The organism is Segatella copri (genome assembly GCF_026015295.1).
GTDB classification, from domain to species: domain Bacteria; phylum Bacteroidota; class Bacteroidia; order Bacteroidales; family Bacteroidaceae; genus Prevotella; species Prevotella copri_C.
Map to the genome: position 1 here is coordinate 2,505,187 of NZ_JAPDUW010000001.1, position 57,671 is coordinate 2,562,857.

Below are 57,671 nucleotides of genomic sequence, written 5' to 3' on the forward strand. Positions count from 1 at the left end.
CATCACCTTGCGAACCCAATTGAATCCGCCGTTCTGGTCAACGATTTCCACGATGGTCATCGCACCCATCAGGAAGAAGAGTGTTGTGGCAGTATCGCCCAGATGTTCCTGGATGATTCCGGTCACCTTCTCCACCATTCCAGCAGCACCGCCTGTATAATCAGGGTGCATCAACTGGAGATACTGCATTGGATCCACCATGTAGAGGGTCCAACAACCTACCAACATCAACAGGGCAATTGCTGCCTTGTTTACCTTTGTCAAGCTTTCGGTAGCTATGAGTGCATAGCCGAGCACGAAAACGACAATAATAGAAATTGTAAGTGTAGTCATTACCTTTTATTTATTATTAGATATTCTTTTCCTTTAGATATGATTTGGCACGTATGTTAACCAAACGGCTGCAAAGATACAAAAAGAAAAGCAATAACCACACGATTCCTTATTATAATTGTATGAAATCGTTTACTTAATTACGGATTTAACCTAAATAATAACAGATTTCGCCCTGTACGGTTGAGGCATTTCGTAAATTTATTGCTCTGAATGTATAGAAGCAAACAAAGTTACTTTTTGAGGAGTTGCTACTCTGTATGTCCAGTAGAGGCAGCTCTCTTCGGGGAAAGTATCCATGTATTCATTGAGAGAAGCCAAATGCCTGGATAGAGCCTTCTCATCATACTTACCTACAGTAAACGACAGAAGATATTTGCCATTGTCTTTTAGATTAACTGACTTTAGGTGGCAGATAGCCTCAGCTATGTCGTCTTGATATGCATACGAATAGACAGATACCACATTCTTTCCTCTGATGATATCGGAGAAACTTCTGAAATCAAAGCCTACCATACCATGAATCTCCACATTCTCCTTATACATCTGCAAGAAGTGCTTCAACTCCATGTATGGATTACAGCCTGGATTTTGCTGAAAAGACAAGATAGAGTCGATATTGGATTCATCCCTGAAGCAGAGTTCCGGAGTCATTTTTACGACTACATTCTTTCTGGCACGTTCGTGGTTCTCCAATACCTGATGAACATGTTCTGCTCCTTCGGCAGTAGATACCACTACCATATTGATAAGTGTGCAAGAACGGTTCTCGACGGAATATATTCCATCTGAGCGAAGCTGATTGATAGCTTGCTGACTAACATCGTCAGCAGCTATCAGTAGCAATGAATCAAATGCGATTTCTTTCTTTTACCTTTGCACCCAGGAATCAAGTTAGGATATTTGGTTAATGGGTGTTAAGGTGAACTATCTTTCTTTCAAGGTATGCCCTTTCTCATGTCATAGTCCTTATATAATCCAGCCAACTTTCTTGATTCCATTTAACTATTAAATGTCAAAATTATGGATAAAGAACTTTACATAGGCGTGGATGTCTCAAAGCAGACTCTCGACCTTGCTTATTATGACGGAGAAAGCATTGATTGGAAGAAAGCCCATATAAAGGTGAGCAACAACAATGCAGGTTTCAAGAAAATTGGTTCATGGGTGGCAAAGGTAAGCAAGGGGTTTGATATAGTCTTGTTCTGTATGGAATATACAGGACTTTACACCCAAAACTTTAGACTGTGGTTGGAAGAGAAACATTATATTTATAGGATGGTGGAACCTCGCAAGATGCATCGCTTTGAGCCAGACTTGGATGATGGACTGCGTTCGCTCGACCGCATCAAGACTGACGAGCTTGATTCTTTCCGCATAGCCATTTACTGTGAGCAGAACCACAGAAAGATTCTTCGCAACCCATCAAAACTTCCTTCTCCTGTATATTTTAAGTTGAAGAGGCTTTTGGCGGAACGCAAGCAGACAGTCAAGCAGTCAGTCCTTTACAAGCAGCAGCTTCATGATATATGTGCGTATGACACAGATTTGTCTGTGGAACGTAAGAATGGGCAACTTAAAACGCTCAATGATGCACTTAAAGGCATAGACAATGAAATTGACATGTACATAAAAGAAGATGCGGACATCAGCAAGAACTTTTCCCTGCTGACATCAATACCTGGTATTGGGCGTGTTGTCGCACTTGAAACCATTGTCTTGACCGAAAACTTCATGGCAATAGATAACCCACGTAAATACGCTTGCTATATTGGTGTCGCTCCTTTCAAGAAAGAATCTGGTACATCTGTGAGAAAAGGCTCGTCAGTCTCTAAGAAAGGTTTTAAACAGGCAAAGGCAGATTTGTCCATTGCCTGTTTGGTTTGCATGCAGCACATTCCGAACATCAGAGATTACTGGGAACGCAAGAGAAAGGAGAAATGCAGTGGAATAGTGTTTAATGCAATCAAGTTTAAGATGATACTCCGTATGTTTGCCGTTATAAAACGAGGTACTCCGTATGTGGAGACGGACAATTATCGAAATGGGAAAAACAAGCAACCAGGAGTGAACTAACAGTGTTTTAAGACCATCACTATACCATGATAGAGTCTCTTGGTTGCTTTTGGCACTACCTTTGCGAGGAATCCTCAAAAGGAAGGAACTCCAGACAGAGGTAGTGAACTTTTTAATCTTAGGCAAAGCCCTTTCCCTTGATATAGTCTCCTCTGCCCGAAATGTCAGACTCAGTGCCTTTTAGGGAATTAGCTGTCCGTCCCAGCTTTTAAAAGATTTGGCTTATCCTGACATAGAGAGTTCCTTTCGTAAAGCGGTGCAAAGATATGAAAAATAAATCATTTGTAGGCATTGACATCTCTAAAAATGTCATAGATGTATCTATATTTCGTGAGGACACCAACATCAAAATGTTCCCTCATGAGGTGTTCAACAACACTCGCAAGGGATTTGGCGATATGTGCTCATGGCTCAAAAAGAGCCGTGTGGTACTTTCCCAAGCCCTGTTTGGCATGGAATTTACAGGTTGCTACTCCTTGGACTTGGAAAAATTCCTCACGTCCAAGAATTACTCTTTCTGTATGCTTAGTACACGTATAGTAAAACATCATCCTATGGGGACAATAGATAAGCGAGACAAGAATGACTCTGCAAAGATAGCTGACTTCCTCTATCGTTATGATGGCACGGAATGTGCCAAGCCATACAAGTTGCCAAGCAAGGCTATGCAACAATTGAAGCAACTTGTCAATGAGCGTAAGTTCCTTGTGGAGCAACGGACAAACTTTATGAACCGAATGCAGATGTTTGAAACGAAAGAGGATTCTGCCATGTATGAGAGCTACATTAAAAAGCTCAATCATGACATTGAGAAGATAGATCAGGAAGAGTGTGAATTAATGTCCAAGGAGGAAGATGTCTTTGACACTTTTCAGAATCTGTTGACGATACCAGGAATTGGTTTTGTCAATGCAACAAACATAATTGCCATCACACGAAACTTTACCGCTTTTGACACAGCTCGGCAATATGCGAGATATGTTGGCGTAGCTCCATGCAGTCACACTTCTGGTACCAGTGTGAAATGGCGTGCCCGACCTTCCGCACACTGTAACGGTCAAGTGAAAGCTGACCTGTCTATGGCGGCATTGAGAGCTGTTGAGTACGATGTGGAAATGCAAATGTTTTATAATCGAAAGTTAGGAGGCAGAAAAGATTCTGATACTAAGCGTAAGGCATTGAATGCCGTCAAGTTTAAGCTCATTTGCAGAATGTTTGCCATAGGCAAGCAAAAGAGAAAATGGGAAGTGTTGAACACCTCTGACGACAGAAAGAACTTACATATTGAAAAGTCCAAAGCAAGTGAACTATGACAATGTACCATTGTCTCTTATAGTCTTGTGAGGACAGATACGGATAACTAATTAGGAATCGAGCAAAAAGCTATTAAAAGAAAGAGTTCCGTATCGTTTTTTTTGTAACAGAAAAGTCAAAAAATGTCTTCTTCTGCTACAGGGGTAGGTATGACTATATGCTTTCTGGGGGCTATTTTGCTTATTTTAACACAAAAAAGCTCTCAAAAATTTGGTGATGTCTTAGGAATCATGAGATTGATGCTTGGTAATCCTCAAATCCGCAACCTATAGGGTTTAGTGGGATTTTGCTTGCAAAGCGACAAAATTCATTTTATTGTACATATTTCTTGCACAACAGAAATGTCGCAGACACAAAATCCCCTTACCCCATAAAGCGACTTGAGGTAATACGCTGGTTTAACCAGAAAAGCATGGTCTTTAACCAAAGTCTGTCTTGAACAGGTTGGCATAAGCATTGTTGTCTGAGTAAATGTTCAATACATGCCTACGTGATGTCTTAATCCATTTCGCAGGAACAGAGATGAACTTGAAAACAAAGGTCTTGATTCTGCTGGTGGCACGCAATCCAAATTCATGGGTTTTCAATCTCTGCATAATAGCTTTGTAGAAGTTTCTGATGAGAGCTGTCATAAGCAGGAATACAGTATTCTGTGCCATGAACGATTTTGGCAATCGATTCCAGCCAAAGCCATTGTTCATGTCATCGAAGATGCGTTCCTTGCCACCACGAAGATTGTAGAATTCCACGATGTCTCTTGCACTCGACTTGTAATCGTTAGTCAGTATACATCTGTAGGTATATTCGCCTTCCCAAATGTCAAGGTATCCATCTATTCGCCTTTGTCTCTGTATGACAAGACGATACGGTTTTCCTTTCCATTTCTCAACAAGGATAGAATTCAACTCAAACTCAATACCGTTGATTTCAACAGTTTTCCATCCAGTTAAGGCAAACATGGAATCGTAGAAAGAAGAGCATCTGTTGGCACGAATATAAAAATGCCTGCAATGAGCCTCTACCATATCTACGATTTCCTCCGAACATGAGCCGCAATCCATGCGGGCACGAGAAATATATATTTCCGAAGCCTCCAATCGCTTGAAGATTCTTTCCAAAGTCTCTCTTTGGTTGAAGCGCACGTTTGTGTTACCGTCTCTATTTTCAATACCGACAATCATGTCGTTAATGACTGCCACCCCTGGACTATAGCCCAAGAACTTCTTGTAGGTTGGTTTTGCATCATACTTCTCTGTTTCAATGAACTGATGGTCAAAGTCAAAATCATACTCTTGACCGGATTTCAATTGACCAGTAGCAAGCAGGGCATTGACCAGTAAGCAGTTCATCTTGTCTGCAGTATTGAAATCATAGGATTTGCCAGAAGCAGACTTATAGGTGATGCTCTTAAAAGTCAGTTCTTCGATAGCACGTAATATGGTGTCTGCGCTGCAAGTGCGAAGAGTTGGATGAAGAGACAAATGTTTCATCAGGTGAGTTGTAACATCCTCAATACATGAGCCACCACAAAGATATACGCACATCAGAGAGCGTAGAATCTCGCTATATTGATAACCAAACATAGTGCATCTCAATCCCAAGGTGGAATCTATGGTTTGAGCTAAAAGAGCATCAAATTGCTCCATAATCGAAAAAATTCCCCCAAAAGGAGTGAGTTTCTCAGATTTTATTTGTATCTTTGCCATGTCATATTAGAGTTTTGCTTGTCTTCTTTTCGCAACACTAAGGTAAGTGAAAATTCTGACATGGCAAAATCCTGGGTAACTTTTTGTTGCTCAGGCACTTATAAATAATGTTAAATATAGTGTTGCGGAATTAAGGGTAATTATAAACTACAGCTTGTCTATGATGCCATGCTTTTTCAGAATTTCAAAACGGGTTTCCATAAACTTAAGCATCTTGCCATTGTGCATATCTGCCAAAGTTTGAGGATCATCCCAATCATACCAATTTTTATCACATTTTCTATTCTCGTCACTTAAATACGAAAATCCCCAAGGGAATTCTTTCCATTGCTCTTCAGAAAGTTTACCCGGAAGATTCTCTTGTGTGAACTTAGGATACTCGTCATCTGGATTGCCAGACTCTATCTTAAATTTATGTTTCAGCTCTTCCAGATTTGAATAGTCCCCATTAATAATAGACAACCCATATAACATTCCGCCATTATTATCGTCTGTTCGTGAGAAATAGCCAACCACGAATCCTACTTGTGATTGACACTTCTTCTTTCCTACAAAAATCATCCAAACATCTTTATCATTATCCCATTTAATGATGTTAACATACCCATTATCATTTTCACGAAGTTCAAGACCATATTCACCTGCCTTTTGCACTAGCTTTTCACAGAAGTCTTTTCTGATTTTCTCTTTTATCTTTTCCCCACTATGTATGATATTAAGTGTCACATCTAATAAATTTTCATCTGAAAACAACAAATTCCACAATTCATTTTGATATTTTCCTTCCATAATCTGTCTTGTATTTTTTATATAAGTTATGTATTGCTTAATCACTTCATGAATGCGAGGGCATCCTTTTGATATATTCAAACACTCATCAAGCCAAGATAAGATATTTGGCTTATTATCAGACTGGTCATAACTTACCGGATAATAGGTTATTGTATTGGAACCCGTAGAATCCTTCGAAGCATATTGACCAGATGGAGTGAGATATATCAAGATAAAATCCTCATATTTCTTATCATCTTTACCATGATTATAATATCGCTCAAGTTGTTTAGGTTGATCTTGAGCAGGATTGCCATATCTATCAAACTTGTTTTCAATAATGATAGCATGCTTTTTGTCATCATGCAAGAGAATGTCTATTTTTCCTCCAGTAGAAGTACCATCCTCAGATATCTCATTATTGCCCAAATAAACATCTTGATATTCAATATGACTCGAATTGATATCATATTGAAAATCAGGCTTCAACTTTTCCACAATCTTATCTAGAAAAGCCTGCAAGAAGCCTTTCCCCACTCCATGATTGGCATCCTTATCAAGCAGCATACGAAGAAAAGGGGTATGCAGTTGTTCCTCAAAGCGCGAAAAATTCAAATATTCAAAAACGCTGAAATATTCGCCTTTTGCCTCACGCTCTTTCTTCTCAGCCTTACTTTTCTGTAAGATAGACTGAGCTTCTTGCAGCAATTGCTGTATAGCTTTTAAATCCATATTACTAAAATTTTAATTTCATTCTTTTTCTTATACTTATTCCACATTCTTATAATGTCTATATCAGAAAACGGAAAAGTCGGGAAGATATTATATAAATTTCATTTTTTTTATTTCCAGTGCAAAAGTACAGAAGACATGGGTAAATTGACTGCACAGGTTCGTTTTATTTTCACAAAATGATGAAATAATTGAAATTTGCATGAACCTCAAATCCGCAACTAAGCCCTTCAACGTCCTTCTTGCGTGTACACGTTCTCTCATTACAGAATTATCAGATAAACTGAGGCTGAAACACCCACTTCAGCTCACAACATCCCCTTACCCCACAATGCGACTTGAGGCAATACGCTGTATCATACCCATAAGTTGTAGGCGTTATCCAAAATCAGTCTGAAAAATATCTGCATAAGCATTATTACAGGTATAGATATTCAGCACATACCGCCTTGATGTCCTGATCCACTTGGCTGGTACAGAGATGAACCTCAAGACAAACGCTTTTATGCGACTTGTAGCCTTGAGTCCGAACTTCTTTACGTCAAGTCTTTGGATAATGGCCTTGTAGAAGTTACGGATAAGTGCTGTAAGAAGAAGGAACACAGTATTCTCTGCCATGAAGGATTTGGGCAATCTGTCCCACCCGAGTGCAAAGGTAAAAGAGCGATATCTAATGAAAATAGGACGTGAGCCTTTACTTTCTCATGATGAAGAGCTTGAACTCGCTAGGAAAATCCGTAAAGGTGGAAGTGAGGGAGAGCGTGCCAAAGAGAAATTGATTAGAGCCAACTTACGTTTCGTAGTGTCCGTTGCGAAGCGATATCAGCATCGAGGTCTTGCTCTCACAGACCTCATTGATGAGGGGAATATTGGTTTGATAAAAGCTGTTGAGAGGTTTGACGAAACTCGCGGCTTTAAGTTTATCCAATATGCGATATGGTGGATTCGCCAGAGCATTCTTCAGGCTATAGCCGAGCAAAACCATATTACCCGCATCAGTTTGGATAAAATCGGTTCATTAAAATAAGCGTTTAATGAAAGAGACAAGAAGTTGCCCTGCTCGTGATGGGTGGTACGATTTTTTATTCTTATTATTTGTTAATGGGCAGTTATTTTTCACAGCTTTTTATTAAATTTGTAGATGGTAAGGCATTACTATATTATGTCTATGCTATAAGTGTAAACAATTTTCAATATAACAAACAGCCTATGAGTGCTAATAAAATAACTTTAGGACAGTATATCGATGGTAAGACGATCCAAATACCATGTTATCAGCGTGGATATATTTGGGGAAAGGAGCATGTTGGCTCTAAAAATTCTGTGAGTTATATGCTTGATACTTTATGTGAGGGTTATAAAAACTCTACGGACATCTTTATCCAAGGCATTACCGTTGCTATAGAAGGTGACAAATATTCTGTTATAGATGGTCAACAGAGAAGTACATTTTTTTATCTATTACTCAAAACTTTGGGTGTAGAGCATCCTTTTACCATCGAGTATAATAGCAGTAGAGGTAGTACAGTCGGTGGTGGTAAAGTAAATCCTGGAGAATGGTTAAAGAATTGCAATGAAGATGAAGAAATAACTACTCAGGACGGTTATTTTTTCAAGAAGACTATCTGTTTGATAAAGAAGCATGAACTTTATACTAAGAATAAGAATGAAATAATCAAGTATATACGTCAACATGTTTACTTCTTGCTCATTAATATATCTCAGGAACTTGCCGTCTCAACATTTACCATGATGAATGGCAATAAGGCCATTATGCAAGATTATGAACTAATTAAGGCAGACTTGCTTCGCATGGCTTCTTTAGGGACTGGTGGATATACTAATAATCAGGCTAGTGAGTGGGACAATATCTCATTGCGTAGTAGATATGCCCATGAATGGGATAGATGGCTTCATTGGTGGAACCAGGAAGAGGTAAAACTTATGTTTAATTGCCAAAATCCGATGGGCTGGCTTTTGAAGACCGAATTTGAAGACAATAAAAGCGGATTGTTTGAAGCCTATAAATTAAAATTAAAAGAGAATAATAAGGCAAAGAATCCTGCATTTTCAGCAAAGTACCTTTTTTCTCAGTTAAGAGATTGCCAGCACAAGTTTGAAGATGTTTTTTCACTTCCAAAGGAGGCGAACTGCTTTGGAGTGATAATGAGGTTGCTATCTAATGACCAAGACAAAATAGGCTTTATCAAAGCATACTTTGGTTATACAGGTGAGAATGACAAATGTAATGTGCAAGATTTAAAGCTTGTTGTAGATTTACTTTTGATTGGTTTCACCTACAAGAATATAGTTCATCATGATTTTGAAAAGAAAGATAAAATAGAAGAATTTCGTCAGACATTGGCTCAGAATCCAATTTATGGTGTGAATAATGAGCTTGCATATAATTATCTCTTGGTTAGAAATGTTGAGAGAGACACTGAATTGAATAGAAAGTTTGACTTTACTATTGTGGCAGGTAATCGCTCCTTGGAGCATGTCTATCCAAAGTCAATGGTTTTACATTTACAAAATAATGACATCTATAGAGGAGATAGTGAACCATTAAAGTATGAAAAGGATTTCAAAGATGAAGATTTTAATAAGCAAAATGGTTCTTTGAAACTTGGCGAAATAATTATGGAAAAAGGCTATATTTCAAGAGATGACATCCAAAATCATTGGAAAGATTTAGTCAAAGATAATTCATCGGAGCTATCTTTGGATTTGGCATCTGTTATATTGTCAGAACACAGCATTGGCAATTTGTTGCTATTATACGGAAATAACAATTCTGAATTTGGTAATATGTTGCCTGAGAAAAAACGACAAAGCTATTTTGATTTGAGTAAAGGTTTTTTCAGCAGCCGTCATCTTTTGCATACAGTGTTTAGTTTCGCTCAATACCAAAAGTTTGACGAATCAGCCATTTGCCAAAATCAGTTGGATGTAATCAATGATGTTGAGCAGCGCATCAAATATGTGGAATTAATAATTAAGTAAAACGTATGATACATGAAAATATAAAGTCAGATGATAATCGTTTGAAATCAAGTCAGTTGTATGATTTAAAGGGATTATTTGTAAGTTCAGATAATTCCAAGATTGTCATACCTGATTTACAGAGAGATTATTGCTGGGGAACTACAGGTAATCTGGTAGTGGACTTTGTAGACAACCTCATAAAACACTTTGAGGAGAATAGATCAAAGGATTTAATCATAGGACTTATCTATGGTTATTATGAGAAGGAGCGTCCTTATTTGCAGCTTTGTGATGGTCAGCAGCGTTTGACAACATTGTATTTGTTACTTGGCTTACTGAATATTATGTCAGAAGAAGAGAATCCCTTCCAGGATTTCTTGATTTCAGATTTTGAGTATAATTTGGATGATAAAGAGCCAACGTTATTATATGCGATAAGAGATTCTTCACTATATTTCTTATCTGATTTAGTATGCAAGTTCTTTATCAAGTCTGATAAGAATAAATATGCTTGGCAAGATAACATCCCTAGCGATTTTATCAAAAAGCAGAGTTGGTGGTTCCATGAATATGAGTCAGATCCTACTATCCAGAGTATGTTGGTTACTTTGGATAAGATGGCAGAATTGCTGAAAGATAAGAAATTTGATGTTATTGCCCTTGGTAAGTATATCACAGAACACCTATTCTTTGTCTATTATAATATGGGCAACAGGAAAGATGGTGAAGAAACATTTGTCATTATTAATACTACAGGTGAGCCATTGACTTCTACAGAGAACTTAAAACCTCTTGTAGTAACTCATGATGATAAGAGCAAGTGGAAGAGAAATAGTGAGATTTGGGAAACAATCGATAATTATTTTTGGAATCATAGACGTAAAGATGAGGAGACTTCCGATTTAGGCATGAAGGAGTTTCTGCGCATGGTTGCTGCTATTTTTAATCCTGAGAGAGCAATCGCAGATTATCTATCACGTGAGAAAAATGACTTCAAATTCCCTTATGAAAACATTTCTATACAACAGATTGACACTGTGTTTCAAAATTTCAAGAAATTGGATACAAATCCTACATTGATGGAAATATGTCAAAAAATGTCTCTTACAGCTAGTGGCGAATTTAGTAAGCAGAAAGATTTGAAAGAGTACTTTGTCATTTTGCCACTGATTAAGTATCTTATGGAACATCCTTCTGCAGAGGATATTGATATAAAGCGAGTGTATGAATTCCTTTACAACATCACTCGTTATACTGTTATCAGAAGTCAAGAAAATCAGATTGCTGATGCAATCCATGTGTTAAGTAAGTTGGAAGGCAATGACATTTGTGGACTGCTTGATATGGATGCAAAAGAGCACAAGATTTTGACAGATGAAGAATTGCTTAGATTGAGAATCTATAAAGAAAATGAAAGTAAACGTGAAAGTATAGAGCAATTGTTTGACGACATGTCAAAAAGATCGGTATGTCCTGTTTTGCACGGAAGAATTTCTACCATTATAAAATGGGCAGGATTTGACGAGAATGGTTGTTTTAATAAGGATAAGTTTGCTCTTATAAAGCAGAAGTTCGAGCAACTATTTTTTAAGTACCACCAGACTGTATCAGACTTAACTGCCATATCATTTGCTTGTTCTGTGGATATGGATAAATATCCTGTTCATACAGGAAGTGATAACTATTCTTTTTTGTATAATTTAGATGATTGGTATGACCGTTTCTTTAAAGGTGATACTAGTGTGCATACTGATAAAATTGATAGTGATAAGTCTGCAAGTGAAGAGGATAGACTTTCCGTCAAATTGGGTAAGTATATTGATACTTTAAAGCTTGACGATATGGTATCAAGCCAAATTAGCATTATTGATAGTTGGTTGTTGAATGCTTCTCATTCGAAGAATATTTTCTTTCAGTTTGTCGAATATTTTAAACAAGTTGGCTTTTGGAAAAGTAACGGCTATAACATAAAGTTTAATGAGGGTGGTTCTTGGGGCAGAATGTTGAGAATAAAAGATACTCAATTCACACAGATAATCTATAGCTCGAATAATAACTATCGCGACATTTATCTCTATGGGAATGCTTTTGTCAATAGTGGGGAGAAAAATTCTAAATGGAAACGAATAGAATGTTGGAAAGGTGATTATGTATGCCTTTTTTCTGATTTGATAAATTATGATGTAGCCATAGAATTATATTTTGATGATGATTCTTTAGGTTATCTATCAGTATTCCAAAGAGATAACGGTAAGAAAAAATTACCGTTCTTTGATAAGGTTGTTCAAGAATTCGAGTTGAAGGAAGATGATAAGGAAAAAGCTGGTATATATTATTCCAGCCATGAATCTCCAAAGGATATTATGGATAAAATGAATAGTATCAGGGAGTTTATTGCCAGTAGTCTTTCTTAAAAACTGGTTAATGTTGGATATATAAGTGTCTCTCTTACCATCGCATAGGAGAGGTGTTTTGAAATAACTCATTTTTCTGTCAGTAAAATTAACGAAATTCAGATAATATGTGGATAGCTATTGCTTATCGATATATTATCTGAATTTAGTTCTACCTCAAATCCGCAACTAAGCCCTTCAACGTCCTTCTTGCGTGTACACGTTCTCTCATTACTGAATTATCAGATAAATTGAGGCTAAAACACCCACTTCAGCTCACAACATCCCCTTACCCCACTATGCGACTTGTAGCCTTGAGTCCGAACTTCTTTACGTCAAGTCTTTGGATAATGGCCTTGTAGAAGTTACGGATAAGTGCTGTAAGAAGAAGAAACACAGTATTCTCTGCCATGAAGGACTTGGGCAATCTGTCCCACCCGAAACCATTGTTCATATCATCGAAGATACGTTCCTTTCCTCCACGATTTCCTCGGAACATGATCCGCAATCAGCTCTGAAACGATTGATAGTAAGTCCGTTCTGTTCACTCTTCAGCGTATCCTTCTGATGAAAACGAACATTTGTGTTACCATCGCTATTCTCAATGCCAACAATCAAGTCGCCAATAACCGCCACGCCAGGGCGATAACCAAAGAACTTCTTGTATGCAGGCTTTGCATCATACTTCTCAGTCTCTATGAACTGATGGTAGAAATCAACATCATACATCTCACCCTCTTTAAGTTGACCAGATGCAAAAATACAATTGAGCAGTGACATCCTCAATGCATGAGCCACCACAGAAGTAGATACTCAAGAGAGAACAGATGATTTCGCTGTACTGATAACCGAACAATCTACACCTTAGACCGAGGGGTGAGTCGATTGCAGATGACAATGTAGAGTCAAATTGCTCCATGATTGAAAATTTTCCTCCCAAAAGAGTGAGTTTCTCAGATTTTATTTGTATTTTTGCCATGCCTATCGCTGGATTTTCTTGTTTTCTTTTGCAACACTAAGATAAGTGAATTCTTCGACATGGCAAAATTCGGGGCAACTTTTTGTTGCTCAGGATATTATAAAAGTTTAAATTTATAGTGTTGCGGAATTAAGGATGAAATAAATCTATCTTGTGCAACATATTTTCCTACTTTTCCGTTATTTTTGTACCAAAATAAAAGAAACAGAATATGGCTATCAATCAATTGAACAAATATGTCTGGCTCGTGGAAACCATCCATCGGGCTAGAAAAAGGGGCGGCATCACCTTAAAGGAAATCCAAAGCAGATGGAAGGATTCTGATCTCAGCGAAGGAACGGAACTCTCTCGCCGTACCTTCATCAACAACCTCCATTCCATCGAGGAACTGTTTGAAAATCAGCATCTGCTGTGACAGCGGATACCGCTATTACATTGAGTATGGTGACTGTTTCGAGGAAGGAAGTGCCAGAAGCTGGATGCTCAATGCTTTCTCCCTCAATGCCATGGTTGGCAACAGTCACAAGCTCAAGGAGCGTGTACTCCTGGAAGATATTGCCGAAAAATTGAGAAATCTCACAAAGAAATACCAGATTTAATCAATTAAGGAATAACAGATTTAATCTATCAAGAAATATCAGATACAATCATCTGAAACTAGGAGAAAAAGGCGGCAAATACATTTTTCGTATTTACCGCCTTTTCTTTATGGGTGATGCATCAGAACCCAACCTTTCTCTTGGGGGTTCTTCCTTCCAGCCTTTCACTATCGCAATACCCGACAAGAGATTTACAGATTGAGATTTATTTCTTCTGCGCAGTAATTTTGATGGATAAGCACTGTCAAAATGCAAGTTTTAAAAATTATTAGGAAAAGAAGTGGCGATAGTTACATAAAAAGTAGTATCTTTGCATTTCATAAAACATGTAACACAAAATATGGAATAGATATAAAACGTTATGGAACAGCTGAATAACCCATTTGTTATCTACGGATATAAGGGAGCAGAATACTTCTGCGACCGCAAGAAAGAGACGGAAGTCATCATGAAGGCTTTGCAGAATGAGCGCAACATCGTCCTCATCTCTCCTCGCCGCATCGGAAAGACGGGACTCATACACCATGTCTTAGAGAACATCAGCAAGCAGGAGCCTGAGACGCATTGTTTCTATCTCGACATCAATGCCACAAGAAATCTGAGCCAATTCATCCAATTGTTGGCAAAGACGGTTATCGGGAAGGTTGATACTTTCTCGCAAACTGCCATGCGCAAGATTACCACCTTCTTTGCCGGCTACAAGCCTACGATGTCGTTTGATGAGATGACGGGAATCCCTACGTTCTCGATTACGGTTTCACCAAGCCAGAGCGAGGATTCTCTCAAACATATCTTCGAGTATCTGAAACAATCGGAAAAACGAATCTATATTGCCATCGACGAGTTTCAGCAGATAGCCGAATATCCCGAAGATGGCACAGAGGCCCTGCTACGCTCCTATATCCAGTTTTTGCCGAATGTATATTTCATCTTTGCAGGCAGTAAGCAGCACATGATGACCGACATGTTCCTGTCGGCAAAGCGCCCATTCTATCAGAGTTCGCAAATTCTCAACCTTCCTCTCATCAACCAGGATGAGTATCATCATTTTGCCAACAGATGGATGGGGACCCGGAATCTGACCATGGATCCTGATACCTTTGCCTATCTATATAATAAGGTGGATGGTCAAACCTGGTATATTCAGGATATTCTGAACCGACTCTATCAGAACGGAAAGGAAATTACGACAGCGGAAATTGATGATGTAACCCTGGAATTGGTGAACGAGCAGGAAGTGGCATTCGTGAATTACTACGATTCCCTTACAGACAATCAGGCAGCCCTTCTATCTGCCATTGCCCAGGATAAGGCTGTCACCTCCATTCTTTCGCAGGATTTCATCAGCCGCCACAACTTGCCTGCTGCCAGCAGCGTGAGTCTTGCTCTCAAGACGCTGATCAATAGAGAATTCATCTACAAGTACAATGGCAGCTATATCATCTACGACCGCTTCTTCGGGATGTGGTTGAGGAAGAACTGCGCTGGAAATTAATCATTGCAAAAAAATCCGAAACAGATAGCTGCCAATGCTTCTGTTTCGGATTATCTTTTTGTTTTCTTTCTTATTTTTCCTTAAAATCCATGCGGATTCTGATATTTAATAAAGCTAGCAATAATCATGTTCACAGGTTACTTAACCACCTTGAATACGGCGGCACTAATGCCTGAAGCCTTGATGGCATCGGTCTTCTTGCCTGATTTATATACAACCTTGCCTGTAGAAAGAACAGAAACTGCCTTGCCACCTACAGAGCTGATGTTGAGAGAGGCTGCCTTGGCACCAGGATTCACGACAACAACATACTTCTCATCACCCAAAGTGCGCTCATATACCATCGGATATTCCTGACCCTTCTGGTTCAGGAGCTTCCAATCTCCCTCATTGTCAAGAGCCTTGGCTGAATGACGCAAAGCGGTCAGCTTGCGGGTATATGACAACAGAGAATTCTGATCTCCCTGCTGAGCCTCAACGGTCAACTTTCCGTTTTCCGTATCTACAGGGAAGTAGAGTTTATCAGGCGCACTCGTTGAGAAGCCGGCATTCTTGCCCTTGGTCCACTGCATCGGAGTGCGGGTACCAGAGCGCTCATTGCTACCCTCCTTGTTAGGGAGATTCATCTGATACTTCATACCAATCTCATCACCATAATAGATAAATGGAACACCTGGCATGGTGAGGAAGAAGGTCATCGCCACCTTCAACTGGTCTGGCGTATTACGGGTACCGATGTTAGGACGCTGGTAATCGTGGTTGGCAGATGGTACAGCGATGTAGCCGAGATTCTTGGTGGCATTGAAAGCCTTGGTATAGTTCTCGCTAAATTCCTTAAGCGAACCCTTGCCCTGCTTGTCGAAATAGCAGTTCTGATAGCTCTGCTCCCACTTGCCCCATGGAGTCTTGCGGTCGAAGAACAGAGAGGCATAGCCCTTAAGACCGAAATGGATGTAGAAATCGATGTTGAAGCCGGCAGGAATGGCTTGCTGCGGATTAGCCCACTCTGAAATCAGGACGGTCTCAGGATAGTACTTGTCCTTCCATGCACGCATCTCATTCCAGAGTTTGGAAACCTCCTTCTTGTCGGGGTCGTTCTTGATGAGCGATGACGCCATATCAACACGGAATCCATCCACACCCTTATCAAACCAAAAAGCCATGATGTTACGTATTTCCCTGCGAACAGCCTGTGGTCCAGGTGCATCTACGCTCTGCTCCCAAGGATGATTTGGGTCTGGATGAGCAAAGCCATAGTTCAAGGCTGGCTGGCACTCGAAGAAATTCTTCTCATAATACTTGGCACGAGGAGCATTCGCCTCCACATATCTGCCTCGGGTACTAGACTCCGGACTTGCCTCCTGATGACGGGCTTCTATTTCTTTCTTCTCGCTCTCAGGAATATCGTTCATCCAGATATAATAGTCGCTGTAACGCTGGTTAGGATCTTTCTCGGAAGACTCCTTAAACCAGGCACATTTGGTGCTGGAATGTCCTGCCACCAGGTCGAGACAAACTTTCATGCCACGCTTATGGGCCTCATTGACCAATGTAACCAAATCGGTATTGGTACCGAATCGAGGATCCACCTTATAGAAGTCGATGACATCATAGCCACCATCAAACCATCCCGACTCAAAGATCGGATTGAGCCAGAGGGCGTTCACACCCAGCGACTTGATGTAATCCAACTTGGAAGTGATACCCGGCAGGTCACCAATACCATTGCCATCAGTATCCATATAGGAAGATGGATAAATCTGATAGAAAAGTGCATCACTCAACCAAGCCGGTCCCTTCTTCTGTTCTGCCTGAGCAGAAAGTGTGGTTGCCGCCAAGGCAGCAACCAACAACATTTTATTCATTCTTTTCATGAGCATCATTATTAATTCAAGAAAACTTTCTTTCCTAATAACTCAAAATTCTGCATTTTATTGTGCAAGAATGCTAATTGCAAATCCGCCACCTGCAACGGAGTTCAACTTCAAGACAGACTTGCTGGTTACAGTCTTCTTGGTGATGACATAAGCCTGAGGATTGGTCTTGTAGTTGGCATTCTTTGCATCCTGATAGATGGTAGCCACATACTTCTTTCCCTTGTCAAGGAAATCGAGCTTTACGGTAGACTGATGAGCCTTCATGCCCGTAACGCCACCGACAAACCAGTTATCAGAACCCTTTGCCTTGCGGGCAGCGGTGATATACTCCATTGGTTCAGCCTCCAGATAGATAGACTTGTCCCAATCTACAGCCACGTCCTTGATAAACTGGAAGGCATCCATGTGCTTCTCGTAATTCTCAGGGAAATCGGCAGCCATCTGCAACGGACTGTACATCGTTACATAAAGTGCCAACTGACCGCAGATGGTAGAGTTGCAATGAGAACCATTGGCGCAATCCATTTCAAAGATACCCGGTGTATAATCCATCGGACCACCCTGCAGACGGGTGAAAGGCAAGATGGCGGTATGTCCCGGTTTGGTACCTCCGAAAGCCTGATATTCAGTACCGCGAGCACTCTCGTTGCCAATCAGGTTAGGATAAGTGCGGCAGAGACCGGTAGGACGCACAGCCTCATGGGCATTTACCATGATGTGATAATCGGCAGCACGGGTTACGGCATGCAGATAGTGATTGATTTCCAACTGACTGTAGTGATGCTCGCCACGAGGAATGATGTTGCCCACATAACCGCTCTTCACTGCATCGTAGCCATAATCCTTCATCAACTGATAAGCTCTGTCCATATACTTCTCGTAGTTCATTACAGAAGAAGAAGTCTCATGATGCATGATGAGCTTCACACCCTTGGAATGCGCATACTCATTGAGCGCCTTGATGTCGAAATCAGGATATGGAGTCAGGAAATCGAATACCTTTTCCTTCATATAGCCACTCCAGTCTTCCCAACCAATGTTCCATCCTTCTACAAGGACTGCATCGAAACCATGGGCTGCAGCAAAGTCGATGTAACGGCGTACATTGGCATTGTTGGCAGAATGCTTGCCCGATGGCTTGGCATGTACATAGTCGGTTCCATCCAACTTCACGGTAGGATAATCATGGGTATAAGCCCACTCTCCCTTACCGGAAATCATCTCCCACCATACACCTACATATTTTACAGGATGAATCCAGGAGGTATCCTTGATCTTGCAAGGCTCATTGAGATTGAGAATCAGGTTGGAAGACAATACCTTGCGGGCATCATTTGTAATGACCATCGTACGCCAAGGACTCTTGAACGGAGTCTGCATATATCCCTTCATACCCTGTGCATCAGGGGTAAGCCAAGAGGTAAAAGTCATGGTCTTGTCATCCAGGTTCAGATGCATGGCTGGATAATCCACCAGAGCTGCCTCATGCAGGTTGATGTAGATACCATCATCAGTCTTCAACTGGAGTGAGGTCTGTACACCGGTATCTGAAAAGACAGTCTGTGAGAGATTGCTGCTGACAGCAGCATGCAGGGCTGGACGGATGCCCGACAGACGGGTCTTGGTGTATTCATACTCCTGGGTATCGTAATCACCCGGAATCCACCAGGCGGTATGATCGCCCGTCATGGCAAATTCTGTACGCTCTTCCTTGATGGTAAAGTAGTTGAGACTGCCTTTCTGAGGGAACTCATAGCGCAATCCTACTCCATCGTCATAGACACGGAAGCGGACGTTCATATAACTGTCGGTGGAATTCTGCTTCAACTCTACCAGCATATCATTATAATGATTGCGGATAGACTTGTTCTCTCCCCAAACAGGAGTCCAGGTCTCATCGAAAGTGGAAGTCTTCTCATCGATAACACTAAAATCGGCAAGCAGGTCCTTGCCATCCTTACCGCCCTTGGCGAGCTGATAACCCAGACGGCTAGGCTTGATAATTGTCTTACCCTGATAGGTCACACTATAGGTAGGCACAGTGCCATCCAAGGTGAAGTTCACCTTGATTTGTCCGTTAGGAGAAGTGATGTCTCCTGCATCTGCTGAGATGCCAAAAGCCATCAGAAGGCTTGCGAGCAAAAAGAGTTTTTTCATATTTTTTGTTTAAAATTGTTTGTTGCTGCAAAAGTACGGCAAAAATCGATAAGTTGGTACGAATAGTAGGTTCTTGGTAGATTACCGCTATCTACCAACCTCCTCACCTCTCTGAATATCAACATTTTGCAAATTCTCAAAAATAAACGGCTAGTAGATGCGAGATTCTCAATGTTTTTTATTATTTTTGCAGCAGAATCTAAAAACATAGGAAAAATGAGACATCTTTTCGTTATAATCATCACACTGCTGATGCTACAGCCGATATGCGCAAAAGCAGACAACAGCCAGCTCTACAAACAGCTGGATGCTGCCATAGAAAAACGTGCGCATTATGTAGAAGTAAAAGAGAAAAGTCTGAACGACATCAAGCAGGGTGCCAAATATGTAACCAGCAACGAGGACAAGCTCAAGCTTTACGAGCAACTCGCCAATGGATACAAAGCCTACGAGTATGATTCGGCGATGACTTACGTAAAAAAAGGCCTTGTTCTTGCCCAAAAGAGCAACAACATCTTATATCATAAAAGATTCCAACTTAGCCAAACCAGCCTGCTTATCACACGTGGATTCTATGCTGAAGCAAAAAACATCATGCAGAAGATAGAACCCAAGGAAGAAGATCCGCTTGACTATCAGTTTCAATACTATTATACACTTTACGGACTATACAACAACTGGTCAACCTATTGTGAAAACAATGAATTCAGCAAGATTTACGACCAGCAGAAAGTGGAATACCTGAAGAAAACATTAGAACTGTCGCCAAAGAAAGATGCATTCTATTACTACCTGCTGGGAGAGTTTTACTATTACAGCAATCATTCCAACAATAACAAGACCATCCAATACTACAAAAAAGCACTGAGTATGGAAAAGCCGGACAGCCGTCTCCATGCCATGACCGCCTTTGCCCTATCCGAAGTATACCAGAAAGCCAACAACCAGAAACTGACGGAACATTACCTGCTGGTTGCAGCCATCTCAGACATCACTTCTGCCATAAAAGAAAACGTAGCCCTGCAAAACATCGCACTCTTCATCTACAAACATAAGACCAGAAGTCTGAACAAAGCCCAGGAATACATCAACCTATCCCTGGAAGATGCTTATGCATACAACAACCGGTTGCGCCGCATTGAGATTTCATCCAAATTGCAGATGATTACCAATGCCTATACAGATGACATCAAAACAACTAACAGATTGCTCAACATCGCCCTGTTGGTCATTATCCTGCTCCTACTTGGAGTAGGTATTAGCAGTCTGTTCATCCGCAAGAAGAACAGGCTTCTGAAACAAAAGAAAGATGAAATCACAGCTACGTCGGCAAAAATGGAAATTCTAAATGAACAATTGCATCTCATCAACGACGAATTGAAGAATACCAATCAGAAACGCGAGAGATTGGTAAAGGTATATATTGACCTGAGCTATAAGAATATAGAGAGGAACCAAAAGCTACGAACATTGGCTGTAAGAAAGATAAAGGCCAACCAGAGTAAGGAGTTGCTGAGCCTCCTTTCTTCCTCATCAAGTACAGAAAGGGAAAACAAGGAGTTTTTGACTGAATTCGACAAGTCTTTCCTAGCTCTGTACCCAACTTTTATAAACGAACTGAACCAGCAACTCACAGAATCGGCTCACATCCAACTGAAAGAGAATGGGGAAATGCCCCCTATCCTCCGTGTGTGCGCCCTGTTAAGATTAGGCATTACTGAAAGTTCCAAGATAGCCGGCATCCTGTCTTATTCGCCACAAACCGTATACAACTACCGTTCCCTGCTCAAGAACAATGCCATAGACAAGGAGCACTTCGAAGAAAATGTGCTCAGACTCTGCATGGTGATAGCCGACTGATCGGAGATTAAGAATACGGCACAAATATCCGAAACAGATAGCTGCCAATGCTTTCTTCCGAAAAAATGGAGCTGATTTGCCAAAGTAACATCTTTGTCGCAGCTTCGTCAATGCTTTTCAACCTCATCGCAACCCCAGTGTAATATAACCACCGTACCTTTGCAACCGAAATCAAACGATATAGGTTATGAATGCTAAAAGGGGAATTATTGTATTAGGATTGCTCTCGGCGGCTAGCATGCCAACGTGGGCGCAACAGATTAAAGGAGTGGTTATCGACCAGAAATCGAAGGAAATTGCCAAAGTTTCTCAAACAAGCAACCTTTTTTTAACTTAAAGTTGTATAAAAAAGAACTTGAAGAAGATGTTTCATATTTTGCCTACATGTTTCAAAAAGATGCATATCTATCTTCAAACGTTGATGTCCTGAAACAGGACATCAACCTTCATTTTTCTTAATCCATGAACTTGATCATGTCCTGGCGTCTTGGCTTTGCCTCTGGCGATTCGTCAGGATAACCCAGGGCGATGCAGTAGAGCAGCTTATAATTCTTAGAGAATGCCATGCGGTCGAGGTAAGGCTTGGCCGACGGAGAATCCAGTATCCAACGGGCTGAACTGCCCAGGCAGCAGGAACCGATGCCCTTTGACCATGCTGCAAGAATGATGTTCTCGCCAAGCAAACCGCAATCAATCTGCGCCATATCATAAGTAGTATCGTAGGCGATGCAAACCACGCATGGAGCATTCACGAAGATGTTCTTGAAGCCCTTGCGCTCTGCTATCTTAGGATTATCCTTTACCACGGCTTGGGTTATCGAATCGATGAGGGCAGGAGAATCTATCACTCTGATTTCGTACGACTGCAGGTTCTGACCGTTTGGCGCATGGATGCCGCATTTCAGAATCTCGTTCAGGGTATCGCGGCTGATGACGGAATCCTTGTAAGCACGGATACTTCTGCGACTCATCATCAAATCGGTTACCACACTTGCAGAGTCAACGCTGGTCATTGCCTCCGGCTGTCTGTTCTCATTGCAGGCTGTCAACATCAGTGCTGCTGCCAATCCTAAGAAAATCTTCTTCATATTACTCATGATTAAACTTATATTCCTATTAGTATATACCCATGTAGCGCTATTAGTATTTATCCACGTAGCGTTATTAGTATATACCGTGCAAAGATAGCAACAAATACTGGTATTCAAGAAGATACGTTATGATTTTTAAGAGTTTTTATCGGTCTCTCCGCCATTCTTTTAACAAGTATATATCATAATAGCCAAACATTTTCCACCTATTTTGCTAGAATTTCCCAAAAACTTCGTATCTTTGCAATGGCTTTATGCAAGATAAGCTGTTTATAAAATCATCAAACGTAGAATTATGGAAAGAAAAAGTTATTCTATAGATATAAACCGCATTGCACAATATGCCATGTATGCATATTGCTTTTTCGCATTGTTTTCGCTGGCATTTTCTGTTTGCGGACAAGCGGGCTTATCCTTCAGAACAAGTCCCATCCTGATTCCAATAAGTCCCATCCTGGTTACCATCAAGCAACTGGTCTTGCAGCTCGCCCCTATAGCTTTATGGGGAATATTCCGCTGTACGCTACCGGCAGACGTAAAATTACTACGACGCTGCAGCGAGGTGATGGTGCTTTACTATGTGCTCTCATTCATCCTGGGCCAATGCTTCAATCTTCATCTCGTAAAGATGATGCAGAACGGACAGATTACCCAAATGGCTTCCATACTCACCTGGACAGAAAGCACGATGGGCCTGATTTCCGTCATCGCCTCCCTGGTAGCCGGCTGTCATCTGTGCAGCAAGCACAGGGGCAACATGCGCAAACTGGGCATAGCCCTTGTCCTGGTTTTCATGGTATGGCTGATATGCTCAAATATACTCCCTGTTGCAGTGTTTTATCTGGCAGGTAACACCCAGCAGGCAGCCTTCACCTGCATGAATCTCATCAGTATGATAACCACAACATCGACTTATATATACGCATACTATAGGATGTATCGGGTAATAAAAACTATAGGATGTATCGGGTAATAAAACTAAATAAATACAAATTCTCGGATATACAGATTACAGAAAGTGTTATCAGTTTTACAGAAAGAAATTTGCAATACGCTGCAAATTTCACCCAAAAACACAAGAAATTTGCAATGCGCTGCAAATTTCCCAAAAAAGTTTCGTATATTTGCAGCGCATTTCATTTTTAGCAATCAAGATAGAATGCAAAATGAATAGCAAAGTGAATAAATAGAACATAAAGAGAATATGATAGAGCGTAAAGAATACATGAATCTCCTGGAGAAATGGAGAGACAAGAAGGCCATCAAGGTAGTAACAGGCATACGACGCTGTGGCAAGTCATCGCTGCTGAGAATGTTTAGGGAGAAACTTCTCTCGGACGGAGTATCCGAAGAACAAGTACAGAACCTCAACTTCGAGGATCTCGACAACGAACCGTTCCTCGACTATAAAATTTTATACGCACACGTAAAGCAGAACCTGTGCCCAGACAAGATGAACTATCTCTTCTTTGACGAGATACAGATGGTGGAAAATTTCCAGAAAGTGATAGACAGCCTGTTTCTGCTAGACAACGTAGACATTTACGTTACTGGCAGCAATGCCTACCTGCTCTCTGGCGAAATAGCCACCCTGCTCACCGGAAGATACATCGAAATCAAGCTCTTCCCTTTCTCCTTCCGAGAATTCATGCAGACGCAGCCTGCCCATACTTCCCGAGAGCTCGCCTATCGCCAATACATCGAACTGGGTTCCTTCCCATACATTCCCCAAATCAGCCAAGACCGAGAGATGGTGCGTGAATACCTGTCAGGTCTCTACAACACCATCGTACTGAAAGACGTGGTGAGCCGCAAGAAGATAACCGATGTGATGATGTTGCAAAGTGTGGTAAGATTCCTTGCTGACAATATAGGCAACATATCCGTAATCAAGCGCATCAGCGATACCATGACCTCGCTGGGAAGAAAGACTACATCTCATACGATAGAAAACTACGTCTCTGCCCTCACCGACAGCTATATCTTCTACCCTGTGCAGAGATATGATGCCAAGGGTAAGCAGCTATTGAAGACTGGACAGAAGCTTTATCTTGCCGACGTAGGTCTGCGCCAAGTCATCAATGGCACCAAAGGTGGCGACTTGGGGCACGTACTGGAGAACATCGTGTATCTGGAACTAGCACGACGAGGCGGAGAAATCTATGTAGGCAAAGCCGGTGATGCAGAAATAGACTTCGTGGTAATCATTGGTGAACACAAGGCATACTATCAGGTATCGCTCAGCGTAAGGGATGAGACCACGATGCAGAGAGAATTGGCACCCCTGAAGTCCATCTCCGACAATTTTCCAAAATATCTGCTCACCCTGGACAACGACCCCGTCCAGTTTCATGATGGAATCAAGCAAGAATATGTGCTCGACTGGCTTATGGAATGCTATGATTCGCCTAAAAAATAAGACTCACACAGAAAAACAATGATGGAAAAGAATCAGATTTTTGAAAATATTATGAGCCGTACATCGGTGAGAAGTTATACAGACATGCCACCGCTCGCCATTGTGGTTTGCGGATGCCTGGACAAGACGCTGGAAGATACAGAGCAGGAGTTCTGGATTCAAGACTGTTCGGCAGCCACGGAGAACATTCTGCTGATGGCTCACGGCCTGGGACTTGGCTGTGTATGGACAGCCCTCTACCCCCTGAAAGAACGATACGAGGGAATGCAGCAACTACTGCATCTGCCCAAGACGATGATTCCGCTCAACACCCTCATCATCGGGTATCCGAAGAATCAGGCGGAAGCAAAGGATAAGTGGAAAGAGGAGAATGTATCCTACAATAAATGGATGGAGAAAAATTCATAATAAAGAAAAAGAATGAATATCAAGGAGAATTATCAACAATATGTAAGCCGATACGCTTCTGAGGTGGCTGCCCTGAAGCATAAGAATACGGGATTTATAACGGGCGAGCTGCTGGCTTTTGGCGGCATTCTCGCCTTTCTGATCTGCTATTTCGCATTGGATGGAGATACGCAGAACTATCTGATGGGTGCGGCGTTGTGCCTGATTGCCTATCTGGGAATCAGACGACTTGACGACAAGAACAAGGAGAAGATAGAGCATCTTTCGGCTTTGCTCAAGGTTTATCAGGACGAAATCAAGGCTTTGGAGGGCGATTTCTCGCCTTTCGAAACGGGCGATTCCTATCAGAATCCGCAGCATCCTTATTCCTTCGACCTCGATGTCTTCGGCAAGAGTTCGCTGTTCAACCGTATCTGCCGAACCATCACATCGGGCGGTTCGGAGGCACTCGCCAGGAATCTTACCCGGGAAACGCCTTTGGGCATGGAGGATATCAAAAGAAGAAGAGATTTGCAGAAGGAATTGGCTGGAGAAGGCGAAAACTGGCGAATGGAATTCCTGGCACTTGGCGAAAAGAACAGAAGCCAGACTGTGAATGGCAAGATGAAAAAGATTGATTCCGCTGCGGTGGTGGATGCGATGCAGAAGGTTTCGAAGATGGAGGTGCCGGCATGGTTTGGGTCTCCGGTTTCGCTCGTTATCGGATGGATGCTGATTATCGGAGTCATCGGTTCCGTGATTTTATCGATATGCGATATGGTTTCGGTGAATTTCGCCTTGTGGTGGGTGTTGGTTCAATACATGGTGGTGTTCTTCGTCTGCAAGCAGACACTTGATAAGATAGACAGCAATGGCGGCAAGCTTCGACATCAGCTCATCGCCTATGCCCAGATACTTCAGCTTATCAACAGGCGCAATTTCCATAGCGAATCAGGCAAGGAGATGCAGAAATCCCTGGCAGATGCCCTGCCTTCCTTTGCCCAACTGGAAAAGATATTGAAGGGGTATGACAGAAGAGGCAACTTCCTCGGTCTTTTCTTCACCGATGCCTTCATGCTGAGCGATTTCTTCCTGGTTCGCAGTTTCCTGAAATGGAAGAATACCTATATGATGAAGATGGAGGAATGGATGCATATCATCAGCGAGATGGATGCGATGGTTTCGATGGCGGATTTCAGATACAATCATCCAGAGGCGGAAGAGGCGGAATTTGTTTCGGGAAGTCCGGAAGCAGATACAGAAAGCGATGTTTCTGAAAATGCAGGAATCGGAAGTCCGGAAATCGTGTTCGAAGGCAAGAATCTCTATCATCCTTTCCTGGGTGCCAAGGCGGTGAAGAACGATTTCACCATCAAGGACGACAACTATTATATCATCACCGGAGCCAACATGGCGGGAAAGAGTACCTTCCTCCGTTCGCTGGGCGTGAACTATATCCTGGCAATGGCGGGTATGCCGGTGTTTGCGGATCAGCTGAAGATTTCCCGTTTCAGATTGTTCTCGAGTATGAGAACCACCGATGATCTGACGCATGGCATCTCTTATTTCAATGCAGAATTGATTAGATTGGAGGAGCTGCTGAAGTTCTGCAGGGAAAGTGCAGAGGGCTATAAGGAGCCACTCCGAACGCTGATTATTCTGGATGAGATTCTGAAGGGAACGAATTCATTGGATAAGCTGAATGGTTCGAGAAAGTTCCTCGAAGCCATTGCCAAGCAGCCGGTGAGCGGTATCATCGCTACCCACGATCTGGAGCTCTCCAAGATGGAGAATGATGCATCAGGAAAATTCCACAACTATTGTTTCGAGATAGATTTAGGCACAGATGTTACCTATACTTATAAGATACAGAAGGGTGTGGCAAGAAACCAGAATGCCACCTTCTTACTGAATAAGATTCTGGAGAAATATTAGAATAAAAAGAGAAACTCCCGATAGTTTGATCAGTTTCAAATTATCGGGAGTTTTCCTTTTAAAGAATACATTATAGCTCCACGCTATCCAGGCGGAATTTGAGCAAGCCGGCTGGTACCTTTACCATGACCTCTTCACCTGCCTTCTTACCCAGAAGGGCCTTGGCGATAGGCGACTTGATGGAAATCTTGCCACTATGGAGATCTGCCTCGTGAGGATTTACTATGGTATAATTCATGCTGCACTTGTTGGCGAGATTGGTAATCTTAATCTTGCTCAACAAGCCAACGGTATCGCTCTTCAATCGAGACTTGTCGATGACACGGGCATTCTCCAAGACCTTCTGCTTGAAGCTGATGCGGCTCAAAAGCTTGCCCTGCTCACGCTTGGCTGCATGATACTCGAAATTCTCACTGAGGTCGCCCTTATCGCGGGCCTCAGCTATCGCATCGCGAACGGCTGGCAACTCTACGTTAACCATGTGTTGAAGTTCGGCCACGAGCTCATCGTAACCTTCCTGAGACATATATTCCATTTTCTCTGATAATCTTAATGAATGATGTTTTTAATTTTCGGGGTGCAAAGTTACTAGTAATTCATGAAAACACCAAACATTTTTGATAAAAAGTAAATAAAAAAAGAGAAGATGTGCAGCCATGACAGACAACACATCTTCTCCTTGAATATATCATTATCCCCAAACTTCCTCGGAAATCTCTCTAACCAAATCTATCTTTGCCCACTGCTCAGCATCGGTCAGTTTATTACCAATCTCGCAAGAGGCGAAGCCGCATTGAGGACTGAGACTGAGCCGATCGAGGGGGATATACCTGGCTGCTTCTCGGATGCGGGCGATGACCGTAGCCTTATCCTCCAGCACAGGAGATTTAGAGGTTACCAAACCCAGAACCACCTTTTTGCCATCAGCCACATACTTCAACGGCTCGAAACCACCCGAACGCTCATCGTCATACTCCAGATAGAAGGTATCTACCTTCTCATGAGCGAAGAGATAAGGAGCCACGGCATCGTAGGCACCCTTGGTGGCATAGCAGGAATGATAATTGCCACGGCATACGTGGGTGTTGATGGTCAACCCCTCCGGTTTGCCCTCGATGGCAAGATTGTTCACCTTCAGATATTGCAGGGCTTCCTGCTCAAGGGTGAAACCTGTGCCCACCTTAGCCTTCCAGTAATCGCTATCCACAATCATTCCCCAGGTGCAGTCATCCAGCTGGACGGTACGGCAACCGGCTGCATAAATCTCCTGGAAGAAGGTGCGGTAAGCCTGAGCAATATCCTCAATCAGCTGGGTAGTGTTAGGATAGAACTTGCGGGTATTCTCGGCATTCTTGCCACGGAACAGTTCGGCAAGAAACTGTGCCGGAGCAGGAACCGTCTGCTTTGCCTCGAAGATATATTCGCCATTGGCATCCAACTCTTCAAACTGCTTCACAAACAGGAAATCCTTGATAAAAGGATGATTCTCGCCGGTAATCTTGCCAATCAGTTGGATAGAACCCTTGGTTGTCTCCTCGCCATGGAACTGGTAGCCATGCTCCAGTTCGATATGCTCCACGCCATTGAATCCCCACATAAAGTCGAGATGCCAATAGCTGCGGCGGAACTCGCCATCGGTGATATAAGGCAGGCGATGCGCCTTCTGCTGACTGATGACCTCAGTAATCAGCCGGTCTTCTACGGCGCGAAGGTCGGTGGCAGAAATCTGTCCATCAGCAAACTTAGCTCTTGCTTCCTTCAACTCTGCAGGGCGCAAATAGCTGCCCACTGCCTCAAAATGTATATTTCTTACGTTGCTCATATTTTTATCTCCTTATTATTATTTGATGTGAATGACTCTTTATCCTGTCATTACCGATGAATGACGCTTTGCATCCGGAATTGCGGGTGCAAAGGTAAGAAGAAGAATTTTATTTGCCAAATATTCTCTATAATTCAGAAAAATATACTATCTTTGCAGCGAATTAAGCAAATCAGCAGAATATTATTCTGCAAAAATGAATAAAATCAGTAATAAAGGAACAATGACAACAGAAGAAAAACTTGATGAAACAGACATCAGAATACTGAAGTTACTGCAGCAGAACTCCCGACTCACCGTAAAGGAACTTGCCGCAAGAGTACACCTCTCCCCTTCTCCCACCTTCGAACGACAGAAGCGACTGGAACGCGAGGGATACATCCAGCGATATGGAGCCATCGTAGACCATCACAAGTTGGGGCACAACGTGATTGTGCTCTGCAATATCCGGCTCAAGCAGCATACCCATGACCTGATTCAGCAATTCATGGATACCGTGCAGACCATCGACCAGATAACGGAGTGCTACAACACCACCGGCGATTATGACTTCCAGATCAAGGTATACGCCCGGGATATGAAAGCCTATCAGGACTTCATGCTCAACACCCTGGGAAACATCGACTGCATAGGAAGTCTGCACAGCATCATCGTGATAGGTGAAATCAAGGATTCGCATTATATTCCCGTAGCAAAATAAGGAGAAACGTGATGAAAGCAAAAAATATATTGATGATATGCCTGTTTATTTCCGGACTTTTCTGCCTCCCATCCAAGGCACAGCAGCCTGGAGAAAACGTCAGTTCTCAAACCATCAGAAAACTGGGCGAGAAGCATTTCTTCTCCATCTCCACTATTCCTGATGATATCTTCCGCCTGATGCAGGGCAAGACATACAAGAAGAACTGTACCGTGGCAAGAAGCGAACTGAGATACATAAGATGCCTGCACGTAGACAAGGACGGCAGAAACATCGTAGGAGAAATGGTGGTGAACAGGGCGATAGCCACAGATGTGCTCGATATTCTGAAAAAGCTCTACGAGGCAAAATATCCGATAGAACGGATGAGACTCATTGACTACTGGGATGCCGACGACGAAAGGGCGATGAGAGCCAACAACTCCTCCAGCTTCAACTTCCGCTTCATCTCACATACCCATACGGTATCGAAGCACGGAAGGGGACTGGCCGTAGACATCAACACCCTCTACAATCCTTACCACAAACGACTGAAGAACGGCAAGGAAGTGGTGGAACCTGCCACCGCCCGCCCCTATCTGGACCGCAGCAAGAACCACGCTTACATGATTAAGAAAGGCGACCTCTGCTACCGGCTTTTCAAGGCAAAAGGATTCCGATGGGGAGGTGACTGGAAACACAGCAAGGATTACCAGCACTTCGAAAAATAGAAATGCAGGAAAGAACAGCCAGCAAGGAAAGGACATAAAAAAAGACTATGCCTATGTTACATCATTTCTTTAGTAACTATGGCATAGTCTTTTATTATCCTAACGATCTTTTTTATATGTAACACTAATTTAATTCACCTGTTACAGCCTTTTTATAATACATTGTAACTAGCTGTACCAGACAGAATTATATTCTCTACGTTCATCGTCCTCATTATAGAGGTTCTCATATTCAAGGTTCATAGCCTCGAATGATTCCAGTGTCTGTTTCATGATAACTCCTCCTCTATTTATTATGTTCAACTTTTAATATGGCAAAATTAGTAAAAAAACAGATTTCTGATGTCAATATTTCAGAAAACTTTTGTATTTTTGCACCATCTCTGCACATCAGGGGCAAAAAGTGCAAAAAAAACAGCTCTGTTCAAGAGCCATGCAAGATAAAAAACAAGAAACAAGATGAAGATATTACATACTTTACGACTCGACAGAATGAAGTGGCGCCACTGGGTACTGCTGCTGTTGCTCATCCTCGTCACCCTTACCAAGATGATTCCTCTCTGGGGAGCTATCTACACCTACCATGTTTATCCCGTTATCGGCAGCCTTCTTTCGCCCATCTCAGGCATCTTTCCCTTTGCCGTGGGCGATATTTTCATTGCTCTCAGCATCGCCTGGGTCGTCCTCTATCCTATCTACGAGATGGGATTACGGAAGAAACTCGCCCGTCGGTTTATCTTTCTTGCTGCCAAGAGCGGCGGCTATGCGAAGAAAAAGGCGGTTTTCGGAAGGGTAATTGAATATCTGCTGTGGGTATATGTATGGTTTTATGCAGCTTGGGGACTGAACTATTCGCAGCCTGTTATCTATTATAGAGTAGGCATGCAGCCTGCTGAGGTTTCGGAAGAGAAGTTCCGGAAATTTGCCTACCAGTATGCTGACAGCCTCAACCTTTTGAGTGAAGAACGGAGAGGGAAGAGTGAAAAATTCAATTGTATTGTGGATGATAAACTGAAGAATCGGGTGCGGGATGCGGTTCTGAAGGAATATAACAAGATAGGCTATCGGGAGGGCATCAATCCGCCTTTCAACCAGCATCCGCATGCCAAGACGATGGTGTTTACGCCCATCAGTTCGATGTCGGGTGTAACCGGCAGCATGGGACCATTCTTCTGCGAATTTACGCTGAACGGCGATATTCTTGCACACGATTATCCTGCTACCTATGCCCATGAATTTGCTCATTTCCTGGGCATTGCTAACGAAGGAGAGGCAAATTTCTACAGTTATCTCGTCTGTACGGCATCACAGGATAAGGCGGTGAAATTCAGCGGATATTACCACATTCTGCCCCATGTATTATATAATGTATTCGACATTCTCGGCGAAAAGGAGGGTGAGAAATATCTGAAATATATCCGTCCTGAGATAATCAGGCTACTGAAAAGCGACCGCCAATACTGGCAGAACAAAAGATGCAAGGCACTGGATGCTGCCCAGGATTTCTTCTTCGAACTCTATCTGAGAGGCAACCATGTAGAAGGCGGCAGAAAGAGCTATGCCGGCGTCATCGGTCTGATTCTGGCTTGGGAGAACAAGCAGGAAACTGTAGAGAAGAATGCCCAGAACCAGAAGAAGAAATGATGTCCGAATGCATGCGCTGCGAGGAAGCGACTGATAATAGCAATAACATATTTAATAATAAGAAGAATATGGAAGATATGAAGAAGGGAAGAATCACTCCTAGCTGGATTGATTCATTGAAGGAGAACGAGATTTTTGTGTTTGGCAGCAATCTGGCTGGCATGCATGGTGGTGGAGCAGCCCGCATTGCCCACCTGCATTTCGGTGCCGTCATGGGACAGGGCGTAGGCTTGCAGGGGCAGAGTTATGCCATCCCTACGATGCAGGGCGGCGTGGAAACCATCCGTCCATACGTGGATAGATTCATCGCCTATGCCAAGCGACATCCCGAGAAGCATTTCCTGGTAACCCCAATAGGTTGCGGCATCGCCGGCTTCGAAGCCGAAGACATCGCCCCATTGTTCGAGAAGGCAAAGGAGATGAAGAACATCAGCCTGCCGGAGAGTTTCTGGGAGGTGATAGAATAAAGTTATAGATTATTAGCAGTTTATGTTAGGAGCAATAATAGGAGATATTGCTGGCTCAAAATATGAGTTCAACAATACGTTTGATTATGATTTCGAGATGTTCGGCGAAGGATGCGACTTCACCGATGATACCATCTGTACGGTAGCGATAGCTGATGCGATATTGAACGGGCGAAGCTATCAGGAAAGCCTGCTGGATTGGTGCCGCCGCTATCCTTCTCCAAAAGGAGCGTATGGCGGAAGATTCGCAGGGTGGATTCGTTCTCTTGATCCGCAGCCATATAATAGTTTTGGCAATGGTTCGGCAATGCGAGTATCGCCGGTGGCTTGGCTATTCGATGACCTGTCGCAGGTTTTGGAAGAGGCAGAGAAAACGGCTCTTCCTACTCATAACCACCCCGAAGGAATCAAGGGAGCCAAAGCCGTGGCTCATGCCATCTGGCATTTCCGCAAGAGCAGATTCTCAGAAGAATCTAAGGAGTGTAAAGATAAGAATTCTAAAAAATCTGATGATAAGGCAATGAAAGCCTTCAGGGAAATTGCCCGCAGCTACTACGAAGATTTCGAAACGCGAGATTATCCGAAGGGCAAGTTCGACGAAACCAGCATGGATGCCGTGCCATTATCTTTCTATCTCCTCTCGCAAGCCTCATCCTTCGAGGATGCCATCCGCCTAGCCATATCTCATGGCGGCGATAGCGATACCATCGGAGCTATCGTTGGCTCCATCGCCGAAGCCCGCTTCGGTATTCCGCAAGAAATAAAAGAGAAGGCAATCTCTTATCTTCCGGATGATATGAGAGATGTATTGAAACAATTTGCAGGGAAATGCGAAATAAAGCCCAAATAATTTGGTGTTACCAAAGAAAAGTCTTAACTTTGCCCCATACATATAAAAAAGTAAGATTATGCAAGAATATCAATTGGATTTCGTAACCTATTGCGTTGGCAACTTAGCCGACCGATTGAACATGAGTGCCAGTAAGGTATATAAGATGTTACGGTCAACAGATATCTTAAATGGCTACATGATACCCTGCTATGATGTGCTCCATACTTTCGGCAAGGAATACATCATGGACGATTTGATTAACTTGTTAAAGAAACGAGGAGCATTGAAATAAGTCAGATGAAATAATATAAGGAGGGACTTTCATGGAAGCAAACAAGACAATACTCCAAATGAAATATGCTCACATAGTACCTATCTTTGCAGAGCAAACAGGCATTACGTTGGAAGATGCTCTAGATTTCTTTTATACTTCTTCTATTTATCAAATGATGAATGAAGGCATTGCTGATATGCATTGCAGAAGCGATGGATATTTGGCGAATTTAGTAAAAGAAGAGTGGAAAAATAAAATTGCATAGATTCCTAATTCACACTACAGCTTATTCTGTCGAAAGATATGAGAGAAATATCGGCTAGAATAAAGTGTAGCAACTAGGCTCAGCAAAGCTGCTGACTGCAGTCAGCAGACCTGCCGACTAGGCTCGGCAGACCTGCTGAGCCTAGTGGCAACTGCTGAGAAGGTATCTTCTGGAACCCGAGGAGTAATGTCTTTCAACTCACGAAGACGCTTGCATCAACCTATAGAGTCGACTCCTTTATCCCATCGAGCCGACTCCGTCATCCAGTAGAACCGACTCATTCTGCTAAATCAACCCTATCTACAACCTTCTCCAGGAAGTTAATCGCTTTAATACTGCTTATCAGAAATCGTGGTCACAATAGCACTCAGCTTCTGCCTTTTCTCCACATTTATTTCCTGCACATAAAAGTTTTTTTGTGAGAAAAGTATCAAAGTATCATTATTTAGAGAAAATAACATTCTAAGCACCTGATACTTTGCGACATACAAAAATGAGACTTTCGAAATATTTTACAGAAAAGTCTCATCGAAGTATCATAAAATCGCAAGAAGTATCATAAATTTCGGCTTTGAGGTAAATTAAAAGGCTAAAAAGAAATATCTACTATTCCAGTTTTATAAAATTAATAGCGTCTACTTTTTCAGAATGTAAAGAATGTCAATACAAACTAGGAATAAGAGAAAAGATTGACAACCAGAATTAGGAATAAAAGCACATAAAGTGATCTGTAAGAGACCATTAAGCGGTCTGTAAGAGACCATCAAGTGGGCACTCAGGGACCAAGTGTCGGGCATTGAGAGAACAAGTAACGGGCACTCATTGCCCATATAGTAGGCATCGAGTACCCAAAGTACCGAACGATTTTTGGGCACTTCTCACAAGTCGGCGGCTTCGATATTATGCATGATGCTTTATGACGATTTTGTGATGGTTTGATGATGGTTTGATGATACTTCTATGGCAATTTCATGATACTTCGATGATACTTTTTGTAAAGTAATCCGAAAAGTATCATTCTTGTATATTATTATACATCAGTTATTTATACCATTACTTAACCCAAAAGATGATACTTTGAGACTTTTTTCATAAAAAAACTTTTCTCGTGTGCGTATAAACTCGACGCTAAATCTAAAAAGAATCTGATACAATACCTTATAGATACCCCAAAAATTACGTCCCGATGTAGACTTTACTACATGGCGACGTAATCTTTCCTACGTCCCGACGCAGAGATTCCTACATCGCCATGTAATTTCAAGGACAACGGGAAATGAAAGATGTATTGAAACAATTTGCAGGGAAATGCGAAATAAAGCCCAAATAATTTGGTGTTACCAAAGAAAAACCGTATTTTTGCGGCAATTAAAACAAGTAAATATGACAAACCATGATTTTTGGATGTCCATCAGTGACATAATCAATGAAGGATTTACATCTGAAGGTCTAGCAAAATTAGATGATTATGCAGAACAATTCAGTACTGGAAAGATCTTATATAAACGATTTTCACCGTCAGAGCAGCTTGGCTGCGTTAAAGGGGGAACAATACATGTTATTGCATCCTTACTCGCGGGAGCAGAAGTTGGCACAGATCAACTCACTGCGCCAGAACACAGTTTCAAAAGAGAACAGCAACTTGGAAAGGTCCAAGAAAAACGCATAGAATGCTGGGCTAAAAAGACAGGATGCTGGGTAGATGACACTAGCGTATACAACCAAACCTTGGGCGATAAATTAGCGCAAGGCGGTGAAGCTATTGTATATGATAACGGTAATTCTGTACTAAAAGTAATCGGCCTTGACTATTTCATACAGCCAATTTTTGCTTTGGACAGAATTTCGTTACACAATGCTTACTTTGAACAAACCAAGATGTTTGTATTGGGATTCGGTAGAAACTCTATGGGTGACTTTATGATTATTGTTACCCAAACTTTCTTTCAAGGTAGCCAAATGACCGAAGAAGACATTGAAGAGTATACGGAACGTATTGGATTTAAACTGGTGAATCCCAGAAATTGGACATACTCCACACCAGATATATACCTAAGTGATATGCACAACGAGAATGTTTTTCGTGGCATTGATGGAGTGGTTTATGTCATAGATTGCGACATCCGAATAAACACACCAGAACTAAAGGCTGGTGGCACACGAACTTTAACAACAGAAGTTGAATTTATAAAAGAATAAAGACATTGCAAGAATAGCTATATAGGCTATGATTAAAGAATTCAAGAAGACGCTTGCATCAACCTATAGAGTTGACTCCTTTATCCCATCGAACCGACTCCGTCATCCCGTATTTTGCCTTCATAGTCAAGAAAGAATCCTTTTGTGCAGCATTAGAAAATAAGCGTTTTACAAAGCCATTTCCTGTATAATAACAAAATGTCCGCAAAACCAAATTCTTGGAATTGCGGACAAAAATGAATAGTTTTATATAATGTTAGAAAGCTGCAACATTATTAATACATGGTGTACCCTTGGCATCATCGAATACAATGCGAAGACCATTGGTCTTTACCTTGTCAAATCGTAGGATACGCTTGTAACCGATTGTGGTTGTCTCTTCCTTTTGACTGAGCTTTACCCAGTTCTTGCCCTCAAAATAATATACAGTGAATGCTTTCACACGCAGTCCTAAAAGTATATACTCCTGGAGCAAAAGTCGAGATATTTCTCAGAGTGAGGACTATTTGGTTATCTTACAGGACGAATCACAAATTTGAATGCATAGTCCTGATAAGGAAGCATATATTTCTCAATAGGTAATGAGCCCCATGTATCGATACATCCCAATCCCATCTGTCTCTGACTAATGTGTACAGAGGTAAAGTCTCGTGGTACGAGGTCTCCAGAATGTTCTTGGTTCTTTACCGGTCCGCGGTAAAGATCTGAAGTCAGATAGTTCAGGCTTGAACACTCCATTGGCTCATTGGAGAAAAACTCCAGACCTTTATTGTCTTTTGTCAGAACCTTCCAATATCTTACCTGCGTCTTGTTGCCAGACTCCTGTGGACGGACGTATGGATAATACTGATCCTTTACCAACTGGGTAAAAATGCCCAATCTGTCGGAATTGTTACGGTCTGCATAATTCTCGTTAGGACCCTTTCCGTAGAATTCAACTCTATCAAACTCCTTAGGCATCTGCAATTCCATTCCATAGCGCAGAAGATTTGGCTTGTTCTCCGCATCAGGATTTACCTTCAGATCTTGTTCAACAGTCAGTTCTCCATTATTATTCAATGTATAGGTAAGAGTCAGTGTAGACTCTGTTTCTTTGAGATACAACTCGGCAACAACAGAACCATTCTCCTTACGGGTAAAATTCTTCAGTTCCATACTTGGCTTATTCCATGCTGCACTTAATGTAGGCATATGTGAACCAAAATCGTTGTCTGTGCATGCTCTCCAGAAGTCTGGAGTCAAATCAAATCCTCTTACAAGCATAGGTGTTTTGTCAACATCCAAATAAGAAACAAGTCCTGTTGCCTTACTGATGGTAACATCCACACCATTGGCTGAAAGAACGAGATACTTGGCATGATCTACAGCCTTTACTTTGGCTGTTTCAGAGGAATTCAATACAGGGAACTTATAGTCGCTAATCACAAACTGCTGGTGGGCGATTTCTTCATCCTTACTTAGAAGAAGCGAATCACTGTTCAATTTGTACGAAAGAGTCAGTGTCTTTTCCTTTCCTCTGTACTTCTTGTCTGCAACTATCTTTGCATATCCAGGAATAGCAATGGTCTTGCTTGTCTGAGGAAGAATATTGTATTTGCCAAGGTTGATTAAACCATTTGCCATACTTTTACCCTCTACCTCTATTGAATATACGAGATTTACGTTATTCAACGGAACAAAGAAGTTCTCGTTGAATACAGAGACTGTACCCTTGACCTTGTTCTCAAGTTTGCTCCAGATGTTCTGATGGAAGTATTTCACTTCATAAGCATGAGGATTTGGTCTTCTGTCCGGACTAACCAAGCCATTGTTGTTGAAGTTCTCGTCAGACATAGGGAAACGACCATAATCACCGCCATAGGCATAGATCTGATTACCAGTTATCTTGCTCTTGTCGCGCAGACCCTGATCAACAAAATCCCAGATAAAACCACCCTGATACTGAGGATACTGACGGACCAAATCCCAATACTGCTTGAATCCACCCATAGAATTACCCATGGCATGGGCATACTCCTGCTGAAGAAGAGGTTTGTCACAATAGTCCTTTTCCAAATATGCTCTACAACTGTCGTAATCAGCATACATAGGACAGAAAATGTCAGTCTTGCCAGCCTTCAGACCAGCCAACTCGTATGACTCAACAGGACGGGTTTCATCATGCTTGCCTGTTGAACATGCCATTTCGTATTGTACTGGACGAGAACTATCATATGCCTTTACCCAATCGTAGGCATCCTCAAAGTTCTTACCATAACCTGCTTCATTACCAAGACTCCACATAATGATACAAGGATGGTTTTTGAGAACCTTCACATTGTGCATGTTACGCTCAATGTGTGTCTTGTTGAACAACTCATTTTTAGCCAGAGTCTCTTTACCAAATCCCATTCCGTGGCTTTCCAGATTTGCCTCAGCCATGACATAAATACCATATTCATCACACAAATCATACCAGCGTGGATCATTTGGATAGTGGCTGGTACGTATAGCATTGATGTTTAATTGCTTGGCAACCTTTATGTCACGAATCATGTTCTCAACACTGACAACATATCCTCCATCAGGATCTATCTCATGACGGTTCACACCCTTGATAAGAACAGGCTGTCCATTTACCAAGAGCTGTTTTCCCTTGATCTCGATCTTTCTAAAACCGACATTTTGGCGAATGACTTCCAATACTTTATCTCCATCCATCAGTGTCGCTCTGAGTGTGTACAAATTCGGTGTTTCTGCTGTCCATTTGGCTACATTCTGAATGGTTGACTCTACTGTTGAACTGCCACCCTGTAACTGTTGCTTTCTTTCAAAAACCGTATTGCCAGTTTTCTTGTCTATCAATTCTACCAGAACATTCTTTCCATCACATGATTCTGTAGAAAAATGAATGGCAAAGATACCGTCTTTATAATTATCGGACAAGGAAGAGGTTACGTTCAAGTCCTTAATATGTGACTTCGGCTGAGCATAGATATAGTTCTCTCTGGCAATACCGCGAAGTCTCCAATAGTCCTGATCCTCAAAATAAGAGCCATCGCACCATCTCATCAGCTGCATAGCTATCAGATTCTCTTTTCCTGGTTCTACATATTTAGTGATGTCAAATTCCGCAGCAACCTTATTGTCTTCAGCATAGCCAACAAACTTTCCATTTACATATAGGTTGATATTGCTGGAAAATTCGCCGATGTGCAGTATTATATTGTCACCATTCCAATTCTCAGGAATAACAATCTTACGTCGGTAAGATCCGACATAGTTGCCAAGATCCTGCACATAAGGAGGATTTGATTCCCATTCATTTTCCCACTCATATCTATAGTTGGTATAGACTGGCACGCTATAGCCATTCAACTCCCAACATCCAGGAATTGGCATCTTACCCCAATTAGAATCATCAAGATTGAGAGAATAGAAATCTAAAGGACGCTCATTGGCATTCTGCACCCAATTGAATTTCCAAATTCCTTCAATAGACAAGAATCTCTTTGAAAGCTTCTTGTCATTTCTGTCAGACAGTTCCTTATTCTCATAGCCGAAGAAATCAGAAACAGGCTCGTTACGATTGATGTTGTTCACCAAAGGGTCATTCCATGGTTCTGTCTTCTGGGCATATACATTACCTGACAAAGCCATAAAAAGTACCATAAAATTGCATAATTTATTCATAATCAATAGGTATTTATAGTTTTACACTTGCTCCAAACTCAACAGTGAAAGGACGAAGATAGCGTCCGGACATTACGTAGCCATTGAATCGCTTGGCTTCTTCCGGACCAATAAGCTCTGAGCCGGATATTGTACCGCTGGCACCTTTTTGGTTCAGGAAGTTGACTACACCAAGGTTGAATGATAATTTGTTGGTAGCATTCCATTTCACACCTGCGAAAGTTTCCCAATGGCCGTTAAACCAAAGGGCATTTGAAAGGTTAGCATACGTTTTTCCAAAATATCTGAAACTGCCCCATACAGTCATCTTATCCTTGTAAAAGGTATAACTTGGGTCAAGTTCAATCAGTATCTGTGGTATTTCCTTGACAATGTTACCAGTGGCGTTTAAGTCTGCGGTCTCACCATCATCAAACTTTACTGTCACAGAATAGTCCTTGTATGTTGGTTTCTGATAAGTAAAGAGGGCATGAAGATGCGCACCCTTGAATGGATCAAGTTCCACATTGGTTGTCCATCCAACAGTCTGAATGCTATAATTTAATGATGTTGTCTTTGAAATACTAGTGCCAGGTTTGGTTATATCCTGCTGGTCTGTATTGTTCGTCTTCTGAATCCAGGTTATCATTGATGTAACATCAATCCACTTATTGCGATAGTATATACCACCACGGAGCAATGGAATGCGGAGACGCAGGTCCTGTGGTCCCATATTGGCATAATCTGTCATGCGAGGAGAGCGTTCCATTTGAGTGAAGTCAGCGGTGAGTCCCATACCTTTATAAAAGGACCATGTAGCCGAAACTGTAAATGCATAATTGAGCTTATTCTTTGTTCTGTGCTGTGGTGTAATGGTTACACCATCTGCATTGGTTGCACCGACATACATGTCTGCAAATCGTGCATAAGGCAACTGGTCTACTGACATACGACACCACTCTAAGCGTGCGCCATAGAAGAAACGAAGGCTTTCAATAGGACGCCATTCGTCTGTGAAATATCCTGCAAACTTGTTCTCATTACCGATAGCATAGTCTGTAGATATCTCATTGAACCCATAATAAGTTGTTCTTGCAGTCGGGTCTGAAACCGTGGAATGTGACAGAAACTCTGGATATTCATTTACAGTGGCATCCCATTGTGTTGACGCAGACCAGTAGTTTAAGTCAAAGTTCCACTCGTTGAGACCTATTTTAAGATTATGCTGGCCATAGTTTCTCATCACCTCAGAGGTGAGAAGGAAAGATTTTGCCTTTGCAGTATGAAACCAGATTCTTCGACCATCCATCATACCTGTATAAAGCTTTCCATTCTTGTCATAATACGTATTCGTATTACCCTCAACCTTTCCATCTTTGACATTCATGATGGAACTGCCGCCAAAGTCGGCATAGTTAGCATCAGCCCAGGTATATTTAGCCTTTGTATCCAAGTTCCATGCATTACCTAAATCCCATTTGAATAATACAGCAAATTCGTGAGATTTGTTTTTGTTCCAATCATTGATAGTAGTGTTTTTCACTTCACCTGTCTTCATATCACGGTACATGAAGTTCTGAGAAGCTGGAACGTATGAAGATGTACCCAATTTAAAGCCATCCAATTCTGTCACATCACCATTAGTGTGATAGATAAATGGTGCAAAACAGGTTACGGTACCCATACGCTGACTGTTTGAGAACTTGTAGAGGAAAGACAACTGACCTCTGTTTCCCCAATGCTTTGTCAGGGCACCCTTATAAATCTGGGTACGGTCATTATAGTTGGTAAACTTCAAGTCAAAGGTTCCCGGATCAAAGTTCTGATACATATTCAAGGCATAAGTCCAGCCTTTAGCCAGAGGTCCTGAAACGTTCAAATCAAACTGATGCATACCATAATGGTTGCCTTTGTAATTCAAAATACCCTTGAACGTATCACTGCCTAAGTCGCTGAAACTGTTTACTGAATAAGCGATGTTTCCTGTAGCTATGGCTGATTCCTGCGGGTTCATCAATCCTACTTCAGCCAAGCTTCCGTCACTTCTCCAATGAGCAGATAGAGGATGGATGTAAGAAGAATAAACGACAGGTAATCCGTTCTCGTACACATTTACATCTTCACTTGGAAGACCTATCTGAATGTAACGAGGTGCATTGGCATCGGATGCATTGAGCATCACATTGCGTTCTGCTTTCTTTTCTACCATTGTAGTGTCTGACTTCTCTTGAGCACTACAAATGCTTGGGATGACCACGCAACAAGATAAGAGCAAAAGTTCTCTTCTCATGACTTAAAAAATTAATAGCGCTAAATACATAATGGATTTATTTCAACCATACATGCAATTACGCTTTATGTCCGTTGCACCTATACGGACCAAATAAACTACTGAACACATACATAAGGGAAACGGCGTTGGTGCAGTACGAGCTACTCAGTCAAACAGTCCTGAACTCCTAAAACATCCCATACAAACCTGTAGTGGAATACACTTTGTTACCTCTAAGATAATTATGAAATTTTACTATACGTTATATTCTACTAATGGAACTATTCTGGTGTAGTTGATAATAAGTTAACTATTTTTATATCTTATTGGGCGGTCTATAACTGCCTTGTATTTCTGATCCTGATTTGATATTATTTAGATATTATATAGAATTCAAGTGTGTGTATAACCAAGTGCGCTTGTAAACGCCATTTCCAATATGCTTGTCCTTCCCGTCTTTCTCACTCGGCATTCGTCAATTAAGGTAAGGCGTGAAAACGATTGCAAAGGTAAGACTCAAATTTTAAAAATCAAAAAAAAAAAAATAATATTATCAAACTTTAACGATAATAACCAAAGTGTTTATCAGATTTCAATATATTCTTACTTGTTGGCACGGATCTTTAATCCGTAACCCTTTAGAAGTAACATCTGTTTTTACGTTATTTGTTGCATCTTTGTTTTCTTCTTTGCTCTTTTTCTCAACCTACGGCGCAAGTTCAAGCTGTATTTTTCGGCCCAATGCAGCCAGTTCCGCTTTTTTACCACCTTATCCTCGAAAAAATGTATGATTTAACATTCGTTATCATCGAAAAAGTGTGTAATTTTCTTGTTTTTATCATCGAAAAAGTGTATCTTTGCAACAGAAATATTTAAATTCCAGTTAGTTATGAAAAGAAAGATATACAAAAGGATATGTAGACCAAGAATGGATGGAAAACATCCCTATCATAGCCATTGGCACATATTTTGAGAAATGATATGTAAAGGATTATGCGGCTTTTCTGTCCGAGAGGAACAAACTTAAGATTGTTCTATCAGTTAGCACGGACTGAAAAGCCGTTCGAAAGAATTGCAGAACATACTCAAAGAGAATAGCGGCAAGGCTGATAGTATATACAAGGAAATATCATACAAGTTATTATATATTATACATTATAAATAAGGAGATGAAAGAAGTATTGATAGTAAGCATTGGCAGTTTCTTCGGGGGCGGCATGAGATATTGGATTTCAAAGTTGGTGCAATCCTGCACGGTGATTGCCTTTCCATTCGGCACGATGGCGGTGAATGTGGCGGGATGCCTCATCATCGGGTTCCTCTCGGGATTGAACTGGCGGGAAGGGGGATGGATGTCGCCATCTGCCAAACTGCTGCTCACCACGGGATTCTGCGGAGGATTCACTACCTTCTCTACCTTTATGAACGAGGGAGCAGGATTGATGAAGGAGGAAAACTACCTCTATATGATGCTCTATCTCTTCGGAAGTCTGGCGCTGGGACTTATCGCCGTTCTCGCCGGACATTATCTGGCGAAGATTATCGCATAAAAGACTTCGGAGAACAGAAAGAAGAAGAGCCCGGATTATCACATAAAATACTGAAGATAGTATTCCATCAAATGAAGAAATGATGAAAATACTATCTTTTTTATTATTTTATATTTCCAAAATGCCTTAATTACGAAATTTATTCGTAAATTTGCAGAAATAATCTGCATTCGACAATTTGAAAGCAAGCTTTCATCATGCTCGTTTGCTTAATTTTTGCACCAATGAATACATTAGATACAAACAATATAAAATGGAGCGAGAATGTAATTATCGCTGATGCCGACTATATCGACCGAGTGGCTTTCGACCTGATAGTCAACTTTGAACGAATGATTAACCGTCGCATCCAACCAGCCGATATGGCACAATGGGCAGTCTGCATTGCCCTTGACGGAGGTCTGAGAGAGGGCGAGCACGAGACACAGGTTGTGCTTATCCACGACAAGCAGTCGATGGCGATGAAGAACTTCCGCCCTGCCAACTATGAGAAGGATCTGAACGCTCAGGCTTTCAAGGATGGTAAGCTCGGAGAATTCATCATCTCTTCTTATCCTACAGAGGAGAAGATGGTAGGCAAGGATGACTTCCTCGTAGATGTGGCACGCACCGTATGCAACGCCAAGGAGGTGAAGCGAGTGATGGTAATCCCAAATTCTGAGGATGGAGATGCTTACGACCGACTCCGCGAGATACTCCGCAAGGTAGATGACGACGACAAGCGCATCACCCTCTTTGCCATGCAGCCCATGCCAGGCGGCAACTTCAGACAGGAGATTCTCGGATATTCGCTCATGAATGCCCTGGGAATTTCGGCAAATGAGATAAAGTAAACATTAAACACTTAACATTAAAGATAAAAAATGAGTAGAGTACTTATGATAGGCGCAGGTGGCGTGGCTACCGTGGCTGCCTTCAAGATCGTCCAGAACCAGGACGTTTTCACCGAGTTTATGATTGCTAGCCGTCGCAAGGAAAAATGCGATAAGCTGGTTAAGGATATCCATGCCAAGGGCTACAAGATGGATATTCAGACAGCTGAGGTGGATGCCGACGACGTTGAGCAGTTGAAGGCTCTCTTCAATAGCTATAAGCCTGAGCTTGTCATCAACCTCGCTTTGCCTTACCAGGATCTCACCATTATGGATGCCTGTCTGGCCTGCGGCTGCAACTACATGGATACCGCTAACTATGAGCCTAAGGACGAGGCTCACTTCGAATATTCATGGCAGTGGGCTTACAAGGATAAGTTCGAGCAGGCAGGTCTCTGCGCTATCCTCGGCTGCGGCTTCGACCCAGGTGTATCAGGCATCTTCACCGCTTATGCAGCCAAGCATCACTTCGATGAGATTGAGGTGCTCGACATCGTGGATTGCAACGCCGGTAACCATCACAAGGCTTTCGCAACCAACTTCAACCCAGAAATCAATATCCGCGAGATTACCCAGAAGGGACTCTGGTATAAGGATGGCGAATGGATTGAAACCGACCCACTCTCTATCCACAAGCCTCTCACCTACCCTAACATCGGCCCTCGCGAGAGCTATCTGATGCACCACGAGGAGTTGGAGAGCCTGGTGAAGAACTACCCTACCATCAAGGAGGCACGTTTCTGGATGACCTTCGGCCAGCAGTATCTCACCTACCTCGATTGCATTCAGAACCTCGGCATGAGCCGCATCGACGAAATCGAGTACGAGGCTCCATTGGCAGACGGTTCAGGCAAGACAGCCAAGGTGAAGATAGTTCCTCTGCAGTTCCTCAAGGCCGTATTGCCTAACCCACAGGATCTCGGCGAGAACTATGACGGCGAAACATCTATCGGTTGCCGCATCCGCGGTAAGAAGGATGGCAAGGAACGCACCTACTACGTTTATAACAACTGCAAGCACCAGGAGGCTTACAACGAAACCGGTATGCAGGGCGTAAGCTACACCACCGGTGTGCCAGCCATGATTGGTGCCATGATGTTCCTCAAGGGCATCTGGAAGAAACCAGGCGTATGGAACGTAGAGGAGTTCGACCCAGATCCATTCATGGAGCAGTTGAACAAGCAGGGATTGCCATGGCACGAGGTGTTTGATGGCGATTTGGAAATCGACTAAACTTTAAATTAAAATAAGAATATGGCAAAAGAAATGCAAGAGGGAAAATTGAATCCCAATGAAGGCAAACTGAAAGCTCTTCAGGCAGCCATGGCTAAGATAGAAAAGGACTTCGGTAAGGGCTCTATCATGAAACTCGGAGATGAGCACGTTGAGAATATCGAAGTTATCCCTACAGGCAGTATCGCTCTCGACAATGCACTGGGCGTAGGCGGTTATCCTAAGGGACGTATCATCGAAATTTACGGTCCGGAATCTTCTGGTAAGACAACATTGGCTATCCATGCCATCGCAGAGGCTCAGAAGGCTGGCGGTATCGCTGCTTTCATTGATGCAGAGCACGCTTTCGACCGTTTCTATGCGGCTAAATTGGGCGTTGATGTTGATAACTTGTGGATTTCACAACCAGATAATGGTGAGCAGGCGTTGCAGATTGCAGACCAGCTGATCAGTTCTGCTGCTGTAGACATCGTAGTTGTTGACTCTGTAGCCGCCTTGACTCCTAAGAAGGAAATCGAAGGCGATATGGGTGACAATGTAGTAGGTCTTCAGGCTCGATTGATGAGTCAGGCTCTCCGCAAGCTCACTTCTACCATCAGCAAGACCAACACTACCTGCATCTTCATCAACCAGTTGCGCGAGAAGATTGGTGTAATGTTCGGTAACCCAGAGACAACCACCGGTGGTAATGCATTGAAGTTCTATGCATCAGTGCGCTTGGATATCCGCAAGGCAACAGCCATCAAGGACGGCGATGAGGTAGTAGGTAATCTGGTTCGCGTGAAGGTTGTGAAGAACAAGGTGGCTCCTCCTTTCCGCAAGGCAGAGTTCGACATCATGTTTGGCGAAGGCATCAGCCGTGCCGGCGAGGTATTCGGTCTGGCTGTAGCCAACGACATCATCGAAAAGAGCGGCAGCTGGTATAGCTATGGCGGTTCTAAGCTCGGACAGGGTGCCGATGCCTGCAAGGCATTGCTCAAGGATAACCCTGAACTTCTCGATGAACTGGAAGCTAAGGTTCGCGAAGCACTTGCAGCTAAGGAACAGAAATAAAGCCAGATAAGGTTTCACACCTTATTATATATAGGAGCTTTATCTGAAAAGAAAGATTTCTCAATCATATTACAGGAATCAAGATAGGGAGAATGCGACATTTTATCGCCTCCCATATCTTGATTCCTTTTATTTTGTCAGCATTATCTGACACCTTGTCAGCCACTTTAAATTTTACAATCCCTTGGCACATGCTTTGTTATGACGGAAAGCGTGAACGCTGAATATAGAGGTTCCCGACAGATGCATATCTTCGGCAGACTTCCAATAGCCAGCAAGTTCATGAGATAAATAACATATTAATAACGATAAAAATAAAAAAAGATATAATTATGGGAAAAGTAATTGGAATTGACTTGGGTACCACAAACAGTTGTGTTGCCGTTTTCGAAGGTAGCGAACCAGTTGTAATCGCTAACAGTGAAGGTAAGCGTACTACTCCATCAGTAGTAGGTTTCGTTAAGGATGGTGACCGCAAGGTAGGTGATCCTGCTAAGCGTCAGGCCATCACAAACCCTAAGAACACAGTATATTCTATCAAGCGTTTCATGGGTGAGACATACGCTCAGAGCCAGAAAGAGGCTGAGGCAATGCCTTACACAGTAGTAAACGAGGGTGGTTATCCACGTGTTGAAATCGAGGGTCGTAAATATACTCCACAGGAGATTTCTGCAATGGTTCTCCAGAAGATGAAGAAGACTGCAGAGGATTATCTCGGCCAGGAGGTTACAGATGCTGTCATCACAGTTCCTGCTTACTTCTCTGACTCACAGCGTCAGGCTACTAAGGAGGCTGGTCAGATTGCAGGTTTGAACGTTCAGCGTATCGTAAATGAGCCTACAGCCGCAGCTTTGGCTTACGGTGTTGACAAGGCTAACAAGGATATGAAGATTGCCGTATTCGACTTGGGTGGTGGTACATTCGATATCTCTATTCTGGAGTTCGGTGGCGGCGTATTCGAGGTACTTTCTACCAATGGTGATACTCACCTGGGTGGTGATGACTTCGACCAGGTAATCATCAACTGGTTGGCTGATGGCTTCAAGGCTGAAGAAGGCGTAGATCTCCGCAAGGACCCTATGGCTATGCAGCGTTTGAAGGAAGCAGCTGAGAAGGCTAAGATTGAGTTGTCAAGCTCTACATCTACCGAAATCAACTTGCCATACATCACAGCCGTTGACGGTATGCCAAAGCACTTGGTTAAGACTTTGACCCGTGCACAGTTCGAGCAGTTGGCTCACAACCTGATTCAGGCTTGCTTGGTACCTTGCCAGAATGCCGTTCGTGACGCTAAGCTCTCTACATCAGATATTGACGAGGTTATCCTGGTTGGTGGTTCAAGCCGTATCCCAGCCGTTCAGACACTCGTTAAGAACTACTTCGGCAAGGAGCCTTCTAAGGGTGTTAACCCAGATGAGGTTGTTGCAGTAGGTGCAGCTATCCAGGGTGCCATCCTGAACAAGGAAGAGGGTGTTGGTGACATCGTATTGCTCGACGTTACTCCATTGACTCTCGGTATCGAGACTATGGGTGGTGTGATGACTAAGCTCATCGATGCCAATACAACTATCCCTTGCAAGAAGAGCGAGGTATTCTCTACAGCAGCTGATAACCAGACAGAGGTTACCATCCACGTATTGCAGGGTGAGCGTCCAATGGCAGCTCAGAACAAGAGCATCGGCCAGTTCAACCTGACAGGTATCGCTCCAGCTCGCCGTGGTGTTCCTCAGATTGAGGTTACCTTCGATATCGATGCCAACGGTATCTTGAACGTATCAGCTAAGGATAAGGCTACCGGTAAGGAGCAGAGCATCCGCATCGAGGCTTCATCTGGCTTGAGCGAGGACGAGATCAACCGCATGAAGGCTGAGGCAGAGCAGAACGCTGCTGCTGATAAGGCTGAGCGCGAGAAGATTGACAAGATGAACCAGGCTGACAGCATGATCTTCACCACCGAGAACTTCCTGAAGGATAACGGTGATAAGATTCCTGCAGACAAGAAGCCAGGTATCGAGCAGGCATTGCAGCAGTTGAAGGATGCTCACAAGGCTGGTGATGCTGCAGCTATCGATTCAGCTATCAACAACTTGAACACCGTAATGCAGGCTGCTTCTCAGCAGATGTATCAGGGCGGCCAGCAGGCAGGTCCTCAGGGTGCACAGGGCGGTCAGCAGGCACAGGGCGGCAATGATGGCGCTCAGGACGTACAAGACGCTGACTTCGAAGAAGTTAAGTAATACAGACTAATATTATCATAAAGGCGTACAATGCTCAGAAATGAGTTTTGTACGCCTTTTTTGTTTCATTATGATTTTTTATATCCCAATAGTTTGCTAATTCGCTGAAAATTATGTATATTTGCAAATTAAGGGAGAAAAATATCCCCAAAAGAGATAGACAGTTTAGGGTAAATATAAAAGAAAGGAGAACGAGATATGGCAAAGAAGAGACCACAGGTAGCGCTGGTTTATGATTTCGACGGCACACTGTCGCCGGGCAATATGCAGGAGTTTGGATTCATACAGGCTACAGGCAAGACAAAAGACGAGTTCTGGGAGAAAAACAGAAAGTTTGCAGAGGGTAAGGATGCCAACGGTATTTTGACCTATATGTATCTGATGCTCGACGAAGCCAAGAAGAACAATATCTCGCTCACCCGGGAATCTTTTCAGAAATTCGGCAAGGATGTAGAACTGTTCCGCGGCGTAAAACAATGGTTTTCGCTCGTGAATGAATATGGCAACAGTATCGGACTGGACGTAAAGCACTACATCAACTCCTCGGGACTGAAGGAGATGATAGAGGGCACACCTATCGCCCACGAATTTGAGAACATCTACGCCTGCTCCTTTCTCTACAACAAGGAGGGAATCGCCTATTGGCCAGCCGTAGCCGTAGACTATACAACCAAGACGCAATTCCTCTTCAAAATCAACAAGGGCATCAAACAGGTGAGCGACAACAGAAGAGTGAACCAGTATATCCCCGACGAAAAGCGACCTATCCCTTTCCCCCGAATGATATACTTCGGAGATGGAGAAACCGATGTACCTTGCATGAAGATGGTAAAGGAACATGGCGGCCACTCGATTGCTGTATATGATAACGAGGATAAACAGAAGACTGCCTGCCAGCTTGTCAAGGAGGGACGGGTAAACTTCATGTGCTCTGCCAACTACAGCAAAGGAAGCGTGATGAATATCATCGTAAAGAGAATATTGGATAAAATCAAAGCCGATTTTGAATTCGACCGTCTGATAGAACTGAACCAGAAGAAGGCATGGAAGTGATTTAAGGGTAAAAAAGTAAAAAGGTAAAAGGGTAAAAAGGGACAAAAAGTAAAGGGAGAAAGGGATTCTTTTGTGAATTCCTTGAAACTTTTCTTGGTTTTGTCGAGGATTATGCTTAATTTTGCACGCAAAAATAATAATATCAAATCATATTAATGGGAAGAAACAAATACTCAGCAGGAGAAATCAAGGAAATCGGCAAGTTGCTGCGACTCAAAAACGCAGGCAACCGTTTACAACAGAAAATGATACGCCACGACCTTCGCGTGGATTATGAATTCAATATCTCTGACTTCAATGAGCCTGGCAAGGCTTTCGGAGAAGAGGAGTTGCAGGCTGCCATCAAGCGTGGCGCCATTCAGATTCTCGACGATGCCACCATCGAGGCAATGAAGGCAAAACGTGCCCGAGATAAGGCTCGCGACGAGGCAGAGAGACAGAAAGAAGCCGTAGCCAGCGGTGAACAGACCGACTGGCAGGAGGCTATGAAGGAGTGGAATGAGTATTATAAATAATTTTGAATGTTGATTGTTAAATGTTGAATATTGAATTGCACAATGGGCTATGCTAGCCAAAAGCAAGATATAACTCAACATTCATCACTCAACATTCATCACTCAACATTCAACACTCAACATTCAACATTTAATTAAACGATTATGGCAAAAGTATTGATAAAGACATCAGAGGGCGACATCAAGGTACGCCTCTACGACGAGACACCTCAGCATCGTGACAACTTCTTGAAGTTGGCAAAGGAGGGATATTTCGATGGCACTCTCTTCCATCGTGTCATCAAGGATTTTATGATTCAAGGCGGCGATCCAGACAGCAAAGGCGCTCCTAAAGGCAAGATGCTGGGCACAGGTGGTCCTGACTATACCATCCCTGCCGAGTTCGTTTATCCACAACTTTTCCACAAGCGTGGTGCCTTGAGCGCAGCCCGTTTGGGAGATGAGGTAAACCCAGAACGAGAGAGCAGCGGTAGCCAGTTCTATATTGTATGGGGGAAGACCTACAAGCAGAATGAACTGAAGCAGATGGAAAAGCAGATGGGCATGCAGATGGAGCAGAACATCTTCAACCAGCTTGCCAAGGAGCATCATGATGAAATTATGAACTTCCGCCGCAACCGCGACCGTGAAGGTCTGATGAAACTCCAGGACGAACTGGTGGATGAAACCAAGAAGCGCTGCAAGGAGCAGGGCTATCCTAAGTTTACCGAGGAGCAGCAGAAGGCTTACACTGAAGTAGGCGGAACACCTTTCCTCGATAACCAATACACCGTTTTCGGTGAAGTGGAGGAAGGACTTGACATCGTAGAGAAGATTCAGAACTGCGAAACATTGCGTGGCGATCGCCCAAAAGAGGATGTTTCTATGCAGATTTCAGTCATCGAGGAATAAGAAATCTCCATAACGCTCCGCCGGACAGTAAATCCGGCGGAACGCCTAATGAAAAGCAAAATGGTAAAGAGCATCATGATGCTCTTAGCATTGGCTAGTTCTAACTACAGCTATGCTTCGTCATTTTTTATTCCGCCTTCGTCATTCTATCCGCAATATACATACCTGCCAGGATGCAGCAGGCACCTGCCAGGAAGTAAGGAGTTATCTTTTCGTCTAATACCAAAGAGGCGAAAATCATCGTGGTGATAGGGTTGAAATAAACCCAGTTGGTAGCTTTCACGGCACCCAACTTAGAGATACACCAGTTCCAGGTAAGGAAACATATCATGGATGCCAAACAGCCCAAGAACAAGAGATTACCCACCACCTGAGGCTTCATAAACACATCCCATGCCGGCCAACCAGGGATGATAAGATAATAAGGCAAGATGGTAAGTACCCCATAAAAGAATACCTTGCGGGTAATAAAAGCTGCGCCATAATCGCCCGATACCGATTTCATCAGGAGCGAATAGACAGCCCAGCTCATACATGCCGTAAAAGCCAAGGCATCGCCTACAGGCGACAGATGCAGCACGAATCTGCCATTCAGCACCACGATAATCATACCTACAAAAGCAAGCAGAGAGCCCAACAGCTGTATCATATTGATACGCGAAGAATGGCGATAAACCAGACGAACCAGCAAGGTAGCAAAGAGCGGACAGGAGCATACGATGAGCGAAGTATTGGTTGTTGTGGTATAATTCATCGCCTCGTTCTCGCTCAGGAAATAGAGCGAACCGCCCGTTATACCCAGCATTGCCAGCTTAAACTCATCCTTCCAGCTGTCAGCAAACATCCGCTTATGATTCACCATCAGCATCATCATGTATGCGATACTGAAACGGAGCGTAAAGATCTGTGCTGGTGAAAGTCCGTTCAGCATCAGCACCTTGGTAGAAACAAAGGTAGTTCCCCAGATGGCTACGGTGACAAAAGCCACAAGATGATATAATAAATTACTATTATTCTGTTTCATTCTATTTTCCTGATTTTTGAAATTCAACTGCAAAATTATAACTTTTATTCGAAATGAGCAAATTGTAAGCAAGAAAAGCAGAAAAAGACAATAAAAAGAGCGAAATTGGAACAAAAGAAAAATGCGTTAAGAAAAGTTACATCAGCATTTTTCAGTGTTCACACTCTGCCACTTTTCATTCGCGCAGCAACGCATTTATTTTCCTAACTATCAGCGGTTTACAAAAGTCCCATTTTTACACCCATCCACTTTTCACTTATCACCCATCATTTTTTCATTATTTATTTAGTAATTTTGCAGATGAATGAGCATATACGCCTAAACGCACAAAAAGAACGTGAGAGGCGGTGTGCAAAACAAACAACTGCAAGAAATAAACAAACCATAATAAATATTACTTATGAAACAGTTCATTTTATCATGTGTCCTGTCGGTTGCAGCCATCGCTCCATCTCAGGCACAGCAGACTACCAGACAATTGCCAGTCTATCTCGACCAGACCAAGCCGGTAGAGCAGCGCATCGATGATGCCATCTCCCGCATGACGCTGGCAGAGAAGATACGCATCATCCATGCTCAGAGCAAGTTTTCATCAGCCGGTGTACCACGCTTGGGATTTCCAGACTTCTGGACGGATGACGGACCTCACGGAGTGCGTCCTGACGTATTGTGGGATGAGTGGGAACAGGCTGGTCAGACCAACGACTCCTGTGTAGCCTTCCCTGCCCTCACCTGTCTTGCCGCATCATGGAATCCGCAGATGAGCCGCATCTATGGCGAAGCATTGGGCGAAGAAGCCCTGTATCGCGGCAAGGACATGATTCTGGGTCCTGGCGTCAACATCTACCGCACGCCTCTCAACGGCCGCAACTTCGAGTATATGGGCGAAGATCCGTTCCTGGCAAGCATCATGGTAGTGCCGTATATCCAGGGATTGCAGTCTAAGGGCGTATCAGCCTGCGTAAAGCACTATTGCCTGAACAACGATGAGGAATACCGCCATCAGGTCAACGTAATCGTCAGCGACCGTGCTCTCCATGAAATCTATCTCCCTGCCTTCAAAGCAGCTGTTGAGAAGGGTAAGACATGGGGTATCATGGGAGCCTACAACCTTTATAAAAATGAGCACAACTGCCACAACCAGTGGACCCTGAACAAGATTCTGAAGGGCGACTGGAAGTATGATGGTGTCGTGGTAAGCGACTGGGGCGGTGCCCACGACCTGGAGCAGTCGGTAAAGAACGGGCTGGATATGGAGTTCGGCACCTGGACAGACGGTCTTACGATGGGCGCTACCAATGCCTACGACAACTATTATCTCTCCATGCCTTACATGAAGGCCATACAGGAAGGCAAGTTCACCCAGAAGGAGCTGGACGATAAGGTGCGCCGCGTATTGCGCCTCTTCTATCGCACCACGATGAATCCGAACCGCCCTCATGGTTTCCTCTGCTCAGAGAGCCATTATGCAGCAGCCAGACAGATTGCTGAGGAAGGCATCGTATTGCTCCAGAACAGGAACAATGTGCTTCCTATCAACACCCAGAAGGCTAAGCGCGTGCTGGTAGTGGGCGAGAATGCCATCAAGATGATGACCGTAGGCGGAGGCTCTTCTTCGCTCAAGGTACAGCGCGAGATTTCGCCTCTCGATGGCCTAAAGACGCGGTTGGGCAAGGACGGCATCGAGGTAGATTATGCCCGCGGATATGTGGGCGATGTAACGGGCAACTACAATGGCGTTACAACCGGCCAGAACCTGGAAGACAAGCGCAGCGAGGCTAAACTGATAGCCGAAGCTGTAGAGAAAGCCAAGACTGCCGACTATGTCATCATGTTTGGTGGTCTGAACAAGAGCGATTTTCAGGACTGTGAGGGTCACGACCGCAAGCATTATGAGTTGCCATACCATCAGGATAAGCTGATCGAGGCTTTGGCTAAGGCAAACAGAAACTTCGTTTATGTCAACATCTCGGGCAATGCGGTAGCTATGCCTTGGAAGGCTAAGGTTGCCGGCATCGTACAGGGCTGGTTCATCGGTTCGGAGAGCGGCGAAGCCCTTGCAAGCATCCTTACAGGCGATGCTAACCCTAGCGGCAAATTGCCGTTTACATGGGTCAACTCGCTGAAGGAAACAGGTGCTCATGCACTCAATACCTATCCGGGAACCTGGCGTCAGGAAGGTGGAGCCAGCACGAAGGGCAACATCATTGATGAGGAATATAAGGAAGGCATCTATGTAGGTTACCGCTGGACCGATAAGGAGCGCATCAAGCCTACCTTTGCATTCGGTCACGGCTTGAGCTACACCCAGTTTGCCATCTCTAATCTGCGCAGCGACAAGGTGCAGATGAAGCAGGACGGCACAATCACCTTTACCGTAAACGTAAAGAATACAGGAAAGCGTGCCGGAGCCGAGACGGTTCAGCTCTATATCCACGATGTCAAGTCATCAGTAGACCGCCCTCAGAAGGAGCTGAAGGGATTCCAGAAGGTTTATCTCCAGCCAGGTGAGAGCAAGGATATCAGCATCACCATCAGCAAAGAGGCCCTCAGTTTCTACGATGAGGCATCTTCATCCTGGAAGGCTGAAGCCGGAAAGTTTGAGGCTCTTGTTGGTAATGCAGCCGATAACCTGAAGCTCAAGAAAGCCTTCGAGCTCTTTTAAAAAGAATGATTCGATTCTGAGAAATTGAACGGAGGGAAGAAATAAATATAACGCATAAAAGCTTGTTACGGTGAAACGCCGTAACAAACTTTTATTGTATTCCCCTGCTTTTCATCCTATCGATAAACTTGTAGAAACGGGGATTTTCCAAAATATCAATATCTTGATTATCAGAAGATTAACCCACTTGACACCCTAAAACAGGGCGCATGGGTATCTGCAGCATTTACTCCTGATTTTTCGCAAGTTTGCGCCATCACGCCCAGAAAGGCCTATTTCATGCCAATCTGCTTCACACGCTGCTCGAACTCTTCCCTGTCACAGATGGCACTATTCTTGATTTTGGCGCGATAATTATAGATAGTGTTCACAGAATAGTGAAGGAACTCGGCAATCTTAGAACTGTCCTCGATGCCCAGACGGATAAGGGCAAAGATGCGGAGGGTGGTAGAAAGACGGCTGTCATCTTCGAGCACGATACGCTCTTCAGGTCTCAAGAGGGCATTGAACTCCTCAACAAAGTCAGGGAAGAGCTTCAGGAAGGCGGAATCGAAATACTCATACAGCTCGCCCATGTAGGCCTCGCCAGCCTGCATCTGCTCCAGCAGCTTGTTGAGTTCTCTTGCCTTCACCAGTTTCACTACTCGCTTGCGCATGGTCTCTATCTTGTCGACATAGATGGCACAAAGGCGCAGGAATCGACCAATATATACTTCCTTCATCTTGTTACTCTCGTTGAGTGACTGGTTCATCTCATTGAGCGACTGGTTCATCTCGTTAAGACGCTCATTTGCCAACTGCAAGGCATGGTTGGTTTCCTTCAGCTTATGATGGGCCGCAGCAATGCGCTTGCGCTGCTTGTTGACATAGTAGAGCAAGAGCATAACCACAAAGAGAAGCAAGGCTGAACACGCTACCATGAGCCGCAGATGCTGGTTGCTCGCTGAAAGTTCTTTCTGATAGCCCTCCTCAATCTGCGTGAGCACAGGCATGATCTGGCGGCTGCGGCTAGGCGTATTGAAAATGGTAGCCGACTTCCAGGCAAACTTGATATACTCATGAGAGCGCTTCTGCTCGCCCGGGTCGGCGTTGAGCAGATTGGCAACTTCCCAGAGAGAACCCTGGTCCATCACAGCCAACTGGACATCGCAGATAGCAGAACGCAAGAGGCAGCGGAGGAACTGCTCTTTATCGCCAAACTGATTGTAGGTCAAGCCGCGATAAAACTGTACAATGGCATACTGATGGGTGCCCGGTTTCGTCATCGCCAGCCGCTTATCGCTCAATCGCAAAGCCTCCTTCATATTGCCCGCATCGCGTACCCTCACCTCCTGCATCTGCAGATAAAGGTCATCATCATGGCTGAATGTGCTGTCTATTGCAGCCTGATAGGCATTATGCTTGCCGGCATAATATTTCTTCAAGGAAGGAACGTTGGAATAATATGCCATCTCGCCATACAGGTGCTGGCAAGCCCAGAGGTAGTTGCGTTTGCCCTCAGCATCAAGATCAGCGATATTGACAGACTTCAGCAGGTCGTACGATTCGGCATAATCGCCCGTGGTAGATTCCTGGAAAGCAAGCAGCGCCTTGGCATTTTCCACCTTCTTTTTATCGCCCATTCTGATGGCCAGTTCCATACATCGGTTGATATATTTCAGCGCCATGTCATTCTTGTAGGAGCGGTATTCCTCAAAGAGCGCAAAGCAGGCATCATACTTACTGCTTAGGCGCCTGGCGGTCTTCAGTTTCTGCTCCCAATCGCGAATTCGGGCTTCACGTACCTTCACATAATCAGCCGAATGGGCAATGGCGTTGTCCAGACTCTGAAAAAGCTGCTCTATATTATCTGTTGTTTTTGCTGCAAGAGAAAGAGGCATCAAGACAAAGAGCAGGAAGAAGAATGCCTTTCCCCATAATTCATTTACGCGATACATCAACTTGATTCCGTTTAAGATTGATTTATTTTCATGAGGTTTCACGTGCAAAAGTAATAAAAAAATCGGAAACGACAAATCAAATATAGAAGAAATATAGATTTCTTCGCATTTTTCGTCTATACCGCATCCACTTTTTATATATTCTTCATTTTTCTTATCCATCTTATTATCAGATACATTTCTATCTAAAAAAGAAAAATTCATCCACATTTTAACATTCGTATCGCGCATCGTATCATCTTTTTTATTATCTTTGCAAGGTCTTAATAGAAGATAAACTTTATAAAATAACAATTAACATAATAAACAATGAGAACAGCACTTTTATCACTCACATTTCTTTTGGCTGGTTCTATGGCAGCACCTGCTTTCGCCCATACCGCAGCCCCTAAGAAAAAAGTAACTGCCACAACCAAGAAAGGCAAGATTCTACCCATGAAGGAGTATATCGACCAACTGATGGCGAAGATGACGCTACAGGAGAAGATAGGTCAGCTGAACCTGATGGTAGCTGGCGACATCACCACCGGCGGCGCACTTGATACTCAGGTAGGCAGCGATATCGCCCAGGGCAACATGGGCGGAGTTTTCAATATCAAAGGGCTCGACAAGATCAAGGCTCTGCAGGAAATCGCCATCAAGAACAGCCGTCTGGGCATCCCACTGCTCGTAGGTATGGACGTGATTCATGGT

The 57,671-nt window shown here is 43.1% G+C and carries 44 protein-coding genes and 3 pseudogenes (2 of these 47 only partly in view); 31 read left to right on the forward strand and 16 right to left on the reverse strand.

Translation table 11 applies throughout. The features are described from left to right. Positions 1 to 333, reverse strand: partial view of a sodium:proton antiporter NhaD gene (gene nhaD / locus ONT18_RS10720; RefSeq protein ID WP_264905504.1) — the 5' portion only. Its footprint begins 1,038 nt before the window's first position; 333 of the gene's 1,371 nt are visible here — the first part of the coding sequence; its start codon is at positions 331 to 333; the stop codon falls past the left edge of the window. A 201-nt stretch (positions 334 to 534) separates the two neighbouring features. Further along, complete coding sequence (locus ONT18_RS10725; protein ID WP_264905506.1) at positions 535 to 1,179, reverse strand: hypothetical protein; 645 nt, start codon at positions 1,177 to 1,179, stop codon at positions 535 to 537. Positions 1,180 to 1,356: 177 nt separating this feature from the next. On the opposite strand from ONT18_RS10725, the gene ONT18_RS10730 reads away from it, so the two are divergent. Both ONT18_RS10730 and ONT18_RS10735 read left to right on the forward strand, forming a co-directional pair. Further along, entirely contained in the window at positions 1,357 to 2,409 is a 1,053-nt protein-coding gene (locus tag ONT18_RS10730; protein WP_007896891.1) for an IS110 family transposase, read from the forward strand. Between the two features lie 266 nt (positions 2,410 to 2,675). Beyond that, positions 2,676 to 3,722: an IS110 family transposase gene (locus ONT18_RS10735; protein WP_007896893.1), complete on the forward strand. Its 1,047-nt coding sequence runs from the start codon at positions 2,676 to 2,678 to the stop codon at positions 3,720 to 3,722. A 420-nt stretch (positions 3,723 to 4,142) separates the two neighbouring features. Here the strand turns inward: ONT18_RS10735 and ONT18_RS10740 are convergent, their stop codons facing one another. The 3 genes and pseudogenes from ONT18_RS10740 to ONT18_RS10750 form a co-directional block, all read right to left on the reverse strand. After that, positions 4,143 to 5,429 (reverse strand): IS1380 family transposase, encoded by a 1,287-nt coding sequence (locus tag ONT18_RS10740; RefSeq protein ID WP_264903518.1) that lies wholly within the window; start codon positions 5,427 to 5,429, stop codon positions 4,143 to 4,145. A 147-nt stretch (positions 5,430 to 5,576) separates the two neighbouring features. Then, positions 5,577 to 6,932, reverse strand: coding sequence for a PD-(D/E)XK nuclease family protein (locus ONT18_RS10745; protein ID WP_264905508.1), 1,356 nt, complete (start codon positions 6,930 to 6,932; stop codon positions 5,577 to 5,579). Positions 6,933 to 7,310: 378 nt separating this feature from the next. Continuing rightward, positions 7,311 to 7,577 (reverse strand): annotated as a pseudogene (locus ONT18_RS10750) (IS1380 family transposase); the annotation flags it as partial. On the opposite strand from ONT18_RS10750, the pseudogene ONT18_RS10755 reads away from it, so the two are divergent. The 3 genes and pseudogenes from ONT18_RS10755 to ONT18_RS10765 all read left to right on the forward strand — a co-directional run. Beyond that, positions 7,549 to 7,953: pseudogene (locus ONT18_RS10755) on the forward strand (sigma-70 family RNA polymerase sigma factor); the annotation flags it as partial. The pseudogenes ONT18_RS10750 and ONT18_RS10755 overlap by 29 nt on opposite strands. Positions 7,954 to 7,997: 44 nt before the next feature. Then, entirely contained in the window at positions 7,998 to 9,935 is a 1,938-nt protein-coding gene (locus tag ONT18_RS10760; protein ID WP_264905510.1) for a DUF262 domain-containing protein, read from the forward strand. A 5-nt stretch (positions 9,936 to 9,940) separates the two neighbouring features. Further along, positions 9,941 to 12,331 carry a DUF262 domain-containing protein gene (locus ONT18_RS10765; RefSeq protein ID WP_264905512.1) on the forward strand — a complete coding sequence of 797 codons (2,391 nt, stop codon included), beginning with the start codon at positions 9,941 to 9,943 and terminating at the stop codon, positions 12,329 to 12,331. Between the two features lie 277 nt (positions 12,332 to 12,608). Here the strand turns inward: ONT18_RS10765 and ONT18_RS10770 are convergent. Continuing rightward, a pseudogene (locus ONT18_RS10770) lies at positions 12,609 to 13,289 on the reverse strand (IS1380 family transposase); the annotation flags it as partial. A gap of 211 nt (positions 13,290 to 13,500) precedes the next feature. Between ONT18_RS10770 and ONT18_RS10775 the strand changes: the two are divergent. The 3 genes from ONT18_RS10775 to ONT18_RS10785 all read left to right on the forward strand — a co-directional run bounded on the left by ONT18_RS10775 (position 13,501) and on the right by ONT18_RS10785 (position 15,383). Continuing rightward, entirely contained in the window at positions 13,501 to 13,704 is a 204-nt protein-coding gene (locus ONT18_RS10775) for a hypothetical protein (RefSeq protein ID WP_264905514.1), read from the forward strand. Beyond that, complete coding sequence (locus tag ONT18_RS10780; protein WP_264905516.1) at positions 13,682 to 13,888, forward strand: hypothetical protein; 207 nt, start codon at positions 13,682 to 13,684, stop codon at positions 13,886 to 13,888. The genes ONT18_RS10775 and ONT18_RS10780 overlap by 23 nt, the downstream gene beginning before the upstream one ends. 361 nt (positions 13,889 to 14,249) lie before the next feature. Further along, positions 14,250 to 15,383, forward strand: a complete 1,134-nt coding sequence (locus ONT18_RS10785) for an AAA family ATPase (protein WP_264905518.1) — start codon at positions 14,250 to 14,252, stop codon at positions 15,381 to 15,383. 137 nt (positions 15,384 to 15,520) lie between these two features. Here ONT18_RS10785 and ONT18_RS10790 read toward each other — a convergent pair whose 3' ends face one another. Further along, complete coding sequence (locus tag ONT18_RS10790) at positions 15,521 to 17,248, reverse strand: alpha-amylase family glycosyl hydrolase (RefSeq protein WP_264905520.1); 1,728 nt, start codon at positions 17,246 to 17,248, stop codon at positions 15,521 to 15,523. A gap of 66 nt (positions 17,249 to 17,314) precedes the next feature. Continuing rightward, complete coding sequence (locus ONT18_RS10795; protein WP_264905522.1) at positions 17,315 to 19,417, reverse strand: glycoside hydrolase family 97 protein; 2,103 nt, start codon at positions 19,415 to 19,417, stop codon at positions 17,315 to 17,317. A 216-nt stretch (positions 19,418 to 19,633) separates the two neighbouring features. On the opposite strand from ONT18_RS10795, the gene ONT18_RS10800 reads away from it, so the two are divergent. Continuing rightward, on the forward strand, positions 19,634 to 21,277 hold the full coding sequence (locus ONT18_RS10800; RefSeq protein ID WP_264905525.1) for a DUF6377 domain-containing protein: 1,644 nt from the start codon (positions 19,634 to 19,636) through the stop codon (positions 21,275 to 21,277). A gap of 455 nt (positions 21,278 to 21,732) precedes the next feature. On the opposite strand, the gene ONT18_RS10805 is transcribed toward ONT18_RS10800, so the two are convergent. After that, on the reverse strand, positions 21,733 to 22,365 hold the full coding sequence (locus ONT18_RS10805; RefSeq protein WP_264905526.1) for a nitroreductase family protein: 633 nt from the start codon (positions 22,363 to 22,365) through the stop codon (positions 21,733 to 21,735). Between the two features lie 298 nt (positions 22,366 to 22,663). Here ONT18_RS10805 and ONT18_RS10810 point away from each other — a divergent pair, with 298 nt between their 5' ends. The 4 genes from ONT18_RS10810 (at position 22,664) to ONT18_RS10825 (ending at position 27,109) form a co-directional block, all read left to right on the forward strand. Further along, positions 22,664 to 23,341, forward strand: coding sequence for a hypothetical protein (locus ONT18_RS10810; RefSeq protein ID WP_264905527.1), 678 nt, complete (start codon positions 22,664 to 22,666; stop codon positions 23,339 to 23,341). Positions 23,342 to 23,572: 231 nt separating this feature from the next. Continuing rightward, on the forward strand, positions 23,573 to 24,787 hold the full coding sequence (locus ONT18_RS10815) for an ATP-binding protein (RefSeq protein WP_006848450.1): 1,215 nt from the start codon (positions 23,573 to 23,575) through the stop codon (positions 24,785 to 24,787). Positions 24,788 to 24,805: 18 nt separating this feature from the next. Beyond that, positions 24,806 to 25,195: a nitroreductase family protein gene (locus tag ONT18_RS10820; RefSeq protein ID WP_264905529.1), complete on the forward strand. Its 390-nt coding sequence runs from the start codon at positions 24,806 to 24,808 to the stop codon at positions 25,193 to 25,195. A 12-nt stretch (positions 25,196 to 25,207) separates the two neighbouring features. After that, on the forward strand, positions 25,208 to 27,109 hold the full coding sequence (locus ONT18_RS10825; RefSeq protein WP_264905531.1) for a MutS-related protein: 1,902 nt from the start codon (positions 25,208 to 25,210) through the stop codon (positions 27,107 to 27,109). A gap of 70 nt (positions 27,110 to 27,179) precedes the next feature. Here ONT18_RS10825 and greA read toward each other — a convergent pair whose 3' ends face one another. Next, entirely contained in the window at positions 27,180 to 27,644 is a 465-nt protein-coding gene (greA, locus tag ONT18_RS10830) for a transcription elongation factor GreA (protein ID WP_006848453.1), read from the reverse strand. 156 nt (positions 27,645 to 27,800) lie between these two features. Continuing rightward, the gene (locus ONT18_RS10835) at positions 27,801 to 28,931 is read right to left on the reverse strand and encodes a 5-methyltetrahydropteroyltriglutamate--homocysteine S-methyltransferase (RefSeq protein WP_264905534.1); all 1,131 of its coding nucleotides are present in this window, start codon (positions 28,929 to 28,931) and stop codon (positions 27,801 to 27,803) included. Positions 28,932 to 29,154: 223 nt separating this feature from the next. Here ONT18_RS10835 and ONT18_RS10840 point away from each other — a divergent pair, with 223 nt between their 5' ends. From ONT18_RS10840 to ONT18_RS10875, 8 genes are all read left to right on the forward strand, one after another. Next, positions 29,155 to 29,631 (forward strand): Lrp/AsnC family transcriptional regulator, encoded by a 477-nt coding sequence (locus ONT18_RS10840; RefSeq protein WP_117695577.1) that lies wholly within the window; start codon positions 29,155 to 29,157, stop codon positions 29,629 to 29,631. 11 nt (positions 29,632 to 29,642) lie between these two features. Then, positions 29,643 to 30,341: a M15 family metallopeptidase gene (locus tag ONT18_RS10845; RefSeq protein ID WP_119238004.1), complete on the forward strand. Its 699-nt coding sequence runs from the start codon at positions 29,643 to 29,645 to the stop codon at positions 30,339 to 30,341. Between the two features lie 459 nt (positions 30,342 to 30,800). Further along, a complete protein-coding gene (locus ONT18_RS10850; protein ID WP_264905538.1) occupies positions 30,801 to 31,985 on the forward strand; it encodes a DUF3810 domain-containing protein in 1,185 nt (394 codons plus the stop codon). Between the two features lie 68 nt (positions 31,986 to 32,053). Then, on the forward strand, positions 32,054 to 32,452 hold the full coding sequence (locus ONT18_RS10855) for an A1S_2505 family phage non-structural protein (protein WP_264905539.1): 399 nt from the start codon (positions 32,054 to 32,056) through the stop codon (positions 32,450 to 32,452). Positions 32,453 to 32,474: 22 nt separating this feature from the next. Next, positions 32,475 to 33,302 (forward strand): ADP-ribosylglycohydrolase family protein, encoded by an 828-nt coding sequence (locus ONT18_RS10860; RefSeq protein ID WP_264905541.1) that lies wholly within the window; start codon positions 32,475 to 32,477, stop codon positions 33,300 to 33,302. Positions 33,303 to 33,360: 58 nt separating this feature from the next. Beyond that, a complete protein-coding gene (locus tag ONT18_RS10865; RefSeq protein WP_153082927.1) occupies positions 33,361 to 33,576 on the forward strand; it encodes a DUF3791 domain-containing protein in 216 nt (71 codons plus the stop codon). A gap of 31 nt (positions 33,577 to 33,607) precedes the next feature. Beyond that, positions 33,608 to 33,823, forward strand: a complete 216-nt coding sequence (locus ONT18_RS10870) for a DUF3791 domain-containing protein (protein WP_264905544.1) — start codon at positions 33,608 to 33,610, stop codon at positions 33,821 to 33,823. Positions 33,824 to 35,206: 1,383 nt separating this feature from the next. Next, a complete protein-coding gene (locus tag ONT18_RS10875) occupies positions 35,207 to 36,022 on the forward strand; it encodes a hypothetical protein (RefSeq protein ID WP_264905546.1) in 816 nt (271 codons plus the stop codon). A 256-nt stretch (positions 36,023 to 36,278) separates the two neighbouring features. On the opposite strand, the gene ONT18_RS10880 is transcribed toward ONT18_RS10875, so the two are convergent. The 3 genes from ONT18_RS10880 to ONT18_RS10890 all read right to left on the reverse strand — a co-directional run bounded on the left by ONT18_RS10880 (position 36,279) and on the right by ONT18_RS10890 (position 41,882). Next, a complete protein-coding gene (locus tag ONT18_RS10880; protein ID WP_264905548.1) occupies positions 36,279 to 36,464 on the reverse strand; it encodes a hypothetical protein in 186 nt (61 codons plus the stop codon). Between the two features lie 68 nt (positions 36,465 to 36,532). Then, a complete protein-coding gene (locus ONT18_RS10885; RefSeq protein ID WP_264905550.1) occupies positions 36,533 to 39,694 on the reverse strand; it encodes a glycoside hydrolase family 2 TIM barrel-domain containing protein in 3,162 nt (1,053 codons plus the stop codon). A 13-nt stretch (positions 39,695 to 39,707) separates the two neighbouring features. After that, positions 39,708 to 41,882: a TonB-dependent receptor gene (locus ONT18_RS10890; RefSeq protein WP_264905551.1), complete on the reverse strand. Its 2,175-nt coding sequence runs from the start codon at positions 41,880 to 41,882 to the stop codon at positions 39,708 to 39,710. A gap of 1,232 nt (positions 41,883 to 43,114) precedes the next feature. On the opposite strand from ONT18_RS10890, the gene crcB reads away from it, so the two are divergent. The 8 genes from crcB to ONT18_RS10930 all read left to right on the forward strand — a co-directional run bounded on the left by crcB (position 43,115) and on the right by ONT18_RS10930 (position 51,349). Beyond that, positions 43,115 to 43,495, forward strand: a complete 381-nt coding sequence (crcB, locus tag ONT18_RS10895) for a fluoride efflux transporter CrcB (RefSeq protein WP_117693339.1) — start codon at positions 43,115 to 43,117, stop codon at positions 43,493 to 43,495. Positions 43,496 to 43,719: 224 nt separating this feature from the next. Then, complete coding sequence (locus tag ONT18_RS10900) at positions 43,720 to 44,328, forward strand: DUF6621 family protein (RefSeq protein WP_264905554.1); 609 nt, start codon at positions 43,720 to 43,722, stop codon at positions 44,326 to 44,328. Between the two features lie 30 nt (positions 44,329 to 44,358). After that, positions 44,359 to 45,600, forward strand: coding sequence for a saccharopine dehydrogenase family protein (locus ONT18_RS10905; protein WP_006848470.1), 1,242 nt, complete (start codon positions 44,359 to 44,361; stop codon positions 45,598 to 45,600). A 21-nt stretch (positions 45,601 to 45,621) separates the two neighbouring features. After that, on the forward strand, positions 45,622 to 46,653 hold the full coding sequence (gene recA, locus ONT18_RS10910; protein WP_022120294.1) for a recombinase RecA: 1,032 nt from the start codon (positions 45,622 to 45,624) through the stop codon (positions 46,651 to 46,653). Positions 46,654 to 46,985: 332 nt separating this feature from the next. Next, the gene (gene dnaK, locus ONT18_RS10915; protein WP_117586402.1) at positions 46,986 to 48,890 is read left to right on the forward strand and encodes a molecular chaperone DnaK; all 1,905 of its coding nucleotides are present in this window, start codon (positions 46,986 to 46,988) and stop codon (positions 48,888 to 48,890) included. A gap of 198 nt (positions 48,891 to 49,088) precedes the next feature. Continuing rightward, a complete protein-coding gene (locus ONT18_RS10920) occupies positions 49,089 to 49,943 on the forward strand; it encodes an HAD family hydrolase (protein ID WP_117586403.1) in 855 nt (284 codons plus the stop codon). A 155-nt stretch (positions 49,944 to 50,098) separates the two neighbouring features. Next, the gene (locus tag ONT18_RS10925; RefSeq protein WP_118190275.1) at positions 50,099 to 50,458 is read left to right on the forward strand and encodes a hypothetical protein; all 360 of its coding nucleotides are present in this window, start codon (positions 50,099 to 50,101) and stop codon (positions 50,456 to 50,458) included. Positions 50,459 to 50,602: 144 nt separating this feature from the next. Further along, positions 50,603 to 51,349, forward strand: a complete 747-nt coding sequence (locus ONT18_RS10930) for a peptidylprolyl isomerase (RefSeq protein WP_022120299.1) — start codon at positions 50,603 to 50,605, stop codon at positions 51,347 to 51,349. A gap of 127 nt (positions 51,350 to 51,476) precedes the next feature. On the opposite strand, the gene ONT18_RS10935 is transcribed toward ONT18_RS10930, so the two are convergent. Further along, the gene (locus tag ONT18_RS10935) at positions 51,477 to 52,373 is read right to left on the reverse strand and encodes a DMT family transporter (RefSeq protein ID WP_264905558.1); all 897 of its coding nucleotides are present in this window, start codon (positions 52,371 to 52,373) and stop codon (positions 51,477 to 51,479) included. Positions 52,374 to 52,773: 400 nt separating this feature from the next. On the opposite strand from ONT18_RS10935, the gene ONT18_RS10940 reads away from it, so the two are divergent. Next, on the forward strand, positions 52,774 to 55,038 hold the full coding sequence (locus ONT18_RS10940) for a glycoside hydrolase family 3 C-terminal domain-containing protein (RefSeq protein WP_264905560.1): 2,265 nt from the start codon (positions 52,774 to 52,776) through the stop codon (positions 55,036 to 55,038). A gap of 272 nt (positions 55,039 to 55,310) precedes the next feature. Here the strand turns inward: ONT18_RS10940 and ONT18_RS10945 are convergent, their stop codons facing one another. Beyond that, positions 55,311 to 56,975, reverse strand: coding sequence for a DUF6377 domain-containing protein (locus tag ONT18_RS10945; RefSeq protein ID WP_264906864.1), 1,665 nt, complete (start codon positions 56,973 to 56,975; stop codon positions 55,311 to 55,313). A 312-nt stretch (positions 56,976 to 57,287) separates the two neighbouring features. On the opposite strand from ONT18_RS10945, the gene bglX reads away from it, so the two are divergent. Then, positions 57,288 to 57,671 carry the 5' portion of a beta-glucosidase BglX gene (gene bglX, locus ONT18_RS10950; RefSeq protein WP_264905563.1) on the forward strand. The gene runs 1,986 nt beyond the window's last position, so the window shows 384 of its 2,370 coding nt (coding positions 1-384); its start codon is at positions 57,288 to 57,290; its stop codon lies off the right edge, out of view.

Excerpts from the sequence above, each read along its gene's own strand:
- ONT18_RS10730 (WP_007896891.1), top strand. The coding sequence starts at position 1,357 with ATGGATAAAGAACTTTACATAGGCGTGGATGTCTCAAAGCAGACTCTC.
- ONT18_RS10735 (WP_007896893.1), top strand. The coding sequence starts at position 2,676 with ATGAAAAATAAATCATTTGTAGGCATTGACATCTCTAAAAATGTCATA.
- ONT18_RS10740 (WP_264903518.1), bottom strand. The coding sequence starts at position 5,429 with ATGGCAAAGATACAAATAAAATCTGAGAAACTCACTCCTTTTGGGGGA.
- ONT18_RS10745 (WP_264905508.1), bottom strand. The coding sequence starts at position 6,932 with ATGGATTTAAAAGCTATACAGCAATTGCTGCAAGAAGCTCAGTCTATC.
- ONT18_RS10760 (WP_264905510.1), top strand. The coding sequence starts at position 7,998 with ATGGGTGGTACGATTTTTTATTCTTATTATTTGTTAATGGGCAGTTAT.
- ONT18_RS10765 (WP_264905512.1), top strand. The coding sequence starts at position 9,941 with ATGATACATGAAAATATAAAGTCAGATGATAATCGTTTGAAATCAAGT.
- ONT18_RS10775 (WP_264905514.1), top strand. The coding sequence starts at position 13,501 with ATGGCTATCAATCAATTGAACAAATATGTCTGGCTCGTGGAAACCATC.
- ONT18_RS10785 (WP_264905518.1), top strand. The coding sequence starts at position 14,250 with ATGGAACAGCTGAATAACCCATTTGTTATCTACGGATATAAGGGAGCA.
- ONT18_RS10790 (WP_264905520.1), bottom strand. The coding sequence starts at position 17,248 with ATGAATAAAATGTTGTTGGTTGCTGCCTTGGCGGCAACCACACTTTCT.
- ONT18_RS10795 (WP_264905522.1), bottom strand. The coding sequence starts at position 19,417 with ATGAAAAAACTCTTTTTGCTCGCAAGCCTTCTGATGGCTTTTGGCATC.
- ONT18_RS10800 (WP_264905525.1), top strand. The coding sequence starts at position 19,634 with ATGAGACATCTTTTCGTTATAATCATCACACTGCTGATGCTACAGCCG.
- ONT18_RS10805 (WP_264905526.1), bottom strand. The coding sequence starts at position 22,365 with ATGAAGAAGATTTTCTTAGGATTGGCAGCAGCACTGATGTTGACAGCC.
- ONT18_RS10810 (WP_264905527.1), top strand. The coding sequence starts at position 22,664 with ATGGAAAGAAAAAGTTATTCTATAGATATAAACCGCATTGCACAATAT.
- ONT18_RS10815 (WP_006848450.1), top strand. The coding sequence starts at position 23,573 with ATGATAGAGCGTAAAGAATACATGAATCTCCTGGAGAAATGGAGAGAC.
- ONT18_RS10820 (WP_264905529.1), top strand. The coding sequence starts at position 24,806 with ATGATGGAAAAGAATCAGATTTTTGAAAATATTATGAGCCGTACATCG.
- ONT18_RS10825 (WP_264905531.1), top strand. The coding sequence starts at position 25,208 with ATGAATATCAAGGAGAATTATCAACAATATGTAAGCCGATACGCTTCT.
- greA (WP_006848453.1), bottom strand. The coding sequence starts at position 27,644 with ATGGAATATATGTCTCAGGAAGGTTACGATGAGCTCGTGGCCGAACTT.
- ONT18_RS10835 (WP_264905534.1), bottom strand. The coding sequence starts at position 28,931 with ATGAGCAACGTAAGAAATATACATTTTGAGGCAGTGGGCAGCTATTTG.
- ONT18_RS10840 (WP_117695577.1), top strand. The coding sequence starts at position 29,155 with ATGACAACAGAAGAAAAACTTGATGAAACAGACATCAGAATACTGAAG.
- ONT18_RS10845 (WP_119238004.1), top strand. The coding sequence starts at position 29,643 with ATGAAAGCAAAAAATATATTGATGATATGCCTGTTTATTTCCGGACTT.
- ONT18_RS10850 (WP_264905538.1), top strand. The coding sequence starts at position 30,801 with ATGAAGATATTACATACTTTACGACTCGACAGAATGAAGTGGCGCCAC.
- ONT18_RS10855 (WP_264905539.1), top strand. The coding sequence starts at position 32,054 with ATGGAAGATATGAAGAAGGGAAGAATCACTCCTAGCTGGATTGATTCA.
- ONT18_RS10860 (WP_264905541.1), top strand. The coding sequence starts at position 32,475 with ATGTTAGGAGCAATAATAGGAGATATTGCTGGCTCAAAATATGAGTTC.
- ONT18_RS10865 (WP_153082927.1), top strand. The coding sequence starts at position 33,361 with ATGCAAGAATATCAATTGGATTTCGTAACCTATTGCGTTGGCAACTTA.
- ONT18_RS10870 (WP_264905544.1), top strand. The coding sequence starts at position 33,608 with ATGGAAGCAAACAAGACAATACTCCAAATGAAATATGCTCACATAGTA.
- ONT18_RS10875 (WP_264905546.1), top strand. The coding sequence starts at position 35,207 with ATGACAAACCATGATTTTTGGATGTCCATCAGTGACATAATCAATGAA.
- ONT18_RS10885 (WP_264905550.1), bottom strand. The coding sequence starts at position 39,694 with ATGAATAAATTATGCAATTTTATGGTACTTTTTATGGCTTTGTCAGGT.
- ONT18_RS10890 (WP_264905551.1), bottom strand. The coding sequence starts at position 41,882 with ATGGTAGAAAAGAAAGCAGAACGCAATGTGATGCTCAATGCATCCGAT.
- crcB (WP_117693339.1), top strand. The coding sequence starts at position 43,115 with ATGAAAGAAGTATTGATAGTAAGCATTGGCAGTTTCTTCGGGGGCGGC.
- ONT18_RS10900 (WP_264905554.1), top strand. The coding sequence starts at position 43,720 with ATGAATACATTAGATACAAACAATATAAAATGGAGCGAGAATGTAATT.
- ONT18_RS10905 (WP_006848470.1), top strand. The coding sequence starts at position 44,359 with ATGAGTAGAGTACTTATGATAGGCGCAGGTGGCGTGGCTACCGTGGCT.
- recA (WP_022120294.1), top strand. The coding sequence starts at position 45,622 with ATGGCAAAAGAAATGCAAGAGGGAAAATTGAATCCCAATGAAGGCAAA.
- dnaK (WP_117586402.1), top strand. The coding sequence starts at position 46,986 with ATGGGAAAAGTAATTGGAATTGACTTGGGTACCACAAACAGTTGTGTT.
- ONT18_RS10920 (WP_117586403.1), top strand. The coding sequence starts at position 49,089 with ATGGCAAAGAAGAGACCACAGGTAGCGCTGGTTTATGATTTCGACGGC.
- ONT18_RS10925 (WP_118190275.1), top strand. The coding sequence starts at position 50,099 with ATGGGAAGAAACAAATACTCAGCAGGAGAAATCAAGGAAATCGGCAAG.
- ONT18_RS10930 (WP_022120299.1), top strand. The coding sequence starts at position 50,603 with ATGGCAAAAGTATTGATAAAGACATCAGAGGGCGACATCAAGGTACGC.
- ONT18_RS10935 (WP_264905558.1), bottom strand. The coding sequence starts at position 52,373 with ATGAAACAGAATAATAGTAATTTATTATATCATCTTGTGGCTTTTGTC.
- ONT18_RS10940 (WP_264905560.1), top strand. The coding sequence starts at position 52,774 with ATGAAACAGTTCATTTTATCATGTGTCCTGTCGGTTGCAGCCATCGCT.
- ONT18_RS10945 (WP_264906864.1), bottom strand. The coding sequence starts at position 56,975 with ATGTATCGCGTAAATGAATTATGGGGAAAGGCATTCTTCTTCCTGCTC.